Annotated in this window: 44 protein-coding genes and 1 riboswitch; of the genes, 14 read left to right on the forward strand and 30 right to left on the reverse strand. The window is 70.9% G+C overall.

The window, feature by feature from the left end; translation table 11 throughout:
- The 3 genes from ADK54_RS34185 to sbnB form a co-directional block, all read right to left on the reverse strand.
- A partial coding sequence (locus ADK54_RS34185; protein WP_159047982.1) for a condensation domain-containing protein occupies positions 1-1,944 on the reverse strand: 1,944 nt, incomplete at its 3' end.
- 42 nt (positions 1,945-1,986) lie between these two features.
- Positions 1,987-3,018 carry a 2,3-diaminopropionate biosynthesis protein SbnA gene (gene sbnA, locus ADK54_RS34190; protein WP_078966836.1) on the reverse strand — a complete coding sequence of 344 codons (1,032 nt, stop codon included), beginning with the start codon at positions 3,016-3,018 and terminating at the stop codon, positions 1,987-1,989.
- 51 nt (positions 3,019-3,069) lie between these two features.
- Positions 3,070-4,113, reverse strand: coding sequence for a 2,3-diaminopropionate biosynthesis protein SbnB (sbnB, locus tag ADK54_RS34195; RefSeq protein WP_053729682.1), 1,044 nt, complete (start codon positions 4,111-4,113; stop codon positions 3,070-3,072).
- 222 nt (positions 4,114-4,335) lie between these two features.
- Here sbnB and ADK54_RS34200 point away from each other — a divergent pair, with 222 nt between their 5' ends.
- Positions 4,336-4,998, forward strand: coding sequence for a LuxR C-terminal-related transcriptional regulator (locus ADK54_RS34200; RefSeq protein ID WP_053729717.1), 663 nt, complete (start codon positions 4,336-4,338; stop codon positions 4,996-4,998).
- Here the strand turns inward: ADK54_RS34200 and ADK54_RS34205 are convergent.
- From ADK54_RS34205 to ADK54_RS34230, 6 genes are all read right to left on the reverse strand, one after another.
- A complete protein-coding gene (locus tag ADK54_RS34205) occupies positions 4,970-5,680 on the reverse strand; it encodes a 4'-phosphopantetheinyl transferase family protein (RefSeq protein ID WP_053729683.1) in 711 nt (236 codons plus the stop codon). The two genes, ADK54_RS34200 and ADK54_RS34205, sit on opposite strands and share 29 nt — an antisense overlap.
- Positions 5,677-6,612 carry a hypothetical protein gene (locus ADK54_RS34210; protein ID WP_053729684.1) on the reverse strand — a complete coding sequence of 312 codons (936 nt, stop codon included), beginning with the start codon at positions 6,610-6,612 and terminating at the stop codon, positions 5,677-5,679. The genes ADK54_RS34205 and ADK54_RS34210 overlap by 4 nt, the downstream gene beginning before the upstream one ends.
- A gap of 2 nt (positions 6,613-6,614) precedes the next feature.
- A complete protein-coding gene (locus tag ADK54_RS34215; protein ID WP_053729685.1) occupies positions 6,615-6,887 on the reverse strand; it encodes an acyl carrier protein in 273 nt (90 codons plus the stop codon).
- A gap of 69 nt (positions 6,888-6,956) precedes the next feature.
- Entirely contained in the window at positions 6,957-8,246 is a 1,290-nt protein-coding gene (gene lysA, locus ADK54_RS34220) for a diaminopimelate decarboxylase (protein ID WP_053729686.1), read from the reverse strand.
- Positions 8,236-9,651 carry an ATP-grasp domain-containing protein gene (locus ADK54_RS34225; RefSeq protein ID WP_053729687.1) on the reverse strand — a complete coding sequence of 472 codons (1,416 nt, stop codon included), beginning with the start codon at positions 9,649-9,651 and terminating at the stop codon, positions 8,236-8,238. Before ADK54_RS34225 ends, lysA begins: the two co-directional genes overlap by 11 nt.
- Positions 9,652-9,740: 89 nt before the next feature.
- On the reverse strand, positions 9,741-10,601 hold the full coding sequence (locus ADK54_RS34230) for a 3-oxoacyl-[acyl-carrier-protein] synthase III C-terminal domain-containing protein (RefSeq protein WP_234392325.1): 861 nt from the start codon (positions 10,599-10,601) through the stop codon (positions 9,741-9,743).
- Positions 10,602-10,969: 368 nt separating this feature from the next.
- On the opposite strand from ADK54_RS34230, the gene ADK54_RS34235 reads away from it, so the two are divergent.
- From ADK54_RS34235 to ADK54_RS34245, 3 genes are all read left to right on the forward strand, one after another.
- Positions 10,970-12,469: an MMPL family transporter gene (locus ADK54_RS34235; protein WP_053729689.1), complete on the forward strand. Its 1,500-nt coding sequence runs from the start codon at positions 10,970-10,972 to the stop codon at positions 12,467-12,469.
- 99 nt (positions 12,470-12,568) lie between these two features.
- Entirely contained in the window at positions 12,569-13,873 is a 1,305-nt protein-coding gene (locus ADK54_RS34240) for a sensor histidine kinase (RefSeq protein WP_107090685.1), read from the forward strand.
- Positions 13,874-14,002: 129 nt separating this feature from the next.
- Positions 14,003-14,464, forward strand: coding sequence for a Rieske (2Fe-2S) protein (locus ADK54_RS34245; protein ID WP_053729690.1), 462 nt, complete (start codon positions 14,003-14,005; stop codon positions 14,462-14,464).
- On the opposite strand, the gene ADK54_RS34250 is transcribed toward ADK54_RS34245, so the two are convergent.
- Complete coding sequence (locus ADK54_RS34250) at positions 14,451-15,101, reverse strand: isochorismatase family protein (protein ID WP_053729691.1); 651 nt, start codon at positions 15,099-15,101, stop codon at positions 14,451-14,453. The genes ADK54_RS34245 and ADK54_RS34250 overlap by 14 nt on opposite strands.
- A gap of 103 nt (positions 15,102-15,204) precedes the next feature.
- Here ADK54_RS34250 and ADK54_RS34255 point away from each other — a divergent pair, with 103 nt between their 5' ends.
- Complete coding sequence (locus ADK54_RS34255) at positions 15,205-15,681, forward strand: pyridoxamine 5'-phosphate oxidase family protein (RefSeq protein ID WP_053729719.1); 477 nt, start codon at positions 15,205-15,207, stop codon at positions 15,679-15,681.
- Between the two features lie 4 nt (positions 15,682-15,685).
- Here ADK54_RS34255 and ADK54_RS34260 read toward each other — a convergent pair whose 3' ends face one another.
- Entirely contained in the window at positions 15,686-16,588 is a 903-nt protein-coding gene (locus ADK54_RS34260; RefSeq protein ID WP_053729692.1) for a LysR family transcriptional regulator, read from the reverse strand.
- Between the two features lie 74 nt (positions 16,589-16,662).
- Here ADK54_RS34260 and ADK54_RS34265 point away from each other — a divergent pair, with 74 nt between their 5' ends.
- Positions 16,663-17,619, forward strand: coding sequence for a DMT family transporter (locus ADK54_RS34265; protein ID WP_420717454.1), 957 nt, complete (start codon positions 16,663-16,665; stop codon positions 17,617-17,619).
- Here ADK54_RS34265 and ADK54_RS34270 read toward each other — a convergent pair.
- The gene (locus ADK54_RS34270) at positions 17,613-18,953 is read right to left on the reverse strand and encodes an aminotransferase class I/II-fold pyridoxal phosphate-dependent enzyme (RefSeq protein WP_053729694.1); all 1,341 of its coding nucleotides are present in this window, start codon (positions 18,951-18,953) and stop codon (positions 17,613-17,615) included. The genes ADK54_RS34265 and ADK54_RS34270 overlap by 7 nt on opposite strands.
- 35 nt (positions 18,954-18,988) lie before the next feature.
- Here ADK54_RS34270 and ADK54_RS34275 point away from each other — a divergent pair, with 35 nt between their 5' ends.
- The gene (locus tag ADK54_RS34275; protein WP_234392326.1) at positions 18,989-19,660 is read left to right on the forward strand and encodes a pyridoxamine 5'-phosphate oxidase family protein; all 672 of its coding nucleotides are present in this window, start codon (positions 18,989-18,991) and stop codon (positions 19,658-19,660) included.
- Between the two features lie 58 nt (positions 19,661-19,718).
- On the opposite strand, the gene ADK54_RS34280 is transcribed toward ADK54_RS34275, so the two are convergent.
- The 3 genes from ADK54_RS34280 to ADK54_RS34290 form a co-directional block, all read right to left on the reverse strand.
- A complete protein-coding gene (locus tag ADK54_RS34280) occupies positions 19,719-20,696 on the reverse strand; it encodes a DMT family transporter (RefSeq protein ID WP_053729696.1) in 978 nt (325 codons plus the stop codon).
- A 161-nt stretch (positions 20,697-20,857) separates the two neighbouring features.
- A complete protein-coding gene (locus ADK54_RS34285) occupies positions 20,858-21,841 on the reverse strand; it encodes an EamA family transporter (protein ID WP_053729697.1) in 984 nt (327 codons plus the stop codon).
- A gap of 127 nt (positions 21,842-21,968) precedes the next feature.
- Positions 21,969-22,523: a Clp protease N-terminal domain-containing protein gene (locus tag ADK54_RS34290; protein ID WP_053729698.1), complete on the reverse strand. Its 555-nt coding sequence runs from the start codon at positions 22,521-22,523 to the stop codon at positions 21,969-21,971.
- A gap of 246 nt (positions 22,524-22,769) precedes the next feature.
- On the opposite strand from ADK54_RS34290, the gene ADK54_RS34295 reads away from it, so the two are divergent.
- Positions 22,770-22,961, forward strand: a complete 192-nt coding sequence (locus ADK54_RS34295) for a hypothetical protein (RefSeq protein WP_053729699.1) — start codon at positions 22,770-22,772, stop codon at positions 22,959-22,961.
- Positions 22,962-23,119: 158 nt separating this feature from the next.
- Entirely contained in the window at positions 23,120-23,548 is a 429-nt protein-coding gene (locus ADK54_RS34300) for an SRPBCC family protein (RefSeq protein ID WP_053729700.1), read from the forward strand.
- Between the two features lie 157 nt (positions 23,549-23,705).
- Here the strand turns inward: ADK54_RS34300 and ADK54_RS34305 are convergent, their stop codons facing one another.
- Together ADK54_RS34305 and ADK54_RS44070 are read right to left on the reverse strand one after the other, a co-directional pair.
- Entirely contained in the window at positions 23,706-23,990 is a 285-nt protein-coding gene (locus ADK54_RS34305; RefSeq protein WP_159047983.1) for a hypothetical protein, read from the reverse strand.
- Positions 23,991-24,182: 192 nt separating this feature from the next.
- On the reverse strand, positions 24,183-24,788 hold the full coding sequence (locus ADK54_RS44070) for a PadR family transcriptional regulator (protein ID WP_078966837.1): 606 nt from the start codon (positions 24,786-24,788) through the stop codon (positions 24,183-24,185).
- Positions 24,789-24,948: 160 nt separating this feature from the next.
- Here ADK54_RS44070 and ADK54_RS34315 point away from each other — a divergent pair, with 160 nt between their 5' ends.
- Entirely contained in the window at positions 24,949-25,764 is an 816-nt protein-coding gene (locus ADK54_RS34315; protein WP_053729703.1) for a PhzF family phenazine biosynthesis protein, read from the forward strand.
- Positions 25,765-25,888: 124 nt separating this feature from the next.
- Here ADK54_RS34315 and ADK54_RS34320 read toward each other — a convergent pair whose 3' ends face one another.
- Positions 25,889-26,671 carry a CPBP family intramembrane glutamic endopeptidase gene (locus ADK54_RS34320; protein ID WP_053729720.1) on the reverse strand — a complete coding sequence of 261 codons (783 nt, stop codon included), beginning with the start codon at positions 26,669-26,671 and terminating at the stop codon, positions 25,889-25,891.
- Positions 26,672-26,856: 185 nt separating this feature from the next.
- Here ADK54_RS34320 and ADK54_RS34325 point away from each other — a divergent pair, with 185 nt between their 5' ends.
- Positions 26,857-28,641, forward strand: coding sequence for a VWA domain-containing protein (locus tag ADK54_RS34325; protein WP_053729704.1), 1,785 nt, complete (start codon positions 26,857-26,859; stop codon positions 28,639-28,641).
- On the opposite strand, the gene ADK54_RS34330 is transcribed toward ADK54_RS34325, so the two are convergent.
- Entirely contained in the window at positions 28,638-30,158 is a 1,521-nt protein-coding gene (locus ADK54_RS34330) for a glutamate--cysteine ligase (protein WP_053729705.1), read from the reverse strand. The two genes, ADK54_RS34325 and ADK54_RS34330, sit on opposite strands and share 4 nt — an antisense overlap.
- A 488-nt stretch (positions 30,159-30,646) precedes the next feature.
- Between ADK54_RS34330 and ADK54_RS34335 the strand changes: the two genes are divergently transcribed.
- A complete protein-coding gene (locus ADK54_RS34335) occupies positions 30,647-31,234 on the forward strand; it encodes a hypothetical protein (protein ID WP_053729706.1) in 588 nt (195 codons plus the stop codon).
- A 333-nt stretch (positions 31,235-31,567) separates the two neighbouring features.
- Positions 31,568-31,774, forward strand: coding sequence for a DUF5999 family protein (locus tag ADK54_RS34340; protein WP_053729707.1), 207 nt, complete (start codon positions 31,568-31,570; stop codon positions 31,772-31,774).
- Between the two features lie 118 nt (positions 31,775-31,892).
- Here the strand turns inward: ADK54_RS34340 and gcvP are convergent, their stop codons facing one another.
- Entirely contained in the window at positions 31,893-34,778 is a 2,886-nt protein-coding gene (gene gcvP / locus ADK54_RS34345) for an aminomethyl-transferring glycine dehydrogenase (RefSeq protein ID WP_053729708.1), read from the reverse strand.
- A 194-nt stretch (positions 34,779-34,972) separates the two neighbouring features.
- Positions 34,973-35,079: riboswitch (glycine riboswitch) on the reverse strand.
- A gap of 135 nt (positions 35,080-35,214) precedes the next feature.
- Here gcvP and ADK54_RS34350 point away from each other — a divergent pair.
- The gene (locus tag ADK54_RS34350) at positions 35,215-35,592 is read left to right on the forward strand and encodes a PRC-barrel domain-containing protein (RefSeq protein ID WP_053729709.1); all 378 of its coding nucleotides are present in this window, start codon (positions 35,215-35,217) and stop codon (positions 35,590-35,592) included.
- On the opposite strand, the gene ADK54_RS34355 is transcribed toward ADK54_RS34350, so the two are convergent.
- The 10 genes from ADK54_RS34355 to ADK54_RS34400 all read right to left on the reverse strand — a co-directional run bounded on the left by ADK54_RS34355 (position 35,508) and on the right by ADK54_RS34400 (position 45,573).
- Positions 35,508-37,001, reverse strand: a complete 1,494-nt coding sequence (locus ADK54_RS34355) for a DNA polymerase IV (RefSeq protein ID WP_053729721.1) — start codon at positions 36,999-37,001, stop codon at positions 35,508-35,510. The two genes, ADK54_RS34350 and ADK54_RS34355, sit on opposite strands and share 85 nt — an antisense overlap.
- 57 nt (positions 37,002-37,058) lie before the next feature.
- Positions 37,059-37,646, reverse strand: coding sequence for a MerR family transcriptional regulator (locus tag ADK54_RS34360; protein WP_199827089.1), 588 nt, complete (start codon positions 37,644-37,646; stop codon positions 37,059-37,061).
- A gap of 224 nt (positions 37,647-37,870) precedes the next feature.
- Entirely contained in the window at positions 37,871-38,344 is a 474-nt protein-coding gene (locus ADK54_RS34365) for a bifunctional nuclease family protein (RefSeq protein WP_006123076.1), read from the reverse strand.
- Between the two features lie 53 nt (positions 38,345-38,397).
- Positions 38,398-39,141, reverse strand: a complete 744-nt coding sequence (locus ADK54_RS34370; RefSeq protein WP_053729711.1) for a MerR family transcriptional regulator — start codon at positions 39,139-39,141, stop codon at positions 38,398-38,400.
- A gap of 20 nt (positions 39,142-39,161) precedes the next feature.
- Positions 39,162-40,106, reverse strand: coding sequence for an FHA domain-containing protein (locus ADK54_RS44075; protein WP_078966839.1), 945 nt, complete (start codon positions 40,104-40,106; stop codon positions 39,162-39,164).
- Positions 40,107-40,188: 82 nt separating this feature from the next.
- Positions 40,189-40,998 (reverse strand): DUF881 domain-containing protein, encoded by an 810-nt coding sequence (locus ADK54_RS34380; RefSeq protein ID WP_053729713.1) that lies wholly within the window; start codon positions 40,996-40,998, stop codon positions 40,189-40,191.
- 5 nt (positions 40,999-41,003) lie between these two features.
- Positions 41,004-41,336, reverse strand: coding sequence for a small basic family protein (locus ADK54_RS34385; protein ID WP_031069011.1), 333 nt, complete (start codon positions 41,334-41,336; stop codon positions 41,004-41,006).
- Positions 41,333-42,265: a DUF881 domain-containing protein gene (locus ADK54_RS34390; protein ID WP_199827090.1), complete on the reverse strand. Its 933-nt coding sequence runs from the start codon at positions 42,263-42,265 to the stop codon at positions 41,333-41,335. The genes ADK54_RS34385 and ADK54_RS34390 overlap by 4 nt, the downstream gene beginning before the upstream one ends.
- Positions 42,266-42,353: 88 nt before the next feature.
- The gene (locus ADK54_RS34395) at positions 42,354-44,849 is read right to left on the reverse strand and encodes a mannose-1-phosphate guanyltransferase (protein WP_053729715.1); all 2,496 of its coding nucleotides are present in this window, start codon (positions 44,847-44,849) and stop codon (positions 42,354-42,356) included.
- 115 nt (positions 44,850-44,964) lie between these two features.
- On the reverse strand, positions 44,965-45,573 hold the full coding sequence (locus tag ADK54_RS34400; protein ID WP_053729716.1) for a CDP-alcohol phosphatidyltransferase family protein: 609 nt from the start codon (positions 45,571-45,573) through the stop codon (positions 44,965-44,967).
- Positions 45,574-45,794: the final 221 nt, after the last annotated feature.

The raw sequence follows: 45,794 nt of genomic DNA on the forward strand, positions 1-45,794 counted from the left end.
GCCGAGGTCCTCCACCTTCGCAAGGAGGTGGTTGACCATGCCACGCCGGTGCACCATCGCCCCCTTGGGACGCCCGGTCGACCCGGACGTGTAGATCACATAGGCCAGGTCGTCATCACTGCCGTGCAGGGGGCGGAGAGCGGACAGGTCCACGGGGCCGTCCGTGAACGGCGTGTCCAGGACGAGGACGGTGACCGGGTGCCCGGCCGCCGCCGCGATGCCCTCGGCCAGGGCGCGCTGCCCGGGGCCGGCGAGCAGGACGCGCGCTCCGCTGTCGGACAGCAGGCCGCTCTGGCGGGCGAGCGGAGCTTCCACGTCCAGGGGCAGCCAGGCGCTGCCCGCTCCCAGCACGCCCAGGACGCCGCCGACGTAGTGCGCGCCGGGCTCGGCGAGGACCGCCACCAGCGAGCCGGTACCGGCTCCGGCCGACCTCAGACGGGCGGCCAGATCGTCGGCCCAGCGCGCCAACTCGGCGTACGAAACGGTGGTTTCGCCGTCCACGACGGCCGTCGCGCCGGGCCGCAGCGCGGCGGTCTCCCGTACGCGTTCGACCACGCCGGTGAACCCGCCGTCGCGCGCGGTGTCGTTCCACTCCACCAGGAGCCGCCGCGACTCCGCCGCGTCCAGTACCCCGACCCCGGCCAGGGGCCGGTCGAGGGGGCAGCGCGAGAAGGCGTCGAGGAAGGCGGTGAAGCGGTCGCGGTGGGCGTCGAGTTCCTCGGCCGTGTACAGCTCGGGGTTGGCGTTGAGGTGGATCTCGACGTGGTCGTCGGCCGAGTCGGAGACGGCGAACATGAAGTCGTTGACGATGCCGGTGGACAGGTTGTGCAGCGTCACCGCGCAGCCGCCGAAGCTCAGCTCCGGCTCCGGCGGCAGGACGTTGACGAACGGCCCGAAGGGCCTGCGGTCGTCCATGCGCAGCCCCATGTCCCGGCGCACCCGGTCGCCGCGGTAGCGCTGGTGCTTCAGCGTCCGCAGCAGGGAGTTGGCGACCTCGCGCAGCAGGCGGCCCGGGGTCGTAGCGGGGTGGACGGTGAGGCGCAGCGGGAGGTAGTTGGCGACCATGCCGGGCACCGAGCGGCCTGCCGCGCTGGTGCGGGCGTTGACGGGCAGGGTCAGCAGGATCTCGTCGGCGCCGGTCATGCGCTGGGTGTAGGCGCCGGCCGCGGCGATGACCAGGGTGGGCCAGGTGACCTCCGCCTCGCGTGCGGCGGCCCGCAGCCGCCGCACGGTCGACTCCTCAAGGCGCACGCTGCGGCGCAGGAACCCGCGGGCGGGGACGACCTCGTGTGGCGCGAAACTGACCGGGGCGGGGCCGTCGGCGAAGGTGCGGGCCCAGTGGTCGCGGTCCCGGGCGAAGCGGCGCGAGGCGGTGTACTCCCGCTCGTCGTCCACCAGGGCGTGCAGCGGCGGCAGTTGGCCCTCGGTGGTCGGCCTACCCTCGTGCAGCGCGGTGTAGAGCTCGGCGAGGCGCCGGTAGAAGAGGGGGCGTACGAAGCTGTCGCAGACGATGTGGTGGGCGCACAGGTAGAGGAACGCCCGGTCCGGGGCGAGGGTGAGGAGGGCGGACCGGAAAAGCGGGAAGGCCGTCACGTCGATGGGCCGCTCCAGGTCGTCCCGCATCCACTGGCGGGCCGCCGCCTCCGGGTCGGCGTGCCCGCTGAGGTCGACGGTGACGTACGGGAGGCCGTCCAGCGGCTCGACGATCTGGCGGACCTCGCCGGTCCGCTCCCCCGTGCCCGCCACGAAGCGGGTCCGGAAGCACTCGGCCTCGGTGAGGGCCAGGCCGAGCGCCCGCTCCAGGAGGGCGGCGTCCAGCGGGCCTCGGATGTCGAAGTGGTCGGCCATGTTGTAGGCGAGGGAGCCGTCGGTGAACTGCTCGTCGAACCAGATCTCGGTCTGGGCCATGGTGAGCGGCAGACCGGATGGGAAACGTGCGTTCATGACAGCAATACCTCCTGGAGGACCTTCAACGGGAAATGCGGATCAGCGGGCCGAGTCGATGGAGGCGGTCTCCATCTGCGGCCGTGGGGGCGGTGCGGCGGGCCCGGGGCGTTCCGGCAGGTCGGCGCCGTCGAGGCCGTAGATGTCCTGGACCCACTTGTCCCGGTAGACGGTGTCCATGTAGTGGTCGCCGAGGTCGGGGGAGATCGCGACGCCGACGATGTCGCGCTCCGGCCGGTTCTCGCCGATCCACTTCTGGGCGCCGCTCAGGACCGTCCCGGTGGAGCCGCCGAAGACGAAGCCGCCCTTCACCAGGCGGTGGCACATCCGGATGGTGTCGGCCTCCGGCACGTGGACCACGGCGTCGACGAACGACTCGTCGAGGAGTTCCGGGCGGACGCTGGTGCCCAGGCCCGGGATCATGCGCGGGCCCGGCGGGGTGCCGAAGGTGACCGATCCGACGCTGTCGACGGCGACCACGGTGACGGCCGGGTGCTGCTCGCGGAAGTAGCGTGCGCAGCCCATGAGGGTGCCGGTGGTGCCGGCGCCGATGAACAGGACGTCCAGGTCCGGGAATTGGGCGGCGATCTCGGGCCCGGTGGTGCGGTAGTGGCTCATCCAGTTGCCGGGGTTGGCGTACTGGTTGAGCCAGACGTAGTCGGTGTTGGCGGCGCACAGTTCTCTGACGTGCCGGATGCGGGCGCCGAGGAAGCCACCGGTTTCGTCGGGGGCGGTGATGACGCGGACCTGGGCGCCGAGGTTCTCCATGCGCTGCCGGTTGGCGAGGGTGCACCGGTTGTCGGTGACGCACACGAAGCGGTAGCCCATGCTCGCGGCCACCAGGCTGAGGGCGACGCCCAGATTCCCCGAGGAGGACTCGACGAGCGTCATTCCGGGCCGCAGCGTTCCGGCCCGCTCGCCCCGGGTCACCATCTCGACGGCGGCCTTCAGCTTGATGGAGCCGGCGAAGTTGAAGCCTTCGCACTTCAGATAGAGCTGGTCCCCGAGGATGTCCTTCAGGTCCACGAAGAGATCGGGCACATTGAATTCATGGGGGGTCGATATCACTGTCAAGTCAGGGGTCTCCCAACCGCAAAGAGAATGGTCCCGGTGGCGGGGAGAGCGTTACTTCTTCCCGTGCCGCGAGAGTTCGTGGAAGAAGCCGTCGACGACGCCCAGTTCGCCCGCGCGGACGAGCTCGTCGTACACGTACTTGGCGACCGTCAGGTCGAGCACGCCGAGGCCGAACGGGGAGAACACCACGGGCCGGTTGGTGGGTATCTTCACCATTCCGGTCATGACGTTGTGCAGCGTCCCGTTCAGGAAGTAGCGGTTGCCGACCTCCTGCTCGACGAGGTGGACCGAGGTGTCGGCCTTCAGGACGTGTTCGACGTCGTCGACCACGTTGGAGGAGGCCTTGATGACCTCGGGGCCGAGGTCGCGCAGCGAGACGTTGAGGACCACCGGGTTGTGCGAGAACCAGCCCGGGTTGGTCACGTGCGGGGCGCCCGCGACGGTCGCGAAGACGACCAGGTCGCTGGAGCGGATCAGGCTCTCGGCGTCGTCGTGGACGGTGATGCGGGCCGGGGATCCGGACTGCTCCAGGTAGGAGCCGAAGCCGGCGGCGTACTCGGTGCTGAGGTCGTGCACCCCCACCTCGTCGAACGTCCAGCCGCTGCCGGTCAGATAGGTGTGGATGTAGCGGGCGATGAGGCCGGTCCCGATGAAGCCCACCCGGACCGGACGGCCGCGCTCACGGGTGAGCCAGTCGGCCGCGAGCGCCGCCGAGGCTGCGGTGCGCACGGCGCTCACGATGGAGCTCTCCATGCAGGCGAAGGGGTAGCCGGTCTTCTGGTCGTTGAGGATGAGGACGGCGGAGGCGCGCGGCAGCCCCTGGGTGATGTTCTCGGGGAAACTCGAAATCCACTTGATGCCGTCGACGCCGATCTCCCCGCCGACCGAGGCGGGCAGCGCGATGATGCGTGAGGACGGCCGGTCCTCGAAGCGCAGGAAATACGAGGGCGGGTTGACCGTGTCGCCGATTCCGTGGACGCGGTAGGCGTAATCGACCAGCTCGACGATCTGCTTCTCCTGGCCGTCCAGCACCTGGTGCACCTGGGCACCTGAGATGACGGAGAAGGACGGGACCTCATTGCCAGAGGCGGGCATGGACACTCCATCATTGGGTCCGAAACGCTGACGGCATCACACTTCCTGAGCTCAATGACGTTTCAATGACGGGTCACTTACCGTCGCGAGGAAGCCCCGCCGAGCCGTTTCGTACGGGAAATGTCATTGGCCTGTCATTGGCGCCGGGTACCGTCGCAGCCGTACATGCGCTGTCCGCGGTGGTCCGGCGCCGAACCGCAGGCCGCCGTGGAAAGGGCCATGATGCGTGTCGTCCTCGGAGAAGACCTCTTTCTTCTGAGGGAGGGTCTGGAGCGTCTGCTGACCGCCAACGGCTTTTCCATCGTGGCGTCCGTCGACAACGCGCCGGACCTGCTGACGGCGCTCGTCGAGCAGCGCCCCGACGTGGCCGTGGTCGATGTGCGGCTTCCCCCCTCGTACACGGATGAGGGAATCCAGGTGGCCCTTGAGGCGCGCCGCCGCATTCCCGGGCTGCCGGTCCTGGTGCTCTCGCAGTACGTGGAGCAGCTCTACGCCCGCGAGTTGCTGGCGGACGGGGTGGGCTCGGTCGGCTATCTGCTGAAGGACCGGGTGCTCAACAGCGGCCAGTTCATCGAGGCGGTACGCAGCGTCGCGGGCGGCGGGACCGCCATGGACCCCAAGGTGATCAAGCACCTGCTGGGCAGCGGCGCCCGCAACGAGCTCCTTGAGAGTCTGACCCAGCGGGAGTTCGAGGTGCTCGGGCAGATGGCCGAGGGCAAGTCGAACGCCCGGATCGCCGAGTCGCTGTTCGTCACCGACAAGGCGATCGGGAAGCACATCAACAACATCTTCAGCAAGCTGCACCTGCTGCCGTCCAAGGACGACAACCGGCGGGTACGGGCGGTGCTCGCCTACCTCAACCAGTCCAACCGGGCCACGATTTGAGCTCGGCCGTGAAGGGCCGGGCGCCCGCGAGGGCCAGCGCGGCGGCGTAGCCGTCCGGAGCGGGCAGCCCGGACAGCCGCCAGCTGCCGGGGAGGCGGCCCGCGGGATCCTGGAGCGCCCCGATGTCGGGGCCGGACACCGGCAGGTGGAAGTTCTCAAGCAGCCGTCCCCCGGCTGCTTTCACCCATGCCTCCTTGCGCGTCCACAGCCGGGCGAAGCGGGCCGCGGCTTCCGCCCGGCCGCCTCCTGCGGCGCGTACCCATGCGGCCTCGTCCGGGGGGAAGTGGCGGTCCGCGAGCCGGGTCCGGTCGTCGCCGTGCACGCGCTCCACGTCGACGCCGACGTCGCGGCCGGCGGTGACGGCGAGCAGTGCGAGGTCGTCGCAGTGGGAGAGGCTGAAGCGGAGTTCCTCGTGACCGGCGAGCTCCGGTTTGCCCCAGTCGCCGTGCCTGAAGATCAGGTCTTTCGGCGGGCGGTCCAGGTAGTGGCCGAGGATGTGGCGCATGGCGCCGTGCGAGACGGTGTGGCGGCGCCGGGTGTCCACAAACGCGGCGGCCGCCCCGCGCCGCCGCTCCTCGGCGTCCAGTACGGCGGACAGCCGGGCGAGCAGCGGCGGCGGTGCGGTCAGCGGGATCCGCCAGACGTGCACGGTGTCCCGCGGCGGACGCGTGGCACGGGTCACGCCGCGGCGACCGGCGCGGCGGCGAGCGTGAAGTCGGCGGTGCTCAGGGAGAGTTGGCCCACTTCCGGTTCGTAGTCGGCGACCACGACGCGGCCGCCGCTGCCCGTCCAGCGGGGCAGCTGCTCGGTGAGCACCGCCCACGCCCCGGTGCAGGGAAACTCTGGTGACGGGATCAGCACTTCGCCGGAGAACCCGGCCGGGAGGTCGCGTCGGGCGTCGAAGCCCGGTCCGAGGATCACGGCCGGCGCGGCACTGCCCGAGAGCGGCCCGGCCAGCGCCTCGGCCAGCAGGGCGCGGGCCCCGTCTGCGCCAAGGGCGCTCTCCTGGCGCACCGACAGGGGTGCGCCAGGACCGTCCTCGGCGAGCAGCAGGGCGACCGCGCTGTCGCGCGCGTCCTCGCCCTGGCGCGGCGGCAGGGGGTCGGAGGGCACCGTGGTCTGGTCCATGACGGTGATCAGGACCTGGCGGCCCTGGCCCTGGCGCGCGTACTGGGCCGCGAGCCGCAGCGCGGTGTGCGGGCCGGCGTCGCCCTGCTCCCCCACGGCGAAGGCCAGGGGGTCGCCGGGCAGCGCCTCGGTGAGGTACGAAGCCGCCGACAGGCGGGTGTCGAAGTCGGGCACGGCCGAGGCGACGAGGACCAGGTCGAAGGGGTGGGTGAGCGGGGGGAGCGCCCCGACCAGGTCCGCCGCCATCTCGGCGAAGGTGGTGCGGTTGGCCCGCTCCAGGCGCTCGCGGTCGAACGTGGTGCCGTACTGCTCGGCCATGTCCGAGTAGAGCCGGACCAGGAACGGGTCCGCGGGCGCCGGAGCCTTGGCGCCGAAGGTGCGGTGCTCGGCCGCGACGAGCCGCAGCCCGCCCGCCGTCCGGTCGGCCCGGCCGTCCGGATGCGCGCGGACCGGGGCGGGCCGGTCGAGGGAGCCGGTGCGGTACACGACTACGCGCTCGCCGCGGCGGCCACGTAGTCGGCCAGCGTGCGGACGGTCGCGAAGTGGTGCATCTCCAGCTCCTCGGTGTCGAACTCGACGTCGAAGGCCTCTTCCAGGCGCATCAGCAGGTCGAGCACGCCGGTGGAGTCCAGGCCGTAGTCGTCGAAGAGCCGGGCGTCGCCGCCGAGGTCCGGCAGCTCGCGTTCGAGCACGTCGGCCAGCGCCTCGCGGACGGTCGCGATGGTCCGGTCCTGGGCTGCGGTGTCGATGGTCTGGGTCATGGTGTCGCTCCTCTTTCTCATGGATCGTCGCCGGGTACGGCCCGTGGGCCAATTCCCTTTGTGGATAGCTCAGTTGTCCTGTGTTGCGGGGTTCTCGGGTACGTACAGGTGCTGGCGGCGCAGCAGGTCCCCGGCCTGCTCGCGTTCGCCGACCAGGTGGCTGCGGCCCCCGGCGACGAGCACCTCGGCGGGGTAGCCGTGGCTGAGGAAGTGCACCGGCGAGGCGGTCGGGCCGTAGGCGCCGGAGCGCAGTACGCCGATGAGGTCGCCGGGTCGCAGCGCGGGCAGTTTCGCCTTCTTGCCGAGGGTGTCGTTGGGGGTGCAGAGCGGGCCGGTGATGTTCCAGCTCTCGGTGGCTTCCTCGTCGGTCCGGTCGAGCAGCTGGATCGGGAAGTTCCGCTTGACGAAGGAGCCGATGCCGACGGCCGCCATGTGGTGGTTGGTGCCGCCGTCGACGACCGCGAAGTTCTCGTTCATCGACGTCTTCACGTAGCGGACCCGGGTCACGTACGTGCCGAACGGCGCGGTGAGGTAGCGGCCCAGCTCGTTGATGAGCCGGGTCGCCGGGTGCCGTGCCGCGAACGCCTCGATGACGGGGTTCAGCCGGGCGGCGAGCGCCTCCGGGTCGAGGTCCCGCTCGCCGTCGAAGTACGCGACGCCGAACCCGCCGCCGAAGTCGACCAGTTCGAGCGGGAAGCCGAGCTTCTCGGCGATCCGCTCGGCCAGGTCGAGGATGCGGCCGGTGTTCTCGGCGATGACGTCCTCGTCGAGGATGCGGGTGCCGAGGTAGACCTGGACGCCCATCAGACGCACCTGCGGATGACGCTCCGTCAGGTCGGGCAGGTCGAGGAGCTGGGCCTCGTCGATGCCGAACTGCCGGGGCTTGCCGCCCATCGTCAGTCCCGAGCCCTTGACCGAGAAGCTGGGGTTGACGCGCAGAGCGACGTCCGCGGTGGTGCCGCGTTCCCGGGCGAGCTCGTCGATGAGGTCGAGTTCGCCGAGCGACTCGCAGATGATGGCGTGGATGCCCTCGTCGAGGCAGGCGGCCAGTTCTTCGCGGCTCTTGCCGGGGCCGAGGAAGATGATGTTCTCGGGCTCGATGCCGGCCCGCCGGGCGGTGATCAGCTCGGTCATGGAGGAGATCTCCGCGCGGGCTCCCTGCGCGCCGAGCAGCGCGCAGACGGAGATGTTCGGGTTGGCCTTGAGGGAGAAGAAGATCTCGGCGCGCGGGTGCAGGAGCGCGCGGAGGCGCTGGAAGTGCGCGGCGAGGGCGTCGCCGTCGTACACGTACAGGGGCGTGCCGTACCGCTCGGCGAGTTCGCCGACGCCGATGCCCTGGATCTCGAACTCAGCTGTCATGTCGGACTCCTTCCGTCACCGCGGCGAGGCGGGCGGTGATCTCTGTGTCGATCGCGACGACCTGCTCCGCGGTGTCGGCCACGACGAGGCCGTAGAGCCGGCCGTCGGTGCTCGCGGTGGCGTCCGCGGCTGCTTCGGCGGCGCGCACGGCCGCGTTGACCGTGGCGAAGTTGTTGACCAGCAGGCCGCTGCCGTCGGGGCGGTCGAGCAGCAGCCCGTCAAGGGCGCGGCTCAGGGTGTCGAAGGCGACGGGCTCGACCGGCTTCAGCGGGTAGTGCCGGGCGAGCGCGACGCGGCCCTCGCCGACGAAGGCCTCCTGGAGGAGCACCTGATACGTGGACATGTTGTTCCGCGCGTTGATCTCGATGACCGGGAAGACGCCGCCGTCCGGGGTCAGCAGCGCGTCCATGCCCGCGACCCCGAAGTACCCGTCGGCGGCCAGGCGTTCGCCGATGCGCGGTCCGGCGTCGGTGATCTGTGCGGCCTGCTCGGCACTGAGCCGGGCGGGCATGCGGTGGCCCTTGTGGGTGCCGCCCTCGGTGAGGGCCTCCTTGACGAAGTCGAAGTGCACCGAGCCGTCGCGACCGACCGTGACCTGGTAGTTGAGGTCGGTCTGCTTGGCCACCCACTCCTCGACGACGAGGCCGACCCGGTCGCTGCCGGCTTTTTCGGCCCGGGAGAGGACCATGCGGTGGACGCGGTCCAGGCGCCGCTCGCTCTCGACGACCATGATGCCCTTGCCGGACACGCCGAAGGCGTCCTTGAGGACGATCTTGCGTCCCTGCGCGAGGAGTTCACGGGCCGCGCCGACCGCCGCGTCGAACTCGGCGACGGTGTCGCACGCCCAGCCGCGCGGCTGGGCCAGGCCCAGCTCGTCGGCGAGGCGACGGCTGTAGATCTTGCTGTTGACGGCCTTGCAGACGGCGGCCGTCGGGTGGGCGAGCCCGAGCCCGGTCGCCCGGGACAGCTCCTCCTCGACCAGCGAGACGCCGTGTGCGTACAGCAGCGGGGCCGGTCCGTCCGTCCCGGCGAGCGAGGCGAGGGCGGCCCGCAGAGCGGGGTCGGCGAGCACGTCCTGGGTCACGGTGCGCCGCGGCTCCGGGGCGGTGACGACGTGCACGGCGGGCAGCTTCAGGCCCAGCCCTTCGAGATACGTCAAGTACCCGGGATCGGGGCGGTCCTTGAGGACGACGTGGTCGCCCTCCCCCGCCAGGAGCAGGGCGAACTCGTCCATGGAGTTCACCACGGCGCCGCCGTCGGTGAACCCGAGGCGGGGCAGCCCGGGCTCCCCCACCGCCCACTGCTCCTCGACCTCGAAGTTCCCGAGGAAGACGAAGGGGGTGCTCGTCGCTCCGGCTACGGCGGACTTCAGCCGGGCGTTGAATCCCGGCAGCAGAGTTTCCATGATTTCCGTGGTTCCCTTCACCTCACCGGCTGGCCGGCGGGTTCGACGGTGAGCGCGCTTTCGATCATGTCGTCGGCGCCGTTGCGTGCTCAGTGCTGGACGACCATCGCCGAGAAGGTCGCGCCGAGGCCGACCGCCGTCAGGAGATAGTGCGCTCCCGGCCGCAGAAGACCGCGTTCGGCGGCCGTTCCGTAATTGATGAACGGGTCGGCGGCGAAGCAGTGACCGGTGACGGGGATGTTGTCCAGGAAGATACGCTCCATGGGAATCCCGACCTCCCCGGAAACCCCTCTCCAGGAAATGGTGTTGACGTTGTGCGGGATGACCAGGTCAATGTCGTCGAAAGAGATCCCGGCCTCCTCGCAGGCGGCCCGCATCACTTCGGCGAGCGCGCCGGTATAGGCCTTGTTGAATTCGGCGGGCGATTCCTCGCCGGTGATGACGTCGTCATAGAACCGGCCGTGCGTACGGCAGGCGTGTCCGAGAATCCGGTCGCCGTCCTGGGCACCGCCGAGCCGCACCAGGACGGCGGCCGCGCCCTCTCCCCCGATATTGCTCCGCGGGACCCCGCGCGCCGCCGGGGTGAAGGTCTTCTCGCCGGTCAGGACCAAGGCGAGCGCCTCCGGGTCACCGTCGGCGGCCAGCAACGTGCGGGCGGTGTCCACGGCTTGCATTCCCGATGCGCAAGCCTGCTGCGTCACCGAAAGGACAGCAGCCCGGCGCAGCCCGAGTTCCTCGGCGACACGCCGGAGTGAACTGGTAGGATCCGGACTGCTGCTGACAAATGTACGGGCCTGGATCACATACCGGACCCGGTCCTCCTGTCCGCGCAGCGCGTCGAGTTCGGACGCCGCGGCGAGCAGCAGCTCGTCCTCCCGACGGTGCGGGGAACGGCAGACCGCGGAGAGTCCGTAGAATCGCTGGAAGCGCTTCGTCTGCGCTTCGTCCACTGCAGATTCTTCCGCGAGTTCAGCGATGGGGACACTCTTCGGGAGATAGGTGGAAACGGCCGTCAACGATGTCATTCAGCCGCTCCGGCAAATCTCGGCACTCTCGCGCTCCCCGTCTTTTGTAACCCACCGGCGTGCTGTCCAGGACAGTGTTGCGAAAGCCACTGACAGCCGAGTGACCGCCCAATGACAGCCTTTATCAAGAGCCATTCGGGGCGAGTTCGGAATTTCCGCAGTGGTGCTAGGCCCACTTTTGAAGGGCGGCTTAACAGGTGTGCGCTCGGGGCGGCACACCACCAGCATGGTGAGCGCCCTGCCCCTGAACACACATCCGGGCTCCAGGGGAGGCTCAAGAGAAAGAGGTACCCGTGGTCGTGACAGGCCTGGCGGCGGCCGTGGACCGGGTGGCCGGCTGGAGCGCCGGTCATCCCCGGCGGGCGATCGCACTCTGGCTGTGCATCGTGACCGCCTCGGTGACCGGGGGTGGCCTTGCCCTGCACGCGCGCCGCACCGTCTGGCTGGACACCGCGCGGGCCGGCGCGGCCGAACCCTTCAGCGGCGGCTTCACGGGGGTGGGCCCCGCGGGCACGCTGCTGATCGCGGCGACGGTGGTCCTGGTGGTGATGACCTGCCTGCTCGCCGCGATCCCACCGGCGCTCCTCACGGTGCTCGTCGCCCTCAGCGCCGTGGCCGCCGCGACGGGCTGGTGGGCGCTCGCGGCGCTGTGTTTCGCGGACCACGGCCCGACACTGTCGGTGCTCGCGCTCGCCGCCGTCCTCGGGGCGTCGCTCGGCCTGGTCCATTCACTGATCTACCTGTGGCGCGAGCGGCTGACCTGGCGCCGCTGGCCCGACCGGCCGGGCCCGGCCGGCACCGCGGCCGCCTCCAGCCGCTCCGTGCTGCGGTCCTGCTGCGTGACGATCGTGGTGACCTGCGGCCTGTATGCCTCCGGCGACGCGATGCTGTCCGCCGTGGCGACCGGGGTGATCCTCACCGTGGCAGCCGTCATGCTGGCCTCCCTCACCGTGCTGCCCGCCGTCTGTGCCCGCTACGGACGGCGGTTGGGCTGGCCCCGGCTGCCCGTCCTGTGGCGGCTGGCCTACCGGCTCGGCCCGCCCCGGCTGTGGCCCGCGCTGCTGCGGCCCGGCGTCCGGCGGCCGGTCGTGACACTGGTGTCCTCAACTGTCGTGCTCGGCCTGCTCGCCCTGCCACTGCTGTGGTGGGACCCGACCGGTTCGACGGGCGGCCCGACCGGCATCGGCGGCGCGTCGGACGGCACCGCCACCGAGCTGACGGTGGCCGCAGTGGCCCTCTCCGCGGTCCTGCTGACCTTCGCCGCCCTGACCGCCGTGTTCCGCTCCGCCCCCGCCGCCCTCGCGGTCACGCTGCCCAGCGCCCTGGCGTCCGCCGCGTCCTGCGGGCTCGCCCTGCTGATCCTGACGGTGTGGAAACCCCGGCAGGCCCCGGGTACTTGGGGCCACAGCACCACCGCCGCCTGGGCGCCGCTGTTGAGTTTCGTTCTCGCCCTCGCGGTCTCCGTGAACTTCCACCGCTTCGTGGTCGATCACGTCCTGGAGTCCGGGGCTCATGGGATGCCCGCGCGCGAGGCCACCGTGCGCGGCCTGACCGGCACGTCGGACGCCGTCACCGGCGGCGCCACCGTCATGGGCACCGTGTTCGCGCTCGCCACGCAGCTGTGCTCCGGGGAAGTGGGGCGGCTCAGCGTCGTCCTGATCACCGCGGTGGCCCTGAACGCCACTCTCGTACGGGCACTGACCCTCCCCTCCCTGCTCATCCTGCTGGGCGGCCGCGGCCTGCGGCCCCAGGCACCCGCGCGCGGGACGGGTGTCACCTCCCGCAAGAGGTAGGCCTAGGCCTACTGACCTTCGCCCGCGCGACGCCCAAGATGATCAACGTAAGACGACGGGGGTGATCCTCCCGGGCCGAGCAACATGGAGACGACTGACATGACGGATGGTTCGACCGGTTCCCCGCACGGAGTGCGGCAGGGACGCTCGTGGTTCACGGCGGGCTGGGTGGCGATGGGCCGCGGGCTCGCCATGTTCGGCCTGGGGCTGCTTGCCGTGTTCCTCGCCTGGTTCGCGCTCACCGCGATGTCCCTGGTGGTCATAGGCGTCGGCCTGTTCCTGGTCCCGCCCATGGTCGCGGCGGTGCGCTGGTCCGCCCGGGCGCAGCGCCGGATGACCGCCGCGAGCGGGGTGGAGATCGCCTCCCCCTACCGGGCCGCTCCCCCGGCGCGGAGCGGCTGGCTGGGCGCCTGGCGCAGGTGCGAGGCGCTCTTCACCGACAGCGCCACCTGGCGTGACCTGCTGTGGGCACAGGTCTCCATCACCGTCGGCGGGCTGCTCGCGATCATTCCGTTCGGCATGCTCGCGCACGGCGTCTTCGGTCTGCTGCTGCCGCTGATCTGGGAGCCGGTGGTCACCGCCTGGGACGGCAGTTGGTACATGTTCATCCCGCTCAACGACCACGACGACGCCGTCATGGCCGCCGTGCTCGGCTTCGTCGAGATCCCCGTCGGCCTCTTCATCGCACCGTACGTACTGCGCCTGCACGCCCGTCTGACGCACTCGGTGCTCGCCCCCACCGAGCGGTCCCGCATGTCGCACCGCGTCCAGCACCTGGCCCGGACCCGCACCGACGTGGTGGACTCCTCCGCCGCCGAGATCCGCCGCATCGAGCGCGACCTGCACGACGGCGCGCAGGCCCGCCTGCTCGCCATGGGCATGAAGATCGGCGCCGCGGAGTCGCTCCTCGACCAGAACCCCGAGGCCGCCCGCGCCCTGCTGGCCGAGACCCGGGACGCCTCGGTGCAGGCCCTGGAGGAACTGCGCAATCTGGTCCGCGGCATCCACCCGCCCGTGCTCGCCGACCGGGGCCTGGTCGACGCCGTACGCTCCCTCGCCCTGGAGAGCCACCTCCAGGTCCACGTCACCGCGAACCTGCCGGCCCGGCCGGAGCCCGCCGTGGAATCCGCCGGCTACTTCGCCGTCTGCGAGCTGCTGGCCAACGCGACCAAGCACTCCGGCGCCCGCCGCGTCCTGATCGACCTTCAGCACCGCGCCGGCGCCCTCTTCATCACCGTCACGGACGACGGCCACGGCGGCGCGGGCGCCGAGGCGGGCAGCGGCCTGCTCGGCATCGAACGCCGCATCGGCGCCTTCGACGGCACCCTCGGCATCAGCAGCCCCCCGGGCGGCCCGACGACGGTCTCCCTCCAGGTCCCCTGCAAGCTGACGACGGGGGTCTGACCACCCGGCCGCGACTACCCGGCCCCGACCGCCCGGTTCCTGAGAACCGGGCGGATCGCTGAACGCCCCGCGCGTCCCTCCCGTACACCCTCACGCAGCTACGCGTCGTACGTCGAGAGGACAGTCAGCATGAGCACCGAATCGCAGTCCGTACCCGTGCAGGTACCGGCGCGCCGCACCGTCATCGCGTGTGTCGGCGCGGCCGGGCTCGCCGCCGCGCTCACCGCTTGCGGGGGCGGCTCGGACAACGCGGGTGGGGCCGACGACACCAAGCCCGCCGGGGACGGCGGCGGCAAGGACGCCGGGGGCGTGCTCGGCAAGACGTCGGACATCCCGCAGGGCGGCGGGAAGATCTTCGCCGCGCAGGGCGTCGTGGTCACCCAGCCGACCGCGGGGCAGTTCAAGGCGTTCTCGGCGAAGTGCACGCATCAGGGCTGCGCCGTGTCGTCGGTGTCGGGCGGAACCATCAACTGCCCTTGCCACGGCAGCAAGTTCGATGTCGCCGACGGCAGCGTCAAGGGCGGCCCCGCGCCGTCCCCGCTGCCCGCCGCCGCGATCTCCGTCGAGGGGGATTCGATCAAGCTCGCGTGACGCGGCGGGTCACCTTGAGGCAGCCCAGGATGTCGTCGGTGGCGGCCACCGTGGCGACCAGCGCGAGGGTGTTGCGGATCATCGCGGGGGTGTAGTCGGCCGGCACCCCCGCGATCGCGTCGGCCGCGACCACCACCGTGTAGCCGAGGTTGACCGCGTCGAAGACCGCGTTGGGGATCGCCACGTTCGCCGAGACGCCGGTGACGATCAGGGTGCGGCAGCCGAGGTTGCGGAGCAGCGGGTCCACGTCCGTGCCGGCCACGGGTGAGAGGCCGTGCAGTCGGCGTACGACGATGTCCTCGTCGGCCACCTCGATCGGCTCGGCGATCCGCACCGCCCGCGAGCCCGAGTACTGCTGCACGGGCAGCCGCTCGGCGGCCCGGAACAAGCGCGCGTTGCGGCTGGCCCCGCGCCCGTCGGGGCGGCGCTCCGCGACCGCGTGCAGCACCTGGACGCCCGCCTCGTGCGCGCCCGCCACCAGACGGGCCACGTTGTGCAGGGCCCCCGACTCCCTTGCCACCTTGGCGAGTTCGGGCAGTGCGCTGTCCGCGCCAACCACGCCCTGCTGGCATTCGACGGTCAGCAGGACCGTGGAGGCGGGGTCGAGCTGTTCCGCGAGGAGTTCCTTCGTCGCCATGGCGCGGGAGGCTAACCGCCATTGCGTTACGAGGGAAGAGCGCGCCATGATTTCTGACACATCGTCAGAATGCTTGCACGCACTCGTGGAAGGGATGGCACAGATGACCGCCACGCAGCGCCGGGGCCGCCGGATCATGATGACCGACGAGGAGCGCGACGCCTTCCTCGGCGAGCAGCGCACCTGCCGGGTCGCCACCGTCTCGGCCGACGGAAAGCCGCACGTCGCCCCGCTCTGGTACGTCTGGCACGGCGGCTCGCTCTGGCTGTACTCGATCACCCGCAGCCGCCGCTGGACCCAGCTCGGCAAGGACCCGCGCGTCGCGGTGGTGGTGGACGACGGGACGGAGTACGGGGAGCTGCGCGGGGTGGAGCTCAGCGGCAGCGTCGTCCCGGTCGGCGAAGCCCCGCGCACCGGGGAGCCGTGTCCCGAACTCCTCGATGTGGAGCGGGAGTTCGCGGCGAAGAACTTCGGCCTGGACGAGATGTTCCACGACGGGCGGCACGCGTGGCTGCGGCTGACGCCGGACACCGTGGTGTCGTGGGACTTCCGCAAGCTGGGCGGCGACTTCGGGCGGTAGGCCCTCAGGCCAGCCCCTTCCCCGCCGCCGCCAGCGCGTCGACCGCCGCCCGGATCGAGGGCCTGCGGTCGGCGTCGGCGCGCCACACGGCGTACACATGGCGGCTCATCGCGTCGCGCACCGGGACCACCCGCACCCCGTCGGGGATCGGGCCGCGGCCGAGGCGCGGGGCGATGCTGACCCCCAAACCGGCTTCGACCAGGGCGAGTTGGGTGGCGTGCTCGCGGGCCACATGGGCGATCCTCGGCTCGATCCCCTTGCCGCGCAGGGTGAACATCAGCCACTCGCTGCAGAACTCGCCCTCGGGCCAGGTGATCCACTCGTCGTCGGCGAACTCCTCCAGGTCCACCACGTCCCGGCCGGCCAGCGGATGCCCGGCGGACAGGGCGACGTCCGCGAGGTCGTCGAGGACCGCCCGCTTGGCGAGCCCGTCGGGCAGCGGCAGCGGCTTGTTGTACCAGTCGAGTACGAGCGCGAGGTCGAGGTCGCCGAGCAGCACGCCCCGCACCGACTCGTCGGCCTCCAGCTCGTCGGAGCGGACGGCGAGCTGCGGGTGCTCGGCGCGCAGCGAGGCGAGCGCCGCGGGGAAGAGCCCCCGGGCGGCGGTGGCGAAGCCCGCGATCCTGAGCTCACCGACGACCCGGCCGCGCTGGGCCTCCAACTCGGCCTGGGCCACCTGGACTTGGGACAGGATGCGCGTGGCGTGCTCGGCAAGGAGCCGGCCGGCGTCGGTGAGCCGCACGCCGCGTCCGTTCTTGGCGAGCAGCGGCTGGCCGGCCTCCCGCTCCAGCTTGGCGAGCTGCTGGGAGACGGCGGAGGTGGTCACGTGCAGGGTGTCGGCCGCGCCGCCCACCGAGCCGTGCCGGGCCACCGCGTCGAGGGTGCGCAGGCGCTCCAGATTCAACATGTAAGCGATGCTAACTGATTACGCGCATGAATTCTCGCTTGTGCTACGTAGTTCTGCGCCGCATTCTGGTCGCCATGAGCACCAGCGCCCCGTCCCGGGCCACCTCCTCCCCACCGACCCCGACGACCACCCCGCGCCGCCCCGCCCTGGACTGGCGCATCCGGTTCGCGGCGCTTTCCCTGATCTGGGGCTTCAGTTTTCTGCTGATCAAGGTCGGCACGGACGGCTACGCCCCGTTCCAGGTGACCTTCGGACGACTGCTCTTCGGCACGCTGGTGCTCGCCGTGGCGATGGCCGTCAAGCGCGAGCGGCTGCCGCGCGGTCGCCGCACCTGGCTGCATCTGACCGTGGCGGCGCTGCTCCTCAACGCCGCACCGTTCTCGCTCTTCGCCTACTCGGAACTGACGATTCCGTCGACGCTGGCCGGCATCTGCAACGCGACCTCGCCGCTGTGGGGCATGGCGCTGTCGTTGGTCGCGCTCTCCGAGGACCGGCCGACCCGCCGCCGGGTCGCGGGTCTCGGCCTCGGCTTCCTCGGGGTGCTCACGGTGCTCGGTGCCTGGCAGGGCTTCCACGGCCTGGACGTCACGGGCACCGCGATGGCGCTGCTCGCCTCACTCTGCTACCCGATCGGCTGGATCTACGTCCGGCGCACGCTCGCGGGCAGCGGCCACTCCAACCTGTCCCTGATCGGCTCACAGCTCGGCGTCGCCACCCTCCAACTGGCCCTGGTCACCCCGCTGTTCGCCGGTTTCCCGAGCTCCTTCCCGCTCGTCCCGCTGCTCGCCGTCGCGGCGCTCGGCGCACTCGGCACGGGTCTCGCGGTGCTCGTCCAGTACGGGCTCGTCAACGAGGTGGGGCCGACCACGGCGCAGATGGTCACCTACTTCATCCCGGTGATCGCCACGGCGGCCGGTGTCGCGGTCCTCGGCGAGAGCCTCAGCTGGAACACGCCGGTCGGCGCGGCCATCGTGCTCGCGGGCGCGGCCCTCACCCAGAGCCGCGCCCGCGCGAAGCCGAAGGCTCAGTAGGCGTAGCGCGTCCCGGGGCCCGGGCCGATCGCGGCGGCGATCGCGTCCGCGAGCGGCCCGATGTCGTCCTGGGTCAGGCTCGACACGGTGAGGCGCACGCCGGGCGCCGAAGCCATCCGGAAGCGGGCGCCGGGCGCCACCGCCCAGCCCGCGTGCAGCAGCCGGGACACCGCGCCCGTCTCGTCGGGCACCGGCACCCAGACCACGAAGCCGCTGCGCCCGCGCGCCTCGACGCCCCGCTCGCGCAGCGCCCGCAACAGGCCCGCGCGCCGTTCGCGGTACGAGCGCGCGACCTTCGCCGGGTCGACGGCGCCCGACGTCCACAGCTCGACGACGGCCCGCTGGAGCAGTCGGCTGACCCAGCCGGGGCCGAGCCGCTGGCGTCCGCGCACCCGGTCGAGAGTGACGGCGTCCCCGGTCAGCACGGCGAGCCGCAGATCCGGCCCGTACGCCTTGGCCACGGACCGCACGAAGGCCCAGTGCTCGGTGACCGGGGCGACCGGATGCAGCGGCAGGTCGACCATGCCGTGGCCGTGGTCGTCCTCGATGAGCAGCACCCCTGGGTGCGCGGCCAGCAGTTCGCGCAGGGCCCGGGCGCGGGCCGCGCTCACGGCGGCGCCCGTCGGGTTCTGCGCCCGGCAGGTGATCACGACGGCCTTGGCGCCCGCGGCCAGTGCGCGTTCGAGCCCGTCGGGCAGCGGGCCCTCGTCGTCGAGCGCCATGGGTTCGGGCCGCAGCCCCAGCGCCGGTACGAGGTCGAGCAGCGCGCCCCAGCCGGGATCCTCGATCGCCACGGCGTCGCCGGGGCGCAGGTGCGCGGTGAGCACCCGCTCGATGGCGTCGAGCGAACCCGAGAGCACGCCGACCGGCCCGTCCGGCACGCCTCCTTCGTCGAAGTCGGCGCGGGCCAGGCGCGCGAGTTCCTCGTCCACGGGCTCCTGCCCGTACATGTAACGCCCGGGCCGTTCGGCGTTGCTGCGGGCGGCGGCGGCCAGCGCCTCGTCGAGCGGCGGGAGCAGCGCCGCGTCCGGGTTGCCGTCGGCGATGTTGCGCACGCCGTCGGGCACGTCCACGCGGATGAGGTCGCGGGCGGTGCTCGCGGGCCTCGGGCGCACGCGGCTGCCGCGCCGGCCCGCCGTCTCGATCACCCCGCGGTCGCGCAGCAGCCGGTAGGCGGCCGCGACCGTATTGGGATTGACGCCGAGCTCGGTCGCCAACTCCCTGAGCGGAGGCAGCAGTTGGCCCGGTTCGAGCCCTCCGGCACCCACCGCGCGCTCCACGCTCTCGGCAATCTCCGATGCGCGACGCCCCTCGATCCGATATTCTCCTAGCACAAACCAGATTATGCACTAGTGCAATGGAGAACGCAATGTCGGACACCGCGACCGCGGCCCCCTATCAGGCGACCGACCGCACCGTACCGACCCGCTCGCGCGAGCGGGCCTCGTACGACCGCGAGCTGGTGCACGGCATCCTCGACGAGGCGTACGTCTGCCACCTGGGCTTCGTCCGCGACGGCGCGCCCGTCGTGCTGCCGACGCTCTTCGGCCGGGTCGGCGAGCGGCTCTACATACACGGCTCGACCGGTTCCCGCCCGCTGCGCGCGGCGGGCCAGGCCGATCCCGGCCTTCCGGTGTGCCTGACCGTGACCCATGTCGACGGCCTGGTCCTGGCCAAGTCCGCCTTCCACCACTCGATCAACTACCGCTCGGTGGTGGTGCACGGCATCGCCCACGAGGTCACCGATCCCGAGGAGAAGCGCGCCGCGCTCGACGCGCTGGTGGACCACGTCGTCCCGGGCCGCGCCCTCGACTCGCGCCCGGCCAACGCGAAGGAGCTGGCCGCGACCGCGGTGATCAGCCTCGACCTGAACGAGGTCTCGGCGAAGCTCCGCACCGGCGGCCCGAACGACGACCCCGAGGACCTCGCGCTCCCCCACTGGTCCGGCGTCCTGCCGCTCGCCCCGGGCTACGGCGCCCCCGTCCCGGCGGACGGTCTGGACCCGGCGCTGCCCGTGCCCGGCTACCTGTCGGCGCTCTGAGGCGGCCGCCGGTCACGAAGGGGTGGTGGGCCCCCGTCCGACGGGGGCCCACCGCTCGCTACGGCGCCACCGGCTCGCGGCGCGACCTCGCCGCCTGCCGCGTCTCGGCCGCCGCGAGCCCGATCACCGCGAGGAGCAGCAGCGTGGTGCCGGCCGCGGTCGCCGCGGTGATCCGTTCGCCGAGCACCGACACCGCGATCACGGCCGCGCTGACCGGTTCGAGCAGCATGATCACGGACACGGTCGCGGCGCGGACGACCGCGGCCCCGGCGAAGTAGAGCGCGTACGCGAGCGCCGTGGGCACGGCCGCCACGTAGAGGAGCAGGAAGACCACCCGCAGCGGCTCCACGGTGTGCGGAAGCAGGCCCTCCGCGCCCGCGAAGGGGAGCAGGCACAGGGCCGCGACGCCGAAGGCCCAGGCCGTGGTGGCCGACGCGTCGGCGGTCCCTCCGTCGCGGCCGAGCCACCTGGTCAGCAGGGTGATGGCCGCGTACCCGGCGGCCGACACCAGGGCGAGGACGACTCCGGCGGGCCGGACGGTGCCGCCGCCGTTGCCGATCCAGAGGACCGCGAGCCCGGCCAGCGCCCCGGCGACGGCCGCGGTGCCGGCCCAGCCGATCCGCTCGCCCAGGGCGACGCGGGCGCCGAGCGCGATGAGGACCGGGCCAGCGCCCAGGGTCACCACGGTCGCGACCGCGAGCCCGGTGGCCTCGACCGCGGCGAAGTAAGCGCTCTGGAAGATCATCAGGCCGATGCCGCTGCCGAGGATGCGCAGCAGCCGGCGGCCGCGCGGTTCAGCCGCCTTGGTGGCGGGGCGGCGGCGCAGCGCCCGCGCGCCGAGCAGGAGGACGAGTCCGCCGGCGCAGCGCCAGAAGGACAGGGCGAGCGGCCCGAGGTCGCTGGCTCCGAAGACCAGGGCCGCGGCGCCGCCCGCGGTGCCCCAGGCGACTCCGGCGAAGGCGAGATAGAGCAGACCGCGCCCGACGGGCAGGGTGGCGGAGGGGCCCGTGGCAAGGCCCGTTGAAGAGTTCGACACGTACGTACTCCGAGGAGGAAGACAGCTGGCTGGACGCTGGCGTGGAGTACGCGGGCAGCGACGAGCCGCTCGGGGACTGCCCGAGCCGGGTCTTCGTCAGGAGCGGCCGCCCGCGTTACGCGGCGGGAGGCGGCAGTACGGTCGAATGCATGATCGTCACCTTAGGCGGCGGACCGCCCGGCCGACAACTCCCCTTCGGCTGGCGCGGGACCGCCCGAGGCGACCGGCCCCGAGGCCGCTCCGGGGGCGGCGGACTGGGCGATGAACGCGCCGGTCAGGACCACCGCACCGCCGATGATCTGCGGCGTCGAGAGGTGCTCGCCGAGCAGGACCCAGGCGAAGACGGTCGCGAGCACCGCCTCCAGGCAGGCGACCACGCCGGCCACCGGCGGGGAGAGCTTGCGCACCGAGATGACGCCGGTGACGTACGCGACGACGGTCGCGATCAGCACGATCCAGCAGAGCAGTAGCACAGCCGGAACCCGGGAGCCGTTCATGTCGGCGCTGCCGCCGAGCACCGACCACTTCATGTCCCAGGGCCGGGCCACGACGGTCAGGACGAGCGCGCCGATGAGCAGGCCGTGGGCGATGACGCCGAGCGGGTCGGCCGCGTCCTCGCCCTCGCCGTTCTGGTCGGACAGGACGAAGTAACCGACCTGGCAGCAGGCCGCGCCGAGTGCGAGGAGCAGTCCGACCGCGTCGAAGCTCAGCCCGGACCAGACCTCGACGACACAGGCGAGGCCGCCGACGGCGAGCACCACACCGAGCGCGGCGGCGCGGCTCACCGGCCTGCGCTGCACGAACCGGACCCAGCCGAGGACGAGCGCGGGCGCCAGATATTCGACGAGGAGGGCGACGCCGACGGGTATGCGCGATATGGAGGCGAAGTAGCAGGCCTGGACGCCGGCGACGGCAAGGAGTCCGAACCCGGCGAGCAGCGCGGGTCTGCGCAGCACCAGGCGGCGGTGGCGCCAGGCCACCGGGAGCATGACGAGCGCGGCCCCGGTCACCCGCAGCCACACCACGTGCAGCGGGTCGAGCCCCGCCTCGATGAGCGGCTTGGCCGCCACACCTGAACCACCGAACGCGAAGGCCGACACCAGGGCGAGTCCCAGGCCGACGCTTCTTCCCTGAGACGCGTGCATCGGCACATCATGGCAGCCCGGGTCAGGACCGTCATCCGCGTGACACCTGTCGAGACGGAGGGGCGGAATTCGGCCGTGCGCAAGGCCTCGGAGCGGCCCCGTTCAGCGGCTTTCAGACCTGAGGCTTTCAGACCTGAGGGGAGGGCTCTGCGGGGCGGCCGGTCAGCTCCCTGCCGGACGGCTCTCCCAGGCGGCCGGTCAGCGCGGTCGCGTCCACTCCCGCGTGCTGGAACACCTGGACGGCCCGGCACTCCGGGTCGGCGGCGAGCGCGGCCAGGAGGTCCCGGCCGGTGACCTGTTCACCGCGGCGCGCGGTGGCCCGGCGCAGCGCGTACTCCATCGCCGTCAGGGCGCTGGGCGACCAGCCGGGCTGGGTCATCAGGGGCACCGCCCCCGAGTCCTCGACGGATCCCTGCCAGCGCAGGCCGTACCCGATGCTGCGCTGCACCAGGTACCCCAGCACGCGCGCCACCTGCGGCCCGTCCTCGAACGCGGCCCGCACCTCGGGGTCGCTCTCCATCAGCGAGTGCAGCAGGTGCGCGGTGTCCAGCTGCCGGTCCCCGTCGCGCAGCGCACGCCTGCGGGCGCCCGCGACCACCGAGGCCAGCTCCGCGGTGAGTCGGGCTTCGATGTCTGCGGGGGACGGGACCTGGTGAGGGGCCCCTGGGCTAGGACTGTGCACCCCTCAACCTCATCAGCCGATGACTCGAAGAACATCCCCGTGGGGGAGCATTCGCCCTCCCGCAAAAGTTGGGCACGGATGACCGGGTTCTCCTCCTTACGGATGAGATCTCGGAAATCTCCCCCTTGAGGGCAACCCAACGGCGCGTGTCGCCTTGCCCCGCTCCCCCGGCGCAACCGCGACGCCGTCCGGACTCGTCCTTCCCGCATGACACAGCCGTCCCCACCGCCCGCCGAGGGAGCGCCGATGTGCTGGATGGTCGCCCTCCTGGCCCAGGACGGACTGCAGTACGTGTACCGGGTGTACGCGCCGCGCGAGGCGCTGCCGGGCGATCTGTTCTGGGCCGCGTTCCACTGCCACGACGAGTCCGCGCGCCCGCGCGCCTCGGACCTGTTCGACTCCGCGCTGATCTGGGCGCTGGAGACCCAGAAGATCTGAGCGGCGGACACACGGGGTGCTGTACGGGGCAGCCCGGGGCGGAGCCTGCGGACCTCGCGAATCCCGGGAATCTGACGGTTCATCAGTATTGAATGTTCATCCGGCTCCCGCTACGTTCCGCGCACGTCCCCGTCACAGTCCCACGAAGGAGTGGTCGCATGGCCGAGGTCAGCGCGGAGGCACGCATCGAGGCTCCGGCCGAGAAGGTCTGGGCACAGCTCACCGACTTCGCCTCGTACGGCGAGTGGAACGCCACGCACACCAGCTTCCCCGCCGGCGGCCCCGAGAAGCTGGAGTTGGGCGCGACCTACGCGGAGAACATGAAGCTCATGGGCTTCCCCGCCGAAGTGGCATGGACGGTGGACGAGTTCGAGGCCGGCCGGGTGTTCGGCATCCGCGGCAAGGGGCCGATGGGCGTGAACGTCGCCAACCGGTACACGGTCATCGCGGACGGCGCGGCCACCAGGGTCCGCATCGACGGCGAGTTCACGGGCGCCGCGGTCTCGCTCATGGCGGGCAAGCTCAAGGACTCGGCGACGGCCGCCCTGAACGAGTCGCTGCGCAAGCTCGGGGGCCTGTGCGCCTGAGCGCGCGAATGCCCGCGGCCGAATCGTCGGGATCAACCCTCCGACCAAGCAAAGCGCTCGGCTGGGAAAGCCCAGCCGAGCGCCTGCTCATGCCGATTCGTGATCCGATCAGACACTGCTTACCGCGACGGCCCCTCGGATCAGCTCGCCACCGGCGTCACTGGGTCCGGCCCAGCGAACACCCCTGATCTCCCGGGGTGTTGGGGCGGTCGGGCGAGGTCACGGCGACGTAGGCCATCTCCCGGCCCAATTCCGCCGCCTCCTCCTTCGTCAGATACAGCGGTCCCTCGACGCAGCGGCCGTTGGAGTCCCAGACGCCCCCGACCCGGGCGACTCTGCTGTATTCGGGGCCGGGGTCGGCCTGCGCGGAGGCGGCGGACACGGCCAGCAGGGCGGCTGCGGCAAGGGCACCGAGGGCAGGAACAGAGTGTCGAATGTTCATGCCTGCCTTAACGGCCGGACAGAGGAACCGTCACCCATGGCTGCCGAGGGCGGGGGTCCAAGGCAATGCTGTCAGCTGGATGGCCCAGCCGACAGCATTGCCTGAACCGCTCGCGGCCTCATCTGCCGACCACGGATTGCGACGCCCCCTCGAATTCGCCGAGGGGGCGTCGGGCTTTGCTCCGCGCGAGGTTCAGTCCTCGTCGGCAAGGATCAGATAGAGCTTCTTGCGGGCGTCGTTGATGACTCCGAGTGCCTTCTGCCGCTGGTCGGCGGAGCCGGTCTTCCAGACCTGGCCGAACGCCTCCATCAGACCGAAGCCGGCCTGCCGGATCTCGTGCATGGCCTCCCAGTCGACTCCGCGCCCGGCGTCCTCCCAAGGAGCCTCGGCTCCCGATTCGGCCTCCGTGCGCCCGGCGTCGGTGAGCGTGAACAGCTTCTTGCCGCCCTCGCTCTCGCTGGTGATCAAGCCCTCGTCCTCCAGGAGCTGGAGGGTGGGGTAGACCGAGCCCGGGCTGGGCTTCCAGGCCCCACCGCTGCGCTCGCCGATCTCCTGGATCATCTCGTAGCCGTGCATCGGCCGGTCCTTCAGGAGGGCCAGGATCGACGCGCGGACATCTCCGCGCCGCGCCCTGCCCCGCGGACCGCCACGGCCACCGGGACCGAACGGTCCGCCCCACGGTCCCCCGCCGAAGCCGGGACCGAAGGGCCCGAAGGCGGCACGCCGCCCCTCGGAGTCGCCCCGACCGCGATGGCCGGGTCCTTGCTGTCCGTGCTGCCCATATCCATGTGAACGCATGGTTCGCTTCCTTCCATCGTTGATCTGTCGCGATGCGTCAACGATATATCGGTGGCAGTCGCTTGGCAACCCTCTTCCGAACAGGCGCCGCCCCGGAAGCGGTCCAGCCACCGCGAATTGGCCTTGGCCTGCGGGTTTTCCCGTCCCGTACGGTGCCGCCATGCGCATTCGAATCGTCGACGCCTTCACCGACCGCCCCTTCGCCGGCAACCCCGCCGGCGTCCTGCTGCTCGACGCCTTCCCGGCCGACGAGTGGCTCCAGGACGTGGCCCGCGAGGTCAACCACGCCGAGACCGCCTTCGCGCACCCGCTGCCGCCCGGCGGGGACGCGGACTGGGCACTGCGCTGGTTCACCCCGGCCACCGAGGTCGACATGTGCGGCCACGCCACCCTGGCCACCGCGCACGTCCTGCGCTCCACGGGGGCGGCGACCGGAACGGTGCGGTTCGCCGCCCGCTGCGGCATCCTCAAGGCGACCGCCTCGCAGGACGGCACGATCACCCTGGACTTCCCGACCTCCGCTCTTGAGGAGGAGGCCGTCGCGGACGGCCTCGCCGAGGCCCTCGGCGCCCCGATCGTCTCGGTGCACGACACCTCGGCCCACGTCGGCGACCTGCTGGTGGAGCTGCCCGACGAGGCGGCCGTACGCGCCCTCGCGCCCGACTTCCGCGCGCTGGGGCGGCACTCCAGGCGCGGCGTCATCGCGACGGCCGCCGCTTCGGATCCCGGCGCCGGGTACGACTACATCTCGCGCTGCTTCTTCCCCAACGTCGGCATCGACGAGGACCCGGTGACGGGCAGCGCCCACACCGCGCTCGCACCGTTCTGGTCGGCGCGCCTGGGCCGGGCCGAGCTGACCGGCCTCCAGGCCTCGGCCCGCTCCGGGCTCGTCCGCACGGAGGTGTGCGGCGAGCGCACCCTGCTCACCGGCCGCGCGGTGACCGTCATTGACGGCGAACTGCTGACCGCGCCCTAGGCGCACGCCTCAAGAGGCGCTCTATGGACCCGCCTCAACGGCGTGCCCCAGGGGCACGCCCCAAACGACGTAAGGGGCGTACGCAATAGACGTACGCCCCTTACCTCTCACGCTCCCGGACCGCTCACATCGTCGGCAGCCAGCTCACCTTCCCCGCGAGCAGCGCGTACCCGACGAAGGCCCCGATGTCGAGCAGCGAATGCGCCACCACGAGCGGCCCGACGCGCTGCCAGCGCCGGTAGAGCAGGACGAAGACCACGCCCATCACCATGTTGCCGATGAAGCCGCCGATGCCCTGGTAGAGGTGGTAGGAGCCGCGCAGCACGGAACTCGCGACCAGGGCGGCCATCGGCGTCCACCCCAACTGGCCGAGCCTGCGCAGCAGATACCCGACGACGATCACTTCTTCGAGCACGGAGTTCTGCAGCGCCGAGAGAACGAGCACCGGGTACTTCCACCACACGCCGGGCAGCGACTCGGGGACGACGGTCAGATTGCCGCCCGCCGCCCGCGCCACCAGATAGAACGCGAGTCCCGCGCTGCCGATCCCGGCGGCGATCAGCACGCCCCGGCCGAGGTCCGACCAGGGGCGCGTCCGGTCGAAGCCGATCACCCGCAGGCCACCGGTCCGCTCGCGAAGCAGCAGGTGCGCGACGAGCGCGACCGGCACGAGCGCCGTCGCGATGCCGAAGAGCTGCCAGGCGAGATCGAGCCACGGCCGCCCGGGAGCGTACGAGGTGTTGAGATTGGCCGCCTGGTGCTTGAGGCCGCCCGGCTTGGTGAGCGAGCCGATGAAGCTGATCAGCGCCGACACGCCGCTCGCGCCCAGCGAGAGCGCGAGTACGAGCACGGTCTCGGACCGCAAGATCCGCGGTGAAGTCCCCTCTTCGGGAAGAGAATCAGCCATGCGCTCGGCCTCCACCTGCACACCTGCCTCCAGTTGACGAATCGCGTTCCATCCCCACCGTCGCCCCGCTAGGGTCTCGAAAGAACTTACGAAGATCGCGCGCGACAGGCCGGGGGACGGGCGCCATTGCGACGGTGCGGTCTCCCTTTTTCCTTGTTCGGGATTCAAGGAGGGGCACCACCGCCATGGGACGTCACAGCTTGCCCGACGACGCCGCGACCGGCAGCACCGGGGAGGGCAGGGGCTCCGCGCGGCGGCGCACGGTCGCCCTCGCCACCGCTCTCGTCCTGGCCGTGGCCGGGGGCACGGCCATCGCCGTCCAGCGCGGGCTGCCCACGTTCAGCCACTCCTGCGCAGCCTCCGCCGTGCGGCTGGATCTGGTCGCCTCGCCCGATGTGGCGCCCGCGGTGAAGGCCGTCGCGGACCGGGCCCGCAAGGAGAAGATCACCTCGGACGGCTCCTGCATGGACGTCCGGGTGACCGCCCGGGACTCCTACAAGGTCGCGGCTTCCTTCACTTCGGGTGCCAAACCCGACTTCTCGGTGTGGATTCCCGACTCCTCGCTGTGGGTGGACCGGGCGAAGGACACCAGCGGCTCGGCCACCGTCGTCACCGCGGGCCAGGTCGCCGCCTCCCCCATCGCTCTCGCCGCGGTACCGGCCACCGCCAAAACGCTCGGCTGGCCTCAAAAGACGTACACCTGGGCCGAATTGGCCGAAGCCACAGCCCAGGACGGCAAGGGGCGCCTCGGCTCGGCCGATCCGGCGCACAGCGCCGCCGGGCTGCTCGCGCTGAGCTGCATCGGCAGATCGGCGGCGAGCCGGGGACCGGAGGGCAGCACCAGGACCGCGGCCCTCGCCAAACTCCTCTCGCAGCGGGTCTCCGACAGCGACGGACAGGTGGCGGGCACCCTCGCCCGCGACAACTCGGCGGCCGAGACCCGCGATCCGCGCCGCAATCAGGCAGTGGTCCTGTCCGAGCAGGCGGCCTTCGCGCACAATGCCGCGCGCGGCGCGGGTCAGGGGGTGCGGCTCTTCTACCCCAAGGACGGCGCGGCGCAGCTCGACTTTCCGTACACGATGGTCCGCGAGGCGGGCATGAGCACCAATGAGAGCCGGGCGGCGATGCGCTTCCTGACGCTGCTCGGCGACCCCGAGTCCGTCCGGGTGCTCGCCGGGCAGGGCTTTCGCACGCCGGGCCTGCCCGCCGTCGGCCCGGTCGCCTCGGCCGCCGGGGGCAGTTCGCCGCAGCCGTACGCGAGCGCCACTGCCGACCCGCCGTCGGCCCAGGAGTTGCAGGACGCGCTCGGCATGTGGACGATCACCGTGCAGAGCGCACGGCTGACGACAGTGGTGGACGCGTCGGGGTCGATGGCGGCCACCGTGCCGGGCTCGGGCGGGCGCTCGCGCATGGAGGTCACCAAGGCCTCGCTGCTCCAGGCGCTTTCGCAGTTCACTCCCGAGGACGAGATCGGACTGTGGGACTTCTCCACCCACCTCGACGGCTCACGCGACTACCGCCGCCTGGTGCCGACCGCCCGGCTCGGCGACCCGGCGGCCGGCGGCCGCACCCAGCGCGACCGGCTGTCGGCCGCGTTCGCCGCACTCCAGCCGGTGCCGGGCGGTGCGACCGGGCTCTTCGACACGACGCTGGCCGCGTACAAGGAGGCGACTTCCACGTACGCGCGCGGCAAGTTCAACGCGGTCGTGCTGCTCACCGACGGCGCCAACGAGGACCCCGGCAGCATCTCGCGGGCCGACCTCGTCGCCCAGTTGCAGAAGCTCACCGATCCCTCGAAGCCGGTGCCGCTGATCGCCATCGCGGTCGGCCCGGACGCCGACAAGGACGAGGTGCAGCAGATCGCGAAGGCGGCCGGCGGCGCCGGGTACCAGGTGAACGACCCGGCCGACATCCAGGCCGTGATCCTCCAGGCGATCATGGCCCTGGGACAGGCCCAGCACCACGGCTAACCCTGCCGGTCCCATTGGCCGGGAAAGCCTGTCGGCCAGGTGTGCACGGGCTCACCCCCGAGCATCAGCTCCCGATAGCGCCGGGTGGTGGCCGCGAGGGCCGCTTCCCGGCCGAGCCCGGCCGCCCGCGCCCGGTGGTAGGTCTCGACCTGCCAGGACGCCCCGTTCACCCGGCGCCGGCACCGCTCCTCGATGATGCCGAGGTAGTGGTCCCGGTCGGCCGGCTCGACCCCCCAGGCGTCGAGCCCGGCCGCCGCCAGCGGCAGCAGCTCATCGCGTACGAGCTTGACCGCGGGCACCCGGGCGAGGCCGCCGCCGCGCCGGGGCACCGGCCAGAGCAGCTCGGCGTCGATGCCGTACCGGCACGCGGTGTCGAAGTTGGCGGCCGCCGACTCGAAGGGCAGCCGCGTCCACACCGGCCGGGCCTCCTCCGCGAGCGCCCGCACCAGGCCGTAGTAGAAGGCCGCGTTGGCCAGGACGTCGGTGACGGTTGGCCCGGCCGGGAGCACCCGGTTCTCCACCCTGAGGTGCGGCACGCCGTCGGCGATCCCGTACACCGGCCGGTTCCAGCGGTAGATCGTGCCGTTGTGCAGCACCAGCTCCTTCAGGCGCGGCACCCCGCCGTCCGCGATGACGCGCAGCGGCTCCTCCTCGTCGCAGATGGGCAGCAGCGGCGGGAAGAAGCGCAGGTTCTCCTCGAAGAGTTCGTAGGCGGACGTCACCCAGCGCTCGCCGAACCAGGTGCGCGGACGCACCCCTTGGGCGCGCAGCTCGGCCGGTCTGGTGTCGGTGGCCTGCTCGAACACCGGCGGCCGCGACTCGCGCCACAGCTCCCGCCCGAACAGGAAGGGCGCGTTGGCGCCCAGCACGATCTGCACGGCCGTGGCCACCTGCGCCGCGTTCCACACCGCGGCGAACCGCGCGGGCGTCACCTGGAGATGCAACTGCACGGAGGTGCAGGCAGCTTCGGGGGTGATCGACGCGGAGGTGCAGACGAGCCGTTCCACCCCCTGGATGTCGAGCGTGAAATCCTCCCCGCGGGCCGCCACTATTTGATCGTTGAGCAGGGCGTAGCGGTCGACGTCGGAAAGATTCCCGGGTACGAGATCATTCTGGGTCAGGGTCGGCAGAATTCCGATCATGATGATGCCCGCGTCGACCTCGGAGGCTTTGCGATCGGCATACCCGAGCCCGGTCCGCAACTCCTCGGCGAGCTGATCGAATACCCGGCCGCCGAGCCGGTGCGGGGCTATGTTCACTTCCAGGTTGAACATTCCGAGTTCGGTCTGGAAATCCCTGCTCGCGATGCGTTCGAGCACCTCGGCATTCATCATGCGCGGCATACCGTCGCGACCCGCGAGATTCAGTTCGATCTCAAGGCCCATCATGTTCCTCGGGCGGTCGAACCGCTTCTGGGCCAGGAGCCTCCCGAGCCCCTCCAGGCACTGCTGTAGCTTGTCCCGGTAGCGGTGCCGATCGGACAGGTCGAATCCGCCTGCCACGACCTTCTCCCCCATCGAAGGGTCCCTCCTCGAATGGGCAGCCAGCGACACCGGCCGCTCGCGTCACGGTCGATAATGCCCAGCCTCACTGATCCATAACGCCTGCGCGGGCAGCGCCGGAAGAGTAGTCTCAGAGGCTACGGCCTCCGGCACATTCAGCGGGCATACCGCAACGGGCAGTTACCGCAGTCGTGGCAATGGTGAAAAACACCGACGAGATTCGGCCGACCCCCGGCGGGGCACCTTTCCAGGTGGGGGCGTCGCACAGGACATTTCCTCGGGTAAATCGCCCGCACAGAAGGACCTGATACCGACTTGCGGGCAATATCGACGACAGCTAGCCGAAACACTGCGTGAACACGTGTCGTATAAACTCCGCAAACGAGGCAGAGAGTTGGCGCCCCGGCCATCGATCGTCGGCCCCCCTCTGACCCCGCACCGCAGACAGCGCCGTCCGCACCGCCCACGCATCACCGTGTCTCCGAAGTGAGAGGCGACCCACCATGCCGCTGCATGTCCCCCCGGCCCCCGCGCCCGCCCTGCGCAGCGTCCTCGCGGCACTCGGTTCCCCCACCGCCGTCCGCGAGGCCCGCACTCCGGCCCTCCGCTCCGCCCCAGGTCCGCTCACCCCCGAGCTTCCGCTCCCGCTCCACGTCCTGGACGGAATCACCCCGGGCGGCCGGACCCCGCGCACCCGCCTGGCCGGCTGGCGTTTCCTCATCAGCGACACCGACCATCCGGTCGCCGCCGCGGACACCCGGCTCACGCCGGACGGCTGGGCCTTCTCGCACTTCTTCGAGGGCCCCTACATCGCCTCGACCGCGCGCGCCCTGCGCCAGGCGGAACTGCTCACCACGCACTACCAGCCCCGGCTGCTCTCGGTCCCCGAGCTGTACATGCTCACGCTGTGGCTGCACGGCGCCACCACCGCCGACGGGGCCTCGGGCACGCCCGCACCGAACGATCTGCTGGTGCCGCTGGCGCCCGCCCCGCCCGGCATCTGCGCCCACCGCCCGCTGCGGGTCAGCGAACTGCTGCCGGTCCTCACCCTGCGCCTGGCCCCCGCCCCGCTGCTCGGCCAGCCCGTCTGACCTCACCTTCGGCGACGCGCGAAAAAGTGCCCCGCGACCGGTGTGGCCGCGGGGCACCGGTGTGTCTATGCTGCGTACGCGCCGCCTCCGCCATACGGGCTAGCCCTGCCGGGCCACTGCGAACCACCCGAAAAGACAAGCCAGTTGAGGTGAACCGTCCGTGCGGGTGATACGTCATTAAGCAGTAGGAAGCGCTGCCGCGAAATCCCTGCGGATTGACGCCCGTGGGGCAACACTGGGATCGGACCGACCGACTTACTACGGGGGGCGGCCATGAACAACAACGTATCAAGCCGCAGCACACTCACCACGACGCAGCGAAAGAACGCATCCATGTGCCAGCACCAGCCAGCCTGCCCCACTGCCTTCTCCGCCGACCGGGAAGCCGCGAAGCCCGTGGCACACCACCCGGAGCAGGGCTGGAGCCTGCTGTGCAACGGTGTCCTGCTCTTCGAGGACACCGGTGAGCTGCTGCCGGACGGGCAGATCATCGCCCCGCACCGGTCGCTCACGGCCGAGCAGGTGGCGACGGCCGCCTAGCGCGGCCTCGCACGGACAGCTCTCGTACGGACGCATCCCCAGCGGACTCGTCCCGTACGGAAACACAAGGGCCGGCCCGGGGAACACACCCCGAACCGGCCCTTACGCATGTGCGGGATCAGTGGTCGTACTCGTCCAGCGGCGGGCAGGAGCAGACCAGGTTGCGGTCGCCGAAGGCGCCGTCGATGCGGCGGACCGGCGGCCAGTACTTGTCGGCGGCCGACACACCGGCCGGGAAGACGGCGTCCTCGCGGCTGTAGGCGTGGTTCCACTCGCCGCCGAGCGCGGCCGCGGTGTGCGGGGCGTTGGCGAGCGGGTTGTCGTCGGCGGGCCAGGCGCCGGAGGCGACCTTCTCGATCTCGCCGCGGATCGCGATCATCGTGTCGCAGAACCGGTCGATCTCGGCCAGGTCCTCGGACTCGGTGGGCTCGATCATCAGCGTGCCGGCCACCGGGAACGACATGGTCGGCGCGTGGAAGCCGTAGTCGATCAGGCGCTTGGCGATGTCGTCGACGCTGACGCCGGTCGCCTTGGACAGCGGCCGCAGGTCCACGATGCACTCGTGCGCGACGAGTCCGTTCGGGCCCGTGTAGAGCACCGGGTAGTGCGGCTCCAGGCGCTTGGCGATGTAGTTCGCGGCGAGCACGGCGACCTGGGTCGCGCGCTTGAGGCCCTCGCCGCCCATGAGTCGCACGTACGCCCACGAGATCGGCAGGATGCCGGCCGAGCCCCACGGGGCGGCCGAGATCGGGCCCACGCCCGTCTCCGGACCGGCGGTCGGCTGGAGCGGGTGGTTGGGCAGGTACGGCGCGAGGTGCGCGCGGACACCGACCGGGCCGACGCCGGGGCCGCCGCCGCCGTGCGGGATGCAGAACGTCTTGTGCAGGTTGAGGTGCGAGACGTCGCCGCCGAACTTGCCCGGCTTGGCGAGCCCGACCAGGGCGTTGAGGTTGGCGCCGTCGACGTACACCTGGCCGCCGGCCTCGTGGACCAGGCCGCAGATCTCGGCGACGTGCTCCTCGAACACGCCGTGCGTGGACGGGTAGGTGATCATCAGCACCGAGAGCTCGTCGCGGTACTGCTCGATCTTGGCGCGCAGGTCGGCGGCGTCGACCTCGCCGTCGTCGGCGGTCTTGACGACGACGACCTTCATGCCGGCCATCACGGCGCTCGCGGCGTTGGTGCCGTGCGCGGAGGACGGGATGAGGCAGATGGTGCGCTGGGTGTCGCCGTTGGCGCGGTGGTAGGCGCGGACGGCGAGGAGGCCCGCGAGCTCGCCCTGCGAACCGGCGTTGGGCTGGATGGACACCGCATCGTAGCCGGTGACCTCGGCGAGCCGCTCCTCCAGCTCACGGATGAGCGTGAGGTAGCCGGCGGCCTGCTCGACCGGCGCGAAGGGGTGCATCTGACCGAACTCGGGCCAGGTCACCGGCTCCATCTCGGTGGTCGCGTTCAGCTTCATGGTGCAGGAGCCGAGCGGGATCATGCCGCGGTCGAGCGCGTAGTCGCGGTCGGCGAGCTTGCGCAGGTAGCGCAGCATCGCGGTCTCGGAGCGGTGCTGGTGGAAGACCGGGTGGGTCAGGAAGTCGTCGCCGCGCAGCAGGGCGGCGGGCAGAGTGTCGGCGGCCGCGGCATCCAGCGCCTCCACATCGGCGTCGGCCCCGAACGCGGCCCAGACGGCGGCCAGTTGGGCCCGGGTGGTGGTCTCGTCACAGGCGATGGTGACGGTGTCCGCGTCGACCAGGTGCAGGTTGACCCCGCCCTCGCGGGCGGCGGCGACGGCGTCGGCGGCCTTGCCCGGGACCCGCACGGTGAGGGTGTCGAAGTAGGCGCCGTGGGCGACGTCGACACCGGCGGCCTTCAGCCCCTCTGCGAGCACGACGGCGTAGCGGTGGGTGCGCTGGGCGATCTGCTTCAGGCCGTCCGGGCCGTGGTAGACGGCGTACATCCCGGCCATGACGGCGAGCAGCACCTGGGCGGTGCAGATGTTGCTGGTGGCCTTCTCGCGGCGGATGTGCTGCTCGCGGGTCTGCAGGGCCAGGCGGTACGCCTTGTTGCCGTCCGCGTCGACGGAGACGCCGACGAGGCGGCCGGGCAGGGAGCGGGCGAACTTCTCCTGGACGGCCATGAACCCGGCGTGCGGGCCGCCGAAGCCCATCGGGACGCCGAAGCGCTGGGTCGTGCCGACGGCGATGTCCGCGCCGAGCGAGCCGGGCGAGGCGAGCAGCGTGAGGGCGAGCAGGTCGGCGGCGACGGTGACGATCGCGCCGAGCTCGTGGGCCGCGTCGATGACCGGCTTGAGGTCACGTACCCGGCCGGAGGCACCCGGGTACTGGAGCAGCACGCCGAAGACACCGTGCTCGGCGATCTCTGCCGGGATGCCCTCGCTCAGGTCGGCGACGACGACCTCGACACCGGTCGGCTCGGCGCGCGTCTCGATGACCGCGACGGTCTGCGGCAGGGTGTCGGCGTCGACGAGGAAGACCCCGCCCTTGACCTTGCCCACACGCCGCGAAAGGGCGAGCGCCTCGGCCGCGGCGGTGCCCTCGTCGAGCAGCGAGGCGCCGGAGGTCGGCAGGCCGGTCAGCTCGGCGACCATGGTCTGGAAGTTGAGCAGCGCCTCCAGGCGGCCCTGCGAGATCTCCGGCTGGTAGGGCGTGTACGCCGTGTACCAGGCCGGGTTCTCCATGACGTTGCGCAGGATCACCGGCGGGGTGAAGGTGCCGTAGTAGCCGAGGCCGATCATCGGGGCGAGCACCTGGTTGCGGTCCGCGAGCCGGCGCAGCTCGGCGAGCACCTCGGCCTCGGTCCGCGCCTCGGGCAGCCCCAGCGCTCCGGCGCTCTTGATGACGTCGGGAACGGCGGCGGCGGTCAGCTCGTCGAGCGAGCCGTAGCCGACCTGCGCGAGCATCTTCGCCTGCGCCTCGGCATCGGGGCCGATGTGGCGCTGCTCGAAGGGGATGCCACGCTCCAGCTGGCTGAGCGGAATGCGGTTGGCGGTCATTACGGAGGCCTCCTGGTCGCACGACCTGCGAGGGGCACCACGACGCGGGTACCCGGACGGCCTCCCCCTCTGTCATCTCAACCTGAGAGCTTCACCGGGGCGCGTGGGCGCGACCCGGTTTTCACCGTCGGTGAGGAAAGGTTCCGCCCGGGCCGAAGTGCCCGTGCGTCCCCCGTCCTGCTTTCCAGAGTGACCTCGTCCGTGCGGTCCGTGGGCCTGAGAGATTCCGGGGAGGAGTTGCTCCTTCGGCGCCCGCCGAGAGCTCAGTGAGCACTTCGGAGGACTCTCCCGCACGGGGTCAGCAGCCATCGCCAGCCTACCAGCGAGGTCCGAGACCGAATCTTTGTTCAACCGCTCAAGTGGCCAACACCCACGATGTGCACTTTCGTAGTGTTTGTGGAGCAGTTGTGAACGGTTGCGACCAGTTGGAGGGACCGTGCAGACCGATGTCGATCCGCGCAGCCTGATCGGCCGCAAGGCGTACGACCGCAGTGGACGCAAGATCGGAACAGTGGACGAGGTCTACCTCGACGACGCGACCGGCGCGCCGGAGTGGGCGGCGGTGCGCACCGGCCTGTTCAGCAGAGACGCCTTCGTCCCTCTCGAACCCAGCACCCTGGTCGACGAGGCGCTGCACGTCCCGTACGAGCGCGCCCTCATCAAGGACGCCCCCGACTTCGGCGTGGGCCGCCATCTCTCCCCGGAACAGGAGCTCCAGCTCTACCACCACTACGGTCTGGACATCGCGGCCCCCGACCCCGGCCCGCCGCCCTCCGACCGTGACTTCGGCCGCCTTGCCAACGGCGACTCCTGACCCACCGGGGCCTCGCCCTCGGCCGCTGTCGCCAGCTTCTCCACCAGGGGCAGCGGCTCCGACGGCGCCAGGCCCGGATCGTCCACCCTGAAGGTCCTCACCCGGCCCGGCACCAGCGACGTCGGCGTCTCGAACCGCACGGTGACCCGCCCGACGCCGCTGCCCTGCACCCATCCCGGCCCGTACTCGGCGTGCGTCACGTCGTGCCCGGCGAGCCACCGGCGCTGAGCCGGGTCCTCCACGGGCTCGGCCTGCGCGGCGGCCGTCGGCGTCTCCTCGCCCTCGGGCTGCTCCTCGGCCCGCCCTTCCCCGGCCCGCTCCTCCGCGGCCAGCTCCTCCGCGGCCTGCGCGAACAGGTCCTCCTGCGTGTAGTCGGCGAGCCCGCTGACGCCCACGCCGAGCAGCCGCACGCCGCCCGTGGTGTCCACGGAGTCGAGCAGGCGCCCGGCGGCCTCCCGCACCACCCCCGGGTCGTCCGTGGGCCCGCGCAGCGTCTCGGACCGGGTCAGCGTCGAGAAGTCGTAGCGGCGGACCTTGAGCACAATGGTGCGGCCCGAGTGCCCGGACGCCCGCAGCCGCTGCACACACCGGTCCGCGAGCCGCCCGACCTCGGTCATGATCCGCACCCGGTCGTGCAGGTCCACGTCGAAGGTGTCCTCCACCGACACCGACTTGGTGTCCCGCTCGGCCACCACGGGCCGGTCGTCGTGCCCGGCCGCCATCCGGTACAGCGACGCCCCGTGCGACTTTCCCAGGAGCCGTACGAGCTCGTCCTCGCCCGCCTCCGCGAGGTCGGCCACCGTGGTCATCCCGGCCCGCCGCAGATGCTCCCCGGTGGCCGGGCCCACGCCCGGCAGGGTGCGCACCGGCATCGGGGCGAGGAGCCCCCGCTCCGTGCCGGGTTCTATGAGCACGAGCCCGTCCGGCTTCGCCTGCTCGGAGGCGATCTTGGCCAGCATCTTGGATCCGGCGAGCCCGACCGACCCGCTCAGCCCCGTGACCGCCCTGATGTCCCTGCGCAGCCGCTCCCCGGCCTCCCGCGCGGCGGCCGACCCGAAGGCCACCCCGCCGGCCTCCAGGTCCACGAAGGCCTCGTCCAGGCTCAGCGGCTCGACCAGCGGCGACAGCCGGCCGAGGAGCTCCATCACCTGCTCGCTGACCGTGCGGTACAGCTGGAAGCGCGGCACCAGATAGGCCGCGTTCGGACAGAGCCGCCGGGCCTGCGCCATCGGCATCGCCGAGCGCACCCCGAACCGCCTGGCCTCGTACGACGCCGTCGAGACCACCCCACGCGGGCCGAGGCCGCCCACGATCACCGGTTTTCCGCGCAGGCTGGGCTTCGACGCCTGCTCTGCGGCGGCGAAGAAGGCATCCATGTCCAGATGCAGGATGGTCGGCGCGGCTCTCACATCACCGATGCTGCCGTACGCCACTGACAATCGGCCCCGGCACGGCCGCCGGGCGGCTCAGACCGCGCGGTTGCGGCGCCTGGCCAGTTCGTCGGCCGGGTTGTGCCCGACCAGGGTCTCGCCGGTGTCGACGCGCTCGCCGTGCAGTTGCGACAGCGCCGCCTCGACGTCCCGCCACACCACGCCCACGGCGATCCCGAAGATCCCCTGGCCGCCCTGGAGCAGGTTCACGACCTCGTCCGGGGACGAGCACTCGTACACCGTGGCCCCATCGCTCATCAGCGTCATCCGCTCCAGGTCGCACAAGCCGCGCTCGCGCAGGTGCTGCACGGCGGCGCGGATGTTCTGGAGCGCGACACCGGTGTCGAGGAAGCGCTTGACGATCTTCAGGACGACGACGTCCCGGAAACTGTAGAGACGCTGGGTGCCCGAGCCGTAGGCCGGACGAACACTGGGCTCGACCAGGCCGGTACGGGCCCAGTAGTCGAGCTGTCGGTAGGTGATCCCCGCCGCCGCGCACGCGGTCGGCCCCCGGTATCCGATCGTTTCGGTACTCGGGTCGGCCGCACTGCCGTGAAGCGGGTACGGCCCGCTCTCCCCCGGACTGCGTCCGGGAGCGCCCCCTGCCGTACCGTCGCCGCTCATTCTCACGCCGACCCTCCGTCCTTGACCTGCCCACTCGACGGTAGGCAGTCACTCGGGGTGCGTCAACGATCGCCACACTCGGCACGCCGAGTGATAATCACCCTGAGAGTGGTTTCCCGTGTCTCTCCAGCGGGAAAGGCTACTCGAATGCGCCGAAACTCCCCCGGCGTACGCGCCGCACACGGCACCTCTGGGACGGCCCCCGGATCACTCGTATCCGGTGCTCACTGGCTGTTGGTCCCGAAGTCCTCGGGCGAGATCTGGTCGAGGAACTCGCGGAACTTCTCGACCTCGTCCTCCTGCTCGTCCGGGATGGCGATCCCCGCGTCGTCGAGGACCCCGTCACTGCCGTAGATCGGCGTTCCGGTGCGCAGCGCCAGCGCTATGGCGTCGGACGGCCGGGCGCTCACCTCCACGCCACTGGCAAAGACCAGCTCCGCGTAGAAGACGCCTTCACGCAGGTCCGTGATGCGGACTTCGGTCAGCTCCTGGCCCACGGCCTCCAGCACGTCCTTGAAAAGGTCGTGCGTCAGCGGCCGCGCCGGAGCCATCCCCTGCTGGGCGAAGGCGATCGCGGTCGCCTCCCCTGGACCGATCCAGATGGGGAGGTACCGATCGCCTCCCACTTCACGCAGGAGCACGATCGGTTGGTTGGAGGGCATTTCCACCCGGACACCCACGACGTCGAGCTCGTTCACACAGCAACCCTAGGACGTGCTCGGCAGGTTTGGGTAGTCGGGCACCTACAAGATCAGTGAAGCCGGACACCCAGGGCGGTCTGCACCAGTGCCGCGTGGAGCCGCACGGACAGCGCCGCGAGCTCCTTCGTGGTGGCCTCCGCATGGGCCCTGGTCTGCGGATTGCGATGCAGCCGCAGCGGCGCCACCACCTGCTCGACCAGCCCGGCCTCCCGGTCCGCAGCAGCCTTCATGGCGCGCAGATGACGCGGTTCCAGGCCGAATCGCCCCAGATCCGCCACAAGTCGCGCCACATTCACCGACTCCGCGTCGAAGCCGCCCTCGGGCCCGGGCGTGAGCAGGCCGTACGACTCCCATTCGGCCAGTTCCGCCTCGGTGACCTCGGCGGCCGCCATCAGCTCCGCCCGGCCCACCCGGGCGGCCGTAGGCCGGTCCGCACCCGGCTCGCCGAGACCGTCGAGCAGCTCCCGGGGGCCGCCCTGAGCCGGCACGGAGGGCTGCTCACCCCGGCTGAGCGCGTCCAGGTGCTCACGGATGACCTTGAGCGGCAGATAGTGGTCCCGCTGCATCCGCAGCACTTGGGCGAGGCGCTCGACGTCCTCGGCACTGAACTTGCGGTACCCCGACGGCGTACGCCGGGGCTCCACCAGGCCCTCGGACTCCAGAAACCGGATCTTCGAGATCGTCACTTCGGGAAATTCTTCGCGCAGCTGGTTGAGCACCCCGCCGATACTCATCAGCCGGCCGCCCGCGGCGGCGGTGCCGGATCCGGCACCGCCCGTCGGTGTCTGCAGCATGAACCTTCCCCGACCGGGTCTCAGAGCGCGCGCTGGCTCGCGTAGAAGACCAGCCGGTACTTCCCGATCTGGACCTCGTCGCCATTGGCCAGGTCGACGGAGTCGATCCGCTCGCGGTTCACATACGTGCCGTTGAGGCTGCCGACGTCGGAGACGGTGAATCGCCCGTCGGGACCGCGCCGGAACTCCACGTGGCGGCGCGAAACCGTCACGTCGTCCAGGAAGATGTCGCTCTGCGGGTGACGGCCGGCCGTGGTCAGCTCGCCGTCCAGGAGGAAGCGGCTTCCCGAGTTCGGTCCGCGGCGCACCACCAGGAGCGCCGAACCCTGCGGCAGGGCGTCGACCGCGGCCTGCGCCTCCGGGGAGAGCGACGGCAGCTGCGTCTGGCCGGTCACCTCGGCGTCGTACGCCTCAAGGCCGGAGATCGAGATGGTCGAGGTGGTCTCGGATGCGCGCTCCGGAACGACACCCGGCCGCAGCGGGGCACCGCAGTTGGAGCAGAAGCGGCTGGCGGCGGCATTGCTGTGCCCGCACCTCGTACAAACAGGCATGCCCGACATCGACGGATCCTCCTGCCGCGGCGGCACCGCGTGGGCACTGGTGGCATACGGGTCGGAGCCAAACCCTCCACCCGTACTTGAGGTTGACGGTTCCCCGAAACCTATGCGCCCTGCACCCGCAGGGTCAACAGACGACGCGCCCGGAATGTCACCACCGGAACCAGCCACCTCATCGCGGAACAGCGGGCGCTCGCCGCCCTGCTCTTCCGCCCCTCCGGGGCGCTGAGCACGGTGCCTGGCGGCGCTGCCGCCGTCCTGGCGTGCGCTCTTGCCGAACAACTTCCCAAACAACTTCACGGGCGATTCCCCTTGACCGAAATAGACCCGCCCGTGGGGCAGGACGAACCCAGATTCAACACACCGGCCGACCCGGACATCCTCACAACGTCCGTATCCGCCAAACAGTTTCCACCACGCACCACTGTTACGGAGCGGCGACCCCCCGCAACCTCCTGCCCTTGTGCGGCAGGTCTCACGCCCACTCTCATCAGTGCGAGGACGACTGAGCGTAGTCAGGCCGCTTCGCAGCTCGCAAGGCGTTCACAACGATCTTCTCCGAGCGGGCCACCGTGGCGGTGGCCTGCTCCTTCTCCAAAGTCTGCACGACCCCGCCGGGGATGTTCAGCGCCGGCTCCAGATCCTGCGGCCTTCCGATCACCTTGAAGACGTACGGCGCGGCGACCTTCTTTCCGTCGACACCGATGCCGCCGGTCTCGTCCGAGAAGTACGTATTGGCCACCACACGGACGTCGTTGATCTGAATCGCCTCCGCCCCTGCCGCGCGCAGCTCCTGCACCGTGTCAAGTACCTTGTCGGACTCGACGGCGCCCTTGGGGTCGCTGATCGTCAACGTGATGCCGGGACCCTGCGCCGCGACCGTGCCTGCCAGGATGCCGAGCTGCTGCTCCTTCTCCACGGTCTGCTTCCGCGCCTCCTCCGCCTGGTTCGAGCTGGTCTCCAGCTCGGTGCGCTGGCCCTCCAGACGCTGCTTCTCATCCTCAAGACGCTTCGTACGCGAGTCGAGTTCATCCAGGATGCGCACCAGATCCTCCTGGCGGGCACCGCGCAGCGCGCTGTTGTCGCTGTTGGAGCGGACCTGGATGGCGAGACCAAGACCGAGGACGAACAGCAGCAGCGCCACGATGAGCTGCGCCCGGCTGACCCGTGGCGGCCAGAGGCCGGCGGCGAGCCGTTGGCGCCCCGTCAGCTGGGCCTTCTCCTCGCCCGGTTCATCCGGCGCGTCGACGGGCCGCTCCTCGTCGCCGTCACCCTGATCGGTGTTTTCCATGTCGCTCATCGGCCTCAGGCCCTGAAGACGTGCCGGCGGATGGCGGCCGCGTTGGAGAAGATCCGGATGCCGAGCACCACGACCACGCCGGTCGACAGCTGCGCGCCCACGCCCAGCTTGTCGCCGAGGAACACGATCAGCGCGGCGACCACCACGTTCGACAGGAAGGACACGACGAAGACCTTGTCGACAAAGATGCCGTCGAGCATGGCGCGGAGCCCGCCGAAGACCGCGTCGAGTGCCGCCACCACGGCGATCGGCAGATACGGCTCGACCACCGCAGGCACCTCGGGCCGGACGAAAAGTCCGACCACGACTCCCACGACGAGGCCAAGTACGGCGATCACGATGTGCCCTTCCCTGTGTCGGCCGCGCCCTTGCCGGCGCCCGTGGCCATTGGCTTTGCTGTACGTACGGTCAGGCTCGGCGCCGCCGGGAGACGCACGTCGCCCTCGGCCGAAATGCTGGACCTGATCCCGTAGTTCTGCTCCAGCACGTGCAGGTACTGGCCGTCCGCGCTGTCCTGGAAGTCCGTACTCAGCTTCTTGCCGTCCCCCACCGCGAGCACCGTGTACGGCGGCACCAGTGGCCTGTTGTCGACCAGTATGGCGTCGCCCGCGGCCCGGATCGCCGAAAACGATGTCAGGCGCTGCCCGTTGATGGCGATGGCCTCCGCGCCCGACTGCCACAGCCCGTTGACCACGCGCTGCATGTCGCGGTCCCGCACCCGGCCGGTGTCGGCGAACGTCGTGCTCTCACGCGGCTGGCTGCCGTCGCCCTGGGCGGTGTCCTTGGCGTCGTCCACGACCAGTTTCACGCCCGGCCCGTGCACTTCGGTGGCACCGGACAGCAGCGCCACGAGCTCGCCCTGGTCGCCGCCGTGCTTCTCAAGTGCCTTGCGCTGCTGGTCGCCGACCTCGGTCCGCAGACCGTCCACATCGCTCTGCAGCTTGTCCGCGGCCTTGGTCTCCGACTCGACCCGGTTGATCAGCTCCTGGCGCTCCTTGGCGACCACAGGAGCGGTGATGCGGGCCTGCGCGGCCCCGACCGTCACCACGAGGGCAGCGAGTACCAGACCGGCCGCGAGACCGAGCTTGGCCTTCAGCGTCCGCGGCATCCCGGCGTCGCCCTCGGCCTTGCGGCGAGCGGTCGCCTCCGCATAGCCGTCGTCCAGCGCGTGGTCCATGACATTGGTCAGCAGCGACATCGACGCGTCGGGACGCGGAGGCGGAGACGGCGTGCTCCGAACGGGGGGCTGCTGCGGCATGCCGCACATCGTCGCACGTCGGCACCGCTACCACCGAATGGCCCCACCGGTGTGCCGGGCCGCGCCTCCAAGCCCGGCCCGGCACACCCCTACGACGTCAGTGACCTGCGCTGTCGACCACTGCGGCCCATTCGTCGAGCAACGCCTGCGCCGACACGTCGTCGGGCCCCTCGGCCCACAGATGGGTGACCGCCTCGGCCGGATCGGGCAGCACCATCACCCAGCGGCCGTCGGCCTCGACGACCCGTACGCCGTCGGTCGTGTCGACGAACCGGCCCCCGGCCGCCTCCACGACCCGGCGCATCACCATGCCCTTGACCGCCCACGGCGTCGGAATGTCCCGCCTCAGCACATGCGCCTGCGGTATCCGGGCATCGATCTGGCTCAGGGTGAGCTGCGTGCGCGCGACCAGCCCGATGAGCCGCACGAACGCGGCAGCGCCGTCGAAGACGCTGCTGAACTCGGGCACGATGAACCCGCCGCGCCCGTCACCACCGAAGATCGTGGACTCCTCGCGGCCCACCCTCGTCAGATCGTCCGGCGAGGTGGTCGTCCACTCCACCTGAGTGCCGTGGTACGCCGCCACCTGCTCGGCGATTCTGGTGGTCGTGACCGGCAGGGCCACCCGCCCGCTGCGCCGCTCGGCGGCGACCAGGTCCAGCATCACGAGGAGCGCCCGGTCGTCCTCGACGATCCGGCCCCGCTCGTCGACCAGCGAGAGCCGCTCGCCGACGGGGTCGAACCGCACCCCGAACGCGGCTCGCGCCGAGGCGACGATCTCCCCGAGCCGCACGAGCCCGGCCCGCCTGCTCTCCGCGGACTCGGTTGGCCTGGATTCGTCCAGACCCGGATTGATCGTCAGCGAGTCCACCTTGAGCCGGCCGAGCAGGCTCGGCAGCACCAGACCGGCACTTCCGTTGGACGCGTCGACGACGACCTTCAGCCCGGCCTCCGCGATACCGGTGGTGTCGGCCTTGCGCAGCAGCGATCCGGTGTACGAGTCGAAGACGCTGGAGGGGAACTGCAGATCGCCGATCTCCCCCGGGAACGCCCGCCGGTACTCCTGGCGCGCGTAGACCCGGTCGAGCTTGCGTTGCCCGGCCTGCGAGAGGTCGGCGCCCCGCTCGTCGAAGAACATGATGTCGACGGAGTCCGGCACACCCGGCGACGTACGGATCATGATCCCGCCGGCGCTGCCCCGCGCGGTCTGCTGCCGCGCGACCGGCAGCGGCACGTTCTCCAGATCCCGTACGTCTATGGCACTGGCCTGCAGCGCCGAGATGACGGCCCGCTTCAGCGCCCGCGCACCACGGGAGTGGTCACGCGCCGTGGTGACGGTCGACCCCTTCTTGAGCGTCGTCGCATACGCACCCGCGAGGCGTACGGCCAGCTCCGGCGTGATCTCGACGTTGAGGATCCCGGAGACGCCCCGGGCCCCGAAGAGGTGGGCCTGGCCCCGCGACTCCCAGATCACCGAGGTGTTGACGAAGGCGCCGGCCTCGATGGTCTTGAAGGGGTAGACCCTGACATTCCCCTGGACAATCGATTCCTCGCCGACGAGGCATTCGTCCCCGATGACGGCGCCGTCCTCGATCCGAGCGGCCCGCATGATGTCCGTGTTCTTGCCGATCACACAGCCACGCAGATTGCTGTGCTGGCCGATGTAGACGTTGTCGTGGACGACGGCCTTGTGCAGGAATGCGCCGCTCTTGACGACCACGTTCGATCCGACGACGGTGTGCTCGCGGATCTCCACATCCGCTTCGACCTTCGCATAGTCCCCGATGTAAAGAGGCCCGCGAAGCACGGCGTCGGGATGCACTTCCGCGCCTTCCGCGACCCACACCCCTGGGGAGATCTCGAAGCCGTCGATCTCCACGTCGACCTTGCCTTCGAGCACGTCGGCCTGCGCCTTGACGTAGCTCTCGTGGGTGCCGACGTCCTCCCAGTAGCCCTCGGCGACATAGCCGTAGATCGGCTTGCCTTCCTTCATGAGCTGCGGGAAGACGTCACCGGACCAGTCGACGGACTTGTCCGCCTCGACGTAGTCGAATACCTCGGGCTCCATCACATAGATGCCCGTATTCACGGTGTCGGAGAAAACCTGCCCCCACGTCGGCTTCTCCAGGAACCGCTCGACCTTTCCCTCTTCATCGACAATGGTGATGCCGAATTCGAGGGGATTGGGCACGCGAGTCAGGCACACCGTGACGAGTGCGCCCTTCTCCTTGTGGAAATTGATGAGGTCGGTCAGATCGAAGTCGGTGAGGGCATCACCCGAGATGACCAGGAAGGCATCGTCCTTGAGAGCTTCCTCGGCATTCTTGACGCTGCCCGCGGTACCGAGGGGCTTCTCTTCATTGGCATAGGTGAGCTCCATTCCGAGCTCTTCTCCGTCACCGAAATAGTTCCTGACGAGCGACGCCAGGAACTGCACGGTCACGACAGTCTCATTGAGCCCATGCCGCTTGAGCAGCCGCAGCACATGCTCCATGATCGGCCGGTTGACCACCGGCAGGAGCGGCTTGGGCATGCTCGAGGTCATGGGGCGAAGGCGTGTGCCCTCGCCACCAGCCATCACGACGGCCTTCATGTCGGAAACGTCCTCCTTGAAGAGACGACGGTTTGGCCGACCGCACCCGAACGGGCAGGCCTCTGGCGTCACACGCGGCTGCCGACTCGCCGCCGGGGCCCGCTGGTCGCCGAGCTCAATCGGCCGCTACGTCCGCCTTCACCAACCGGCGGACCTGAACCACATACAGGATGCCTGCCCACCAATAGAGAGTTGTACCCCATCCTGCGAACGCCCATCCGAAAATCGCCGCAAGGGAGGCAAGCCATCCGCTTCCGTCACTGAGCAGCAGCAGCGGGAAGGCGTACATCAGGTTGAACGTCGCGGCCTTACCCAAGAAGTTCACCTGAGGGGGCGGATAGCCGTACCGACGAAGGATTCCCACCATCACCAGAAGCATCAGCTCACGGGCCACAAGGGCAGCCGTCAACCAAATCGGCAGGATCTCCCGCCAGGTGAGACCGACCAGCGTGGAAAGGATGTACAACCGGTCGGCCGCCGGGTCTAGCAGCCGCCCCAGATTGCTGATCTGGTTCCATCGCCGGGCCAGCTTCCCGTCCAAGTAGTCGCTGACACCGCTCAGCGCCAACACCAGCAGGGCCCAGCCATCGCTGTTCGGCCCGCCAAAGACAGGGCGGAGAATCAGCCACAGGAAGAGCGGTACGCCGACCAGGCGCGCCATGCTGAGGATGTTGGGGATGGTGAGCACCCGGTCCGTCTGAACGCGAGTCTCCTGGACCTCCACCCGGGGGCCTCCTGTGGGAAATGTGCCAACGATGCCCCCTGACCCTACCGCCAGGAAGGGCCACCGGAGGCACTGGGGTACGAGTACTCGGTCCGAGAGCCGTAAACGCAGCCCCTGAAACACGAAAAAGCCCCGCACCGTGACCGTATTCCTACGGTCTGGTGCGGGGCTTTCTCCACAATTTGTTCGGCGGCGTCCTACTCTCCCACAGGGTCCCCCCT

Source organism: Streptomyces sp. WM6378 (genome assembly GCF_001279695.1).
Lineage (GTDB): Bacteria > Actinomycetota > Actinomycetes > Streptomycetales > Streptomycetaceae > Streptomyces.

Bases quoted from the DNA above. Each gene is read 5' to 3' on its own strand.
- sbnB (WP_053729682.1), bottom strand. From the start codon at position 4,113: ATGCCCGCCTCTGGCAATGAGGTCCCGTCCTTCTCCGTCATCTCAGGT.
- ADK54_RS34200 (WP_053729717.1), top strand. From the start codon at position 4,336: ATGCGTGTCGTCCTCGGAGAAGACCTCTTTCTTCTGAGGGAGGGTCTG.
- ADK54_RS34215 (WP_053729685.1), bottom strand. From the start codon at position 6,887: ATGACCCAGACCATCGACACCGCAGCCCAGGACCGGACCATCGCGACC.
- lysA (WP_053729686.1), bottom strand. From the start codon at position 8,246: ATGACAGCTGAGTTCGAGATCCAGGGCATCGGCGTCGGCGAACTCGCC.
- ADK54_RS34225 (WP_053729687.1), bottom strand. From the start codon at position 9,651: ATGGAAACTCTGCTGCCGGGATTCAACGCCCGGCTGAAGTCCGCCGTA.
- ADK54_RS34240 (WP_107090685.1), top strand. From the start codon at position 12,569: ATGACGGATGGTTCGACCGGTTCCCCGCACGGAGTGCGGCAGGGACGC.
- ADK54_RS34245 (WP_053729690.1), top strand. From the start codon at position 14,003: ATGAGCACCGAATCGCAGTCCGTACCCGTGCAGGTACCGGCGCGCCGC.
- ADK54_RS34250 (WP_053729691.1), bottom strand. From the start codon at position 15,101: ATGGCGACGAAGGAACTCCTCGCGGAACAGCTCGACCCCGCCTCCACG.
- ADK54_RS34255 (WP_053729719.1), top strand. From the start codon at position 15,205: ATGACCGCCACGCAGCGCCGGGGCCGCCGGATCATGATGACCGACGAG.
- ADK54_RS34260 (WP_053729692.1), bottom strand. From the start codon at position 16,588: ATGTTGAATCTGGAGCGCCTGCGCACCCTCGACGCGGTGGCCCGGCAC.
- ADK54_RS34265 (WP_420717454.1), top strand. From the start codon at position 16,663: ATGAGCACCAGCGCCCCGTCCCGGGCCACCTCCTCCCCACCGACCCCG.
- ADK54_RS34275 (WP_234392326.1), top strand. From the start codon at position 18,989: ATGTCGGACACCGCGACCGCGGCCCCCTATCAGGCGACCGACCGCACC.
- ADK54_RS34285 (WP_053729697.1), bottom strand. From the start codon at position 21,841: ATGCACGCGTCTCAGGGAAGAAGCGTCGGCCTGGGACTCGCCCTGGTG.
- ADK54_RS34295 (WP_053729699.1), top strand. From the start codon at position 22,770: ATGTGCTGGATGGTCGCCCTCCTGGCCCAGGACGGACTGCAGTACGTG.
- ADK54_RS34300 (WP_053729700.1), top strand. From the start codon at position 23,120: ATGGCCGAGGTCAGCGCGGAGGCACGCATCGAGGCTCCGGCCGAGAAG.
- ADK54_RS34305 (WP_159047983.1), bottom strand. From the start codon at position 23,990: ATGAACATTCGACACTCTGTTCCTGCCCTCGGTGCCCTTGCCGCAGCC.
- ADK54_RS44070 (WP_078966837.1), bottom strand. From the start codon at position 24,788: ATGCGTTCACATGGATATGGGCAGCACGGACAGCAAGGACCCGGCCAT.
- ADK54_RS34315 (WP_053729703.1), top strand. From the start codon at position 24,949: ATGCGCATTCGAATCGTCGACGCCTTCACCGACCGCCCCTTCGCCGGC.
- ADK54_RS34320 (WP_053729720.1), bottom strand. From the start codon at position 26,671: ATGGCTGATTCTCTTCCCGAAGAGGGGACTTCACCGCGGATCTTGCGG.
- ADK54_RS34325 (WP_053729704.1), top strand. From the start codon at position 26,857: ATGGGACGTCACAGCTTGCCCGACGACGCCGCGACCGGCAGCACCGGG.
- ADK54_RS34330 (WP_053729705.1), bottom strand. From the start codon at position 30,158: ATGGGGGAGAAGGTCGTGGCAGGCGGATTCGACCTGTCCGATCGGCAC.
- ADK54_RS34335 (WP_053729706.1), top strand. From the start codon at position 30,647: ATGCCGCTGCATGTCCCCCCGGCCCCCGCGCCCGCCCTGCGCAGCGTC.
- ADK54_RS34340 (WP_053729707.1), top strand. From the start codon at position 31,568: ATGTGCCAGCACCAGCCAGCCTGCCCCACTGCCTTCTCCGCCGACCGG.
- gcvP (WP_053729708.1), bottom strand. From the start codon at position 34,778: ATGACCGCCAACCGCATTCCGCTCAGCCAGCTGGAGCGTGGCATCCCC.
- ADK54_RS34360 (WP_199827089.1), bottom strand. From the start codon at position 37,646: ATGAGCGGCGACGGTACGGCAGGGGGCGCTCCCGGACGCAGTCCGGGG.
- ADK54_RS34370 (WP_053729711.1), bottom strand. From the start codon at position 39,141: ATGCTGCAGACACCGACGGGCGGTGCCGGATCCGGCACCGCCGCCGCG.
- ADK54_RS34380 (WP_053729713.1), bottom strand. From the start codon at position 40,998: ATGAGCGACATGGAAAACACCGATCAGGGTGACGGCGACGAGGAGCGG.
- ADK54_RS34390 (WP_199827090.1), bottom strand. From the start codon at position 42,265: ATGTGCGGCATGCCGCAGCAGCCCCCCGTTCGGAGCACGCCGTCTCCG.
- ADK54_RS34395 (WP_053729715.1), bottom strand. From the start codon at position 44,849: ATGAAGGCCGTCGTGATGGCTGGTGGCGAGGGCACACGCCTTCGCCCC.